This is a genomic window from Aeromonas sp. R2-3, assembly GCF_040908375.1.
Taxonomy (GTDB): domain Bacteria; phylum Pseudomonadota; class Gammaproteobacteria; order Enterobacterales; family Aeromonadaceae; genus Aeromonas; species Aeromonas veronii.
This window is the reverse complement of record NZ_JBFODP010000030.1, coordinates 169983-226760: the sequence shown is the minus strand read 5'-3', so window position 1 is coordinate 226760 and position 56778 is coordinate 169983. Positions and strand designations below refer to the sequence as shown.

The following is a 56778-nucleotide window of genomic DNA, read 5'->3' as shown; positions in this document are numbered from 1 at the left end:
GGCCCCTGATTGCGGATCGCCAGCGAGTAGGGAATGCGCATGGTCGCCAGCACCAGACCATTGAGGGTTCCGAGGCAGGAGATAATCACAAACACGGTCAAAATGGTCGAAGCAGTCCCACCAAACAGGCTGGTTGTCGCGAGATTTACCGCGTTATCCCCTTGCGCCACTATCTCGTCCGTCGGCAAGACGCTGGCGATCCCCAGAAAATAGGTGACATAGACCACAAAGACTATCAGGGTGCCAATCACCAGCGCTCTGGGCAGATTCTTCTTGGAATCGCGAATTTCGCTGTTGATGGTCACGGCGGCGATCCACCCCTCATAAGCGAAGGCGGTGGCAACCACGGCCGTGGCCAGAGTGCCTCCGGTGCTTCCTATCCCATCCATTGCCTGCACAAAGTTGGTCACGGTGACACCATTGAGCAAGCCTGAAATGGTGCCAACAATGGCAACCAGGATCAGCGGGATCAACTTGATCAGGGTAGAGCCCACTTGCAGCTTGCCCGCCAGGACCGGGGTATAAAAGTTGATCAGATAGGTGACCGTCATATAGACAGCCGCCAGTATCCAGGTCGCACCAGAGTTGGTCGGATTATCACTACCGAGCAAGATCATGGTGTACAGAGCGGCGACCCAGGCAAGGATGGCGGAAAGAGGGGCGTAATAGAGTACGCCTTTAAACCACCCCACCAGATAACCAAACATTTTGCCGTATGCCGCTTCAGCATAATCGACGATACCGTTGGACTTTTCGATCCGCTGGGCAAACTCGGCAAACACCAGCGCGCCGAAGATCATCGAAAATGCCCCCAGCGCCCATGCCAGCAGCGCAATGGCCAGATTACCGCCAGTCAGACGCAGTACATCATCGGCCTTGAAGAAGACACCGGAGCCGATCACCACGCCGACCACCATCGCAATGGCAGTCATCAGGCCATAGCGTTTATCCAACTCATTACTGCTCATACCCATACTCCATACGATTGCTCATATCATCCTGAATGTAATAGTGTTCGGGTGGCCAGATACCACCAGGGGCCCACTTTTCGGGGCCGCTTATTCTCGTTGGCCTGCATGGATAATTCAAAGCGTGTTAGATCAAAATATCGATCGGCAACCCAAAAAAAATACCGCCCGAAGGCGGCATTTCTATTCACATCGATGATCACGCCTTGGCGAGGTCATCCGGGCCAATCTGGCCGATTTCGGCGACTTTCTTGTCTGCCAGCAGCCAGAGGGTGAACTTGTGCAGATCCGGGTGGTGCGCCAGGGCAACCAGGAAGGCGCCCCCAACTTCACGGTAACCCAGCTCGTAGTTTTTCAGCGTGGTGGGAGGAACACCCAGCAAATCTGCAAACTTCGGACGGCTCAAACCGACCGCTTCACGGATCTGACGGATCTTCTTGCCAACAGTGACGATATTTGAATTCATAATGTTCCATACTCCGTTTGGCGGATTTACTCCGCCTTTTATTTTTCGCGACGACTCGTAGTCAAGTGTATCAGTTTTGTTCGGACTCGTTATGGTCGAGCCTCTATCTTATGAGCGCCTTTCGGCGACAACCCTTGCCTTCAAGGGGGGATGGTAATCGCTCAGCCGCCTCAGGTAAACAGTCTCGAAAAGAAACCTTTATTGTGGCCCCCCCAATAACTCGTATAATCCGCCGGATACCCATTAAGAGGAATAAGTATGGCGTTTCCCGGCATTATCTCTCGCCTGCACCCCGTATCCAGCACAGAAGAACTGGCACAACAGCGCCTGCAAGGTGAACAATATCGTGCCGAAGCATTCTGGCTTCCGGCCTTGATGTCCAGCCACGCCAGCGAGCTGCTGGCCGCCCTGCCGGAGAGCTGCAGCCTGTTTCTTGAACAGGCATGCCCGGACCTGGCCTTGCGCAGCCACGACGGCACCTTGCATAACAATGAGCAGCTCATCACGGTAAACGGTCAGGCAATTGCTCTGGCAACCACTCAAGGTGATGGTGGTCTGGTGCCCGAATCGGGCATGTGCGAGATGGCCGACTGGCTGGAGGCGGGACACCGTCATTTCATCTGTTCAGCTGCGGTTCAGCCTGTGGCTCGCGCCATCCTCAACATCTGGCCCCTTGACCCCTATCTGGCCCGACATTTCTTGATGACATTTACCCCCCTGCTACAGAGCGCAACCCAGGCTGATTACCTCTCGGTCTTTGCCGCCAGAGCGAATCCTGCCAGCCCGCATAGCGACTGGGTTCAGGCTTATATGAAGCTGGAGAAGAAACTGCACAGGGCCTATCTGGATCACTAATTAATCAAAATAAACAGCCAGTTAAGAGCACGACACAATTTGCCACAAGGCTCATTTGTGAGCTTGATCATGTTTTAAAATCGGCATAGAGTGCGCCTCGTCATCGGAATGACATCAGTTGCCTGGCAGTGGTTTCTCACGCATTGCGTGCCATGCCAGCGCACTCGACACACCAGGAGAGTGTGCAACCCGGTTATACCGGGTCATCTGCCAGACTCGACGCCAGCCGTACGGCGGAGCCTGCAGCTTACATAAATTACAAAGTGTGAAGCACGTGAATAACGTGCGATCTCAACGAGGATTTTTTTATGATGAAAATGGCTCCTTCCATGATCGCCATCGCCATGGCTGCTCTGGGTGCTACCGCTGCTCACGCCGCTGACGACATCTACTTCGGTGCCGGTGTCGGTGCTACTCACTTCAACGGCCTGAACAAGCTGGAAAGCACCAATGTAGGCCAGGAAGACGCGGCTGCTGCCAACGCCTTCATGGGTTACAACTTCACCGAGAACTTCGGTACCGAACTGGGCTACCAGTACACCGGTCGTGGCAACACCGACGGCAACCGTTACGAGAGCCAGGGTGCCACCCTGTCCGGTATCGCCCGTATGCCGGTTGGCAACGACTTCTCCCTGTTCGCTGAAGGCGGCGCCTACTGGGGTCACACCGATGGTCTGGGTACCAGCGACACTAAAGTTTCCCCGCTGGCCGGTGCTGGTGTGACTTACAAGGTAAATGACGCGCTGGATCTGCAAGCTCGCTACCGCTACATGTGGGACGTGGCTGACCTGCACGCCAACGGTGAGCGTTACAAAGCCAACCAGAGCATCGCTACTCTGGAAGCGGTATACCACCCGTTCCGTACTTCCTACGTAGCTCCGGTAGCTGCTCCGGTAGTTGAAGAAGCGCCGGCTCCTGCTCCGCAAGTTGTAGAGAAGAACTTCGCCCTGAACTCAGACGTGCTGTTTGCCTTCGGCAAAGACACCCTGAAGCCGGAAGGCGTTGCAGCCCTGAACGGTCTGTATCAGCAAATCGTTGAGTTCCAGCCGAAAGATGGCAACGCTGTTGTTGTTGGTTACACCGACCGTATCGGTTCCGACGCTTACAACCAGAAGCTGTCTGAAGCCCGTGCCCGTACCGTTGCCAACTTCCTGGTGAGCAAAGGTATGGCTGCCAGCAAAGTTGCCATCGAAGGTCGTGGCGAAGCTAACCCGGTTACCGGCACCAAGTGCAACGGCGTAACTGCTAAAGCTCAACTGATCTCCTGCCTGGCTCCGGATCGTCGCGTAGAAGTTCGCGTATCTGGCGTACAAGAAGTTCAGCAATAATCTGACCTCGTTCAGATAGTGCGAAAAAAAGGGATGCTGCGGCATCCCTTTCTGTTTGTCTCGTTCTCGCTTGCATCCCTCACTCCCGCCTCCCTGCCCTTGCCTGCCCCGTCTCGAAAGCATAAAGTAGTTGCGCCTGTAAGGTATTGGATAAGCACTAAAAAGCGCTTCTTGTCCGGTCTGTTGTCCATGACGCCAATGCATCATGAGAGTCCAAAGCCTTCGCTATCCACTTTGCTGGCGATTTTTCGCAGCAATAAAAACAAGTGCATTGCCCGACATGGGCTAACACAACGAGGATAAACCGATGAAACTCAAAATGGCTCCTACCCTGATTGCACTGGCGCTCGCCGCCGCAGGCACCACAGCTCAGGCTGCCGATGACTGGTACACCGGTGTTGGTGCAGGTTGGGCTTATGCCCACGGTCTGGATGATTTTGGCAAAGACACTGACAAAGATGCCACTGCGCTGAGCCTGTTCGGCGGTTACAACTTCAACGACTACTACGCAGCTGAACTGGGCTACCTCTACGCCGGTAAAGCGGGCGTGGACGGTGCCGATTTCAAAACCCAGGGTGCCACCCTCTCCGGTATCGCCCGCCTGCCGCTGGGCGACATCTTCTCGGTGTTTGCTGAAGGTGGTGCCTACTTCAACCACGTCAACGGCAATGGCAACAGCGACAACGGCACTGCGCCGCTGGCGGGTCTGGGTCTGACAGCCAAGCTCTCCGACCTTATCGATGTGCAGGCACGCTACCGCTATCTGTGGAATCTGGGTGACGAGCAGAAAACCTGGGAGAGCGACATGAGCGTCGCGACCCTGGAGCTGGTGATGCACCCGAATCGCACCTCTTATGTTGCCCCGGTTGCCACCCCTGCGCCTGAGCCGGTTCCCGAGCCGGTACTGGTCGACAAGAACTTTGCCCTGAGCTCTGACGTGCTGTTTGCCTTTGGCAAATCCACCCTCAAGCCAGAAGGTGTCGCAGCGCTGAACACCCTGTATCAGCAGATCGTTGATGTTCAGCCGAAAGATGGCAGCGCCGTGGTCGTCGGTTACACCGACCGTATCGGTTCTGATGCCTACAACCTGAAACTATCCGAAGCGCGTGCCCGTACCGTAGCCGACTTCCTGGTTGGCAAAGGTCTGCCGGCTGGCAAAGTTGCCATCGAAGGTCGCGGTGAAGCCAATCCGGTCACCGGTACCCAGTGCAACAGCGTCAAGGGCAAGGTTCAGCTGATCTCCTGCCTGGCACCGGATCGCCGTGTAGAAGTACGCGTCACCGGCGTGCAGCAAGTACAACAGTAATCCTGCAGTCCGACATAACAAGGAGGCCACCTGGCCTCCTTTTTCTTGCCGCTTATTCGCCCACCTTGTAACCCTCTTTTGCTCTTCCTCTTCCCGTCTCGCGCCATGGTTCACGGCGTGTCGTCCCCCATACCTCTTTGGTGGTTAAAAACAGCCCGTCACCTATACATAAGTGTGGGGTTTGACCAGCAGGCAACCCCACAACACCAAACATCGACGAGGATACGCGATGAACATAAGAGTAAAACCTGTGTGGATTGCATTGGCATTGGCGAGCACAGGCGCACAAGCGGAACCGGTTCACGACTGGTATGCCGGGGTTGGCGGTGGCTGGGCCATTGCCCACAATCTGAATGATTTCAGTCAGGATGTCGGCAAGGATGCGACTGCGCTCTCCCTGTTTGGCGGCTACAACTTCACGGAAAACCTGGGGGCCGAGATTGGCTATCTCTCCACCGGTGACTGGGATATCAGCGGCCATGACTTCAACAGCAAGGGAGCCACGCTGTCAGTCATTGGCCGCCTGCCGCTCAGCGAGATGTTCTCGGTGTTTGCCGAGGGCGGTGGCTATATCTATCACGTCGAGTCAGTCAATGGCGGGGACGACAACCTGGCGCCGCTGGCGGGTCTGGGAGTGACAGCCCGGCTCCATGACTGGGTCGATCTGCAGGCACGCTACCGCTACATAGTGCGCGTTGGCGATGATCCGGATAACGGCAAAGCCAACAGCGGTACCCAGCGCTGGGTCAGCGACATCAGCACCGCCACGCTGGAGCTGGTGATCCACCCGAACCGCAGCCAACCCAAAGAAGCAGCCCCCACGCCCGCCCCGGTCGTGGTTCCCCCGCCACCGGCCGAACCGGAGGTGGTGGATCAGACCTTTAACCTCAGTTCAGATGTGCTGTTCGCCTTTGGCAAAGCGGACCTCAAACAGGAGGGGATGAGTGCGCTGGACGATCTCTACCAGCAGATCGTCGACGTGCAGCCCAAGGATGGCAGTGCGGTGGTGATGGGGTATACCGACCGCATCGGCTCGGATGCCAACAATCAGAGGTTGTCAGAAGCTCGGGCCCAAACCGTTGCCGACTTTCTGATCAGCAAGGGATTGCCTGCCGACAAGGTGAGCATCCAGGGCAATGGCGCGAGTAATCCGGTCACCGGCAACCAGTGTGATGCCATCAAGGCGAAGGCGGCGCTCATCGACTGCCTTGGGCCGGATCGCCGGGTAGAGGTGCGCGTCACCGGCGTACAGGGCGGCAGCGAGTAGTTGATCTTGAGGCAATAACCATGTCAGACGTGCAGTAAAAAGGGATGCCGAGGCATCCCTTTTGCTTTGCCACTTCCCGCAGAAATCAGAACGAGGTGCGGCGGTAGCGGCGATATTCCGGATGCCAGAAGTTGGCGTCGATGGCCTGATCGATCACCTCATCCGGGGTCTGTACCGCCTTGCCCTGCAGCATGGCGGTCTTGGCCACCATCTTGGCGATGTAGCGGGAGACCTGATGGATATCCGCCAGATCCGGCAGCAGGGAGCCCTCCTCCCCTTTCACCAGCGGCGAGCACTCCGCCAGCGCGCGACTGGCCGACATCAGCATGGCGTCAGTCACCCGGGTGGCGCCGGAGGCGATGACGCCAAGGCCGATCCCCGGGAAGATGAAGGAGTTGTTGCACTGGGCGATGACGTAGCGCTTGCTCTTGTACTCCACCGGTGCAAACGGACTGCCGGTGGCCACCAGCGCCTGACCGTCGGTCCAGCGGATAAGGTCTGCCGGCGTCGCCTCGACCCGGGAGGTAGGGTTGGAGAGCGGGAAGATGATGGGACGGGCACAGTGCTTGTGCATGGTCTTGACCACCTCTTCGGTAAACAGCCCCGGCTGACCGGATACCCCGATCAGGATGTCCGGGCGACCATGCTCCATCACCTCCAGCAGGGAGATGTTGTCACCCACCGGCCAGTCGGCGATGCGCTCCACCGGTTGGGAGAGACGGCGCTGGAAGTCGAGCTGGTTGGGGATCTTGTCGGTGATAAGACCGAAGCGGTCCACCATAAAGACCCGGCTGCGGGCCTGTGCATCGGTCAGCCCCTCGGCCTTCATCTGTGCCACGATCTGCTCGGCGATACCGCAACCGGCGCTGCCCGCACCGAGAAAGGCAACCCGCTTCTCGGAGAGCTTGGCACCGGAAGCCTTGCAGGCAGCGATGAGGCTGCCCAGCGTCACGGCAGCCGTACCCTGAATGTCGTCGTTGAAGCAGCAGAGCTCGTTCTTGTAGCGGTTGAGCAGTGGCATGGCGTTGTTCTGGGCGAAGTCCTCGAACTGCAGCAGGATATCGGGCCAGCGGCGTTTGACCGCCTGAATGAAGGCATCGACAAACTCGGCGTACTCATCCCCCGAGATACGCGGATTGCGCCACCCCATATAGAAGGGGTCATTCAGCAGTTGCTGGTTGTTGGTGCCCACATCCAGCACCACCGGCAGGCAGTAGGCGGGCGAAATGCCACCACAGGCGGTGTAGAGGGAAAGCTTGCCGATGGGAATGCCCATGCCGCCGATCCCCTGATCACCCAGACCCAGGATCCGCTCACCATCGGTCACCACGATCACCTTGACGTTCTGCTTGGTGGCGTTTTGCAGCATGTCATCGATCCTGTCCTTGTCCGGATAGGAGATAAACAGGCCACGGGCGCGGCGATAGATGTTGGAGAACTCCTCGCACGCCTTGCCCACCGTCGGGGTGTAGATGATGGGCAGCATCTCGGTCAGGTGGTTGTGCAGCAGACGGTAGAAGAGCGTCTCGTTGGTATCCTGGATGTTGCGCAGGTAGATGTGCTTGTCCATGTCGTTGCCAAACGCCATGAACTGGCGATAGGCGCGCTCGGCCTGCTCTTCGATGGTCTCGATATTCTGGGGCAACAGACCTTCGAGGTTGAAGTTGCTGCGCTCTTCGCTGGTGAAGGCGCTGCCCTTGTTGAGCAAAGGGGTCTCCAGCAGGGCGGGACCGGCGTAGGGAATGTAGAGAGGACGTTTCTGGTTATTATCTTCAAACATGGATCTTGGTACCTAAACGGTTAGCTAGACGCAGGGACCCGCCGATCCTAGGGGCTTGTCTCATTAATTTCAAAGAGTTTGCACATCCGTTGCAAAAGGTTTGCGACCCAGTCGACGAAAGGCGCCGGGGGTCTGACCAGTCAGACGACGAAAGCGGTTGGCAAAGTTGGCCCCATCGCTGTAACCGACCCGGGCCGCCAGCTCGCCAAGTGGCCAGTTGGTATAGAGCAGCAGCTGGCGCGCCTTGTTCATTCTGAGCTCGGTCACCCTCGCCATCGGCCCCATACCGAACGCTTGCTGACAGAGCCGGTGCAGATGGGGAACGGAGCAGGCCATCTGTCGGGCCAGCAGGGCGACACTCCAGGGTTCGTCCAGGCGCGCCTCCACCCGGCGAAACAGTGCCTGCAACCTGAGTTCAGGGGTACCGCGCACCTCCCCTTGCAGGGTGCGCTCCAGCAGCGCCAGCAACAGGCTGAGCAGTTGAGGTTGCAGCGAAGAGCGAACCCCCTCCCCCTGCATCAGGCTGAGCAGATGGTAGAGCTGATCGCCGCCATCCCCTTGCCAGATACGGTGACCAAGGCGGTGCAGATGCTGCCAGCGCGGCACGTCATCGAGCAAAATCCAGCTGATCTGCCAGCTTTCGCCAATCAGCTTGAGCCCACCGGGCACGGCGGCGGGCAGGAAAATCAGCGACCCGGCCGGAATGGCTTGCTCACCCTCATCGGTAAGCAGCGCGCCACCCTCATCGTGACTCACCATCAGGATGTGAAACTCGGGGCGATTGCGGCGGATGAGGTAGTGATCCCGCACCCGGGATAGGCCGGTCAGGAAGATCCCCGCCTCGCCGAGCAGGGGCAGCCCTTCACGTCCCAGCATCTGCTCTTCACAGGCTGGCGCTATCTCCAGACACTCGCTGGCAAATGGCATAACACCTCAACAGGATAGTTTTACACAAGAAAACCGATAGCTACTCACAGTGAGAAGAGCCTCGCCAGCCCCTATCATACCCCTGACAAACCTTGCTTTTCTCATACCCGGTTAACAACTATGAATTATTGGCAAGCGATTTTAAAACAAACCACCGATCGCGAGTTCATGACCCGATTGTGGCGGCTGGCCCTGCCTGTCTCGCTGCAATCCATGATGTTCTCCCTGCTCGGCCTCATCGATATCATGATGGTGAGCCAGCTTGGCACCACGGCTGTGGCGGCGGTCGGCTTGGGTAACCGGGTCTTCTTCTTCAATCTGCTGGTGATAGCGGGCCTCGCGGGCGGGGTCTCGGTATTGGCAGCACAATACTTCGGGCGCGGGGAGATGGCCGGGGTACGCCGCTCCCTGGCGCTGGCAATAGTGGGCGCCCTGCTGGTCACCCTGCCCTTTGCCTTCATCTATGTGTTATCACCGGGCAGCGTACTCGGCTTTGCCAGTCAGGATCCGGCGCTGCGAGCTCTGGCGGATCAATTCTTGATGATCACCGGCGCCACCATCCTCTGTACCGCCATCGTAGTGCCGCTGGAGTCAGCCCTGCGCTCGGTCGGCAATGCCGCCGCGCCAACCCGCATCGGCATTATCGCCATCATCGCCAACGTCATCCTCAACTACGCCCTCATCTTCGGTCACTTCGGCTTCGAGGCGATGGGGGTGGCCGGTTCGGCCTGGGGCACCACCATTTCACGGCTGCTGCAGACAGCCCTGCTGCTGCTCTACGTAAAGCGTTATGAAGCGCGCCTGATCCCGCGCGCACCAGACTGGCTGGCCGCCTTCAAGCGTAAGGAGGTGGTGCGCTTTACCCTGATCGCCCTGCCGCTGCTGTTCCATGACGGCCTCTGGGCCTTCGGCATGCTGATTTACGGCTTTCTCTATGCCCATCTTGGCACCGATTCGCTGGCCATCATGACCACACTCGGCACCTTGGAGAGCATCCTTATCTCCCTCTTCTTCGGACTGGCGGTGGCCTGCTCCACCCTGCTCGGCCACCGGCTCGGGGCCGAGGAGTACGAGATTGCCTGGCAGCACTCCCAGCTCTTCCTGCTGCTGGCACCGATTGGCGCGCTGCTGGTGGGGATCATCGTCTGGCTGCTGCAAGCCAACCTGCTGCAGTGGGTCGGCAACCTGCCCCCCGAGCTGATGACGGAGGCGGGACAGGTGCTCGGCATCATGTGCCTCGGGATGCTGCTCAAGGTGTTCAACATGGTGGGGATCATCGGGGTGCTGCGCTCTGGCGGTGATGTGAACTACAGCATCTTCATCGACATCGTCGGCATGTGGTGCATCGGCATCCCGCTCGCCTGGGTGGCGGTCACGCTGCTCGGCTGGCCCCTCTCCTGGGTGGTGGCGGTGGTGCTGCTGGAGGAGCTCAGCAAGGTGTTGCTGGTGCAGCGCCGTATTCGCCAACGCTGCTGGTTGAAGAATCTGGTGATCGGATAAACAACCACAAATCGGGGTCATATCAATGACAGAAAAACCCTGTTTGCAGTATGCTGGGCGCCTCTTCAATCAGAGGCAGGGATCCACGATTTCCCTGTCCAGTAGTCGTTTAAGGAGACGAGCATGCAACCACAGAAAGAGCTGATCACCGAGACGGCCCTGCTTGAGATGGCCAACAAGATCATCAAAGAGCATGAAGACTTCATCCACGGTATGCGCGCCGATGCGGTGGAGCAGAAGGGGGATATTCTGGTGTTCAAGGGGGAGTATTTCCTGGCCGAAGACGGCACCCCGACCGGCAAGACCATGGCAGTCTTCAACATGTTCAAGCTGCTGGCCCAGCAGCTCTCCGGCAAGTACAAGCTGGCCTGATCTCATCAGCACATTGCCAACAGGATGCCGCCCTCAGGCGGCATCTGTTTTTGCGCGGTTCTGCCCCTCGACCACCACGCAGTTGCGTCCCGCCATCTTGGCCTGATAGAGGCACTCGTCAGCACGGTTGATCAGAATGTCGATGGTGTCATCGGAACGAGCCATGGCAATCCCGATACTCACCGTCACCTCCAGCAATTCGTCCGAGGTGGGGCTCTTCACCAGCCGCGCCTCGACGGCAATGCGCAGCCGCTCGGCCATTTTGCTCGCCAGCGCCGGATCGGCGCAGTTGTGCATCAGGATGGCAAACTCTTCACCGCCATAACGCCCCAGCACCATGTCAGGCTCCAGCTGCTCCCCCAGGGTGGTAGCCACCTCCTTGAGCACCGCATCCCCCGCCAGATGGCCGTAGATATCGTTGATCCGCTTGAAGCGATCGAGATCCAGCAGCATCACCGCAAAGTGCTTCTTCTTGAGTTGCAGCCGGATTCTGGCCTGCTCCAGCTGCTTCATCAGCAAGCGGCGGTTCATCATGCCGGTCAGCTCATCGGTGGTCGATTCCCGATATAGCCGCAGCAGCATGTTGAGCTGGCCGCACTGCACCCAGCAACTGGCCATGGTAAACATGCCGAGCACCCACACCTGATTCAGGGTGGCCTGACTCCAGATGCTCTGGCCCACCAGCAGCCAATGGCCCAGCAGCATGGTCACCAGCACCACGCCTGCCAGTTGCAAGCCGAGGGAGAGGGGGATGGGGAAGATGGCAAACAGGGTGATCAGCAGATAGGGAAAGGCCGCATAGCCCGCCTGTAACTCCTGTCCCGCGCCAAAACTGTTCAGGCAGAAGAGGGAGAAGAGCATCATCACGGCCATCAGGTAGCCAAGGGCCAGCTTCATCCGCTCCCGCTTGAAGTGGATGAGGTACGAGAGCGGAATAAGTGGCGAGAGCGCCAGAGTGCAGAAGATCCTGGCCTGGAACAGCTGCTCGAAATGAACGGCGGGCAAGGTCAGCCAATCCACCACGGCCCAAGCGGGCAATCCGAGCATCAGCAAGCAGGTCAGCAGGCGCAAACGCACCGTCATAAAGCCCATGCGAGTACGAGTAAAGTCTTCGGAGTGAACCCTCGCACTCCAGAACTCTGACAACTTGAGCATCCAGAGTCTCCACGATGAATACTGAGGGCTCATTCTACACCTACAAAGTGGTAAAAATGTCATTAGCGGGGAGAATAAAAAGGAGAGGTCGGTCACACAAACCGACAGATGATAATAGCAGCGCGCAAACGTTTCAACCCATCAAAAAATAAACCTTTTTTTGCATAATTAGCGCTGGTCAGCCTCATTTCAATCACTACAATAGCGCCCAATTTTCTCCCCCTCCCCACACAATTCGAGGTACTTATGGAACAGGCTGCTGTCACACGCGCCAATCGAGAGGCACATCCACCCAGGCGAGCCCATAGCGAACTGGTCTATGGCATAGAGGATGTCCCGCCTCTGCCCCAGACGCTGTTCGCCGCCCTGCAGCATATGCTCGCCATGTTTGTCGCCATCATTACCCCGCCCCTGATTATCGCCAATGCCCTCGGCCTCCCTGCCGCCGACACCCGTTATATCGTCTCCATGTCGCTGGTCATGTCCGGCATCGCCTCCTTCATTCAAACCCGCCGCTTCGGCCCCATCGGTTCCGGCCTGCTCTCGGTACAGGGCACCAGCTTCAACTTCCTCGGCCCCATCATCGCCTCCGGCCTCGCCCTCAAGCAGGCCGCTATGCCCACCGAGGATCTGTTGGGCACATTGTTTGGCACTATGATGGTTGCCGCACTCACCATAGTGGTGATGAGCCGCTTCCTCCATCTGGTGAAACGGATCATCACCCCGCTGGTGACCGGCATAGTGGTGCTGCTGATCGGTCTGACCCTGATCAAAGTGGGCCTGATCAGCATGGGCGGCGGCTATGCAGCCCTCTCTGATGGCAGCTTCGCCAGTCACACCAACCTCTTCCTCTCCCTGCTGGTGCTCGGCCTTATCGTGTTGCTGCAACGCAGTCGCAACCCCTGGTTGCGCCTCTCCGCCATCATGATCGCCATGCTGGCGGGCTATGCCGTGGCCCTGCTGTTGGGCAAAGTGAGCGCCCCCACCTTCGACGGCCCCCTGGTGATGGTGCCCATTCCACTCCACTACGGTCTCGGCTTTGACTGGCAGCTGTTCGTACCGCTCGCCATCATCTTCGTGGTGACGGCGCTCGAAGCGATCGGCGACATGACCGCCACCTCGGATATCTCCGGCGAGCCACTGGAAGGGCCTGTCTATATGGAGCGGATCAAAGGCGGCGTGCTGGCCGATGGTGCCAACTCCATGCTGGCGGCGGTTTTCTCCACCTTCCCCATGTCCACCTTCGCCCAGAATAACGGCGTCATTCAGCTGACCGGCGTCGCCAGCCGTCACGTCGGTCTCTTTATCGCCGCCATGCTGGCCCTGCTTGGCCTATTCCCGGCGGTCGCCAGCCTGGTGCAGCAGATCCCCGAGCCCGTGCTGGGGGGCGCCACTATCGTGATGTTCGGCACCATCGCCGCCGCTGGCGTGCGCATCATTGCCCGCGAGGAGCTGGATCGCCGCGCCCTGATGATCCTGGCGGTGTCGCTGGCCATGGGGCTGGGAGTCGCGCAGGTGCCGGAAGTGCTGCAACACCTGCCGGAGCTGGCCAAGAGCGTGCTCTCCTACGGCGTCGCCACCGGTGGCATTACCGCCATCGTGCTCAACCTGCTGCTGCCCAAGCGCGAAGCGCGCCACTCCTAAGAGATCGCCTACCGATAGCAAACAGCCCCGCACTTGCGGGGCTTTACCTTGCCAGTCGCCACGGGTAGTGTGCTGGGCAGCCTTTTTTGAGGATGCCGCCATGCCCTATCGCCTGCTCTCCCCCCTTCCCGATACCGCTTCACCCGCACAGATACTGGCACAAGAGCAGCACTGGCTGCGCGACTGTGCCCATGACGGCCAGCCCCGCGCTCACCTCTGGCAGGCGCCCCAATGCCTGATTGTCACTCGCAAGGATACCCGCCTCCCCCGTTACGAAGCCGCCTGCCAGCAACTTGCAGCTGAAGGCTGGCCGGTACATGTGCGCGACAGTGGCGGTACCGCCGTGCCCCACGGTGCGGGGATCCTCAACCTATCCCTGCTGCTGCCCCGCACCACCACAGATCTCGCCCACTACTACCGGCTGCTGGGGGCGCCGCTGCTGACCCTGTTGGCGGAGTACGGCCTTGAGGGAAGCTATGACTTCGTGCCCGGATCCTTTTGCGATGGTCAGTACAATCTGGTGATCGGGGGACGCAAGATCACCGGTACCGCCCAGCGCTGGCTGGCGCCAGGGCAGGATCACCAGGGCGCCGTGCTGGCGCAAGCCATGCTGCTGGTGGCGGGTGATGTGGATGAGGGAACCAGGATGGCAAGCCGCTTCTACGAGCTGGCGGGCGGGGAACTGCGTTTTATGACGGGAACCTCCACCACGCTGGCAAGCTGCATCGATTGGCGCGGTAGCGATCAGGCACTGTTAGAGAAAGTGCGAGCACGTCTGGATAGCCTGCTGAGCGAGGGGCTATCCCCCTCATCCTGACCCTCTCCCGGAGGGAGAGGGAACACGTCCGTCCATGGAAGTCCATGGAAATAGTGCCGCGCACAAAAAAGCCACGACCGGAGTCGTGGCTTGTTCTTTTCAAGGGGAGCGTGAAACGGGTTGAGGCGTTCAGGCCGTCTGCGGCTCCGGTTCTGCTTCGCTATCCAGATCCCGGCTAAAGTAGGCGCGGGTCTCGGCGATCACCACATGGCGCAGGCCAATCAGGCCGATGAGGTTGGGCACCGCCATCAGGCCGTTAACGATATCGGCAAGCAGCCAAATCATGTCCAGATGGAGGAAAGCACCGCTCGCTACCAGCGCCAGATAGACCAGACGATAGGGCTTGATTGCCTTCACCCCGAACAGGTACTCGGTGCAGCGCTCGCCGTAGTAGTTCCAGCCAAGGATGGTGGTAAAGGCGAAGAACAGCAGGCCAATGCTCACCAGATACTGGCCAACATGGGCATCAAGCCCCTGGGCAAAGGCCAGACTGGTCATGGCCGCGCCGCTTGCATCGCCGCTCCACACGCCTGTGACCACCAGGGTCAGGCCGGTCATGGTGCAGATGATGATGGTGTCGATGAAGGTACCGGTCATGGAGACCAGCCCCTGCTCCACGCAGGAATCGGTCTTGGCCGCCGCCGCCGCGATGGGCGCAGAGCCCAGTCCCGATTCGTTGGAGAAAACCCCGCGCGCCACCCCGGACTGAATGGCCAGCATGATGCTGGCACCGACGAAGCCGCCGGTCGCAGCATGGCCGGTGAAGGCACTCTCGATAACCAGCATGACGGCATCGGGCAGGGCGCTGGCGTTGTTCACCAGCACGCCCAGACAGGCGACGATGTAGAAGATGGCCATGAAAGGCACCACCTTGCTCGACACGCTGGAGATGGACTTGATCCCCCCCAGGGTCACCAGCGCCACGATCAGGGTCAGCACCACGGCGGTCGCTTCACGGGGCACCGAGAAGGAGAGGCTCATGGCATCGGAGATGGCATTGACCTGCGGGAAGGTACCGATCCCGAAGAAGGCCACACCGATACCAAATAGGGCAAACAGCTTGGCGAGCGGCTTGGAGCCGAGCCCCTTCTCCAGATAGTACATGGGGCCACCCGCCATCTGGCCATTGGCATCCTGCTCGCGATATTTGACCGCCAGCAGACACTCGGCGTACTTGGTGGCCATGCCGAACAGCGCCGCCATCCACATCCAGAACAGGGCACCGGGGCCGCCGAGCTTGATGGCGGTAGCCACCCCGACGATGTTACCGGTGCCAATGGTGGCAGAGAGAGCGGTGCACAAGGCGCCGAAGCTGGAGACATCCCCCTGCTTGCCCTGACCCTGATCGCGGCCGAAGACCAGCCGCAGAGCGAGCGGCAAGCGCACCACCTGAAGCAGACCCAGACGAAGGGTGAGATAGATACCGGTCCCGACCAGCAGGATCAGCAGGGGCGGCCCCCAGATAAAGCTATCGATGGCGGTTAACGCCGATTGAATTGATGACATGCATCCTCCTTAAGAAACAGAAATTAAGGAGGAGAAGGATGATCTTCCCATAGGTGTCGCGATCGGCCAGAGGCGATCGGATGCGGGCCAAGCCCAGGTACAACCATCCCATCCCCTCTGTCCTTTTGCCTGAGAGTTTCCGGCGCCAGCCTGCCCTTGCGGGTAGTCATGGTGCCTTGCTCCTTCGGCGCCCGATTTAACGGGTCTCTCCAGAGTATCGTCCAGTAGCAGTCCACACCGGTTGCCCGGTACCTGAAAGATTCACTTCTTCGGTGGATGGTTGCCCATCGCTCTCCTGCTACCTTCATCCGAACTAGTTTGGATTAGGAAGTCGGCATGTTAATCCAAAAAATGTGAGCTGTCTCGCACTTGGCCGCCCCCATTTATATTTTTTTAGTGACCGCCAGAACCGCGGCAAGAATGTTAAATGTTAGTTAACTATCAACAAGTTAGGCTCTCACGGATCAAATGTGGCCCAAACGGGAAAAATGGCGGATAGAGAACAGTGATCCCTCTCGTTTCGCCAAGAAAATCTTGCCGACATATCCAATCAAAATGCTTGCACACAGAATCAATAAGCCGATAATCCGCTGCATAACCAAGCACTTTGCCATCAATTTATGCACTGTGTTCGGTTGGTCCCACCGGACCGCTCGCCTGACCCGGCCGTCGCCGGTTCAATCGCATATGGCTTGGGCATATCACGCCCCCTAAGGATGACCAAAAGAGAATGAACGAGACCCTGGTTGCAAAAGATGTGGTCGCACAAGATTACCGTCAGCTGGTTGAACAATTCGGCTCCCCCCTGCTGCTGCTCGACAAGGCAGCCGTCCGCAAACAGTATCGGGCCCTGGCCGCCGCCCTGCCCGATGTACGATTGCACTATGCACTCAAACCCCTGCCCCATGAGGCGGTGGTCTCTGTCTTGAAGGAAGAGGGGGCCTGTTTCGATCTGGCCACCAATGGCGAAGTGGATCTGGTGCGCAGTCAGGGGGTTCGCCCGGGACGTTGCATTCATACCCATCCCATCAAGCGCGACAGCGATATCCGTTATGCGCTGGAGTTCGGCTGCACCGTGTTTGTCTACGACAACCCGCTGGAGCTGGAAAAGTTCATTCCCTACAAGGACGAAGTGAAACTGCTGCTGCGGGTCAGCTTCCCCAACCCCGAGACCAAGGTCGATCTCTCCAAAAAGTTCGGCTGCACTCCGGAGCAGGCGCTGCCGCTGCTGCAACTGGCCCACGCCAAGGGGATCAAGGTGATGGGGCTGTCGTTCCACGTCGGCTCCCAGGTACCCCACGCCCGTCGCCATGTGCAGGCCATCGACGCCTGCCGCGAGATCATGGAGCAGGCCTGGGCGCTCGGGCTCAAGCCCTGGGTGCTGGACATCGGCGGCGGTTTCCCGGTGGATTATGAAGGGGGCGAGTTCGATATCGACGGCTTCTGCGCGCCGATCCGCGAAGCGCTGGCCAAGTTGCCCGCTACCGTGCAGAAGATTGCCGAACCGGGCCGCTTTATCAGCGCGCCGGCCATGACTTCGGTTTCAAGCGTGATGGGCAAGGCCCACCGCGGCGACAAGATCTGGTACTACCTGGATGACGGTCTCTACGGCAGCTACAACGGCCAGCTCTATGACCACGTCACCTATCCGGTGAGCACGCCTTATGCCAGTGGCGAGCAGCACAACTCGGTGCTCTCCGGCCCGACCTGCGACAGCGTGGATGTGATCCGCGATGGCATCATGCTGCCGGATCTGGCTATCGGCGAGTTGGTGGTTGGCAAGGTGATGGGCGCCTACACCTGGGCCTCCGCCTCCACCTTCAACTTCTTCCCCAAGGCCAGCATCCTCATTCTGGACAGCAGCCAGAAGGGGCAGAAGCTGGTGGCAGTAGCCTGAGCACACCGCTCGCCAACAGGTTCACTGGGTAAAAACAAGAGGGGGAAGCTTGCGCTTCCCCCTCTCTCATTTCACCAACCCCTATCAGATAAACTGACTGGTCAGCAGCCAGCCGGTGTAGGCGACGAAGCAGGTCAGCAGCACGCCCCCCTCCAACCGGTTGATACGGCCTTGTCCCTTGCGGCCCAGACACATCACCAGCAGCAGCAGGGTCAGCCCCATCATGATGCTCCAGTCACGGGTGAGCACCTCCGGCGCTACATCGAGCGGGTGGATGCCCGCCGCAATCCCCACCACCGCCAGGGTGTTGAACAGGTTGGAGCCGAGCACGTTGCCAAGGGCCAGATCATGCTCGTTCTTGCGAATGGCGATGAGGGACGAGGCCAGCTCCGGCAGGGAGGTTCCTACCGCGACTATGGTGAGACCAATCACCAGATCGCTGATACCAAGCGCCTGAGCGATGGTCACCGCCCCCCAGACCAGCAGACGGGAAGCGCCGATCAGCAGCACCAGCCCGACAACCAGCCAGAAGATGGCGCTCTTGAGGGACATCCCCTCGCTCTCGATATCCTCGGCGGTCTCGGTATCCAGCGCATCTCCCTTGCCATTCATGCCAGCCCAGATGGACCAGCCCATCAGGGCAACGAAGACGGCCCCCAGAATGACCGCATCCATCCGGCCCAGATGGCCATCCATCAGCAGGGCGCCGGAGAGCAGGGTAATACCGAGCAGGATCGGGATCTCCTTGCGCACAACCTGAGAAGCTACCGCGATAGGGCTGATCAGTGCCGTCAGACCCAGGATCAGCGCGATATTGGTGATGTTGGAGCCATAGGCATTACCGAGCGCCAACCCTGGATTGCCCTGGGACGCAGCCAGTGCCGAGACCACCATCTCCGGGGCCGAGGTACCAAAACCGATGATCACCATGCCGATCAGCAGCGGTGGCATCCCCGCATAACGGGCGGTGGCAGCAGCACCGTCGACAAACTTGTCTGCACTCCAGACCAGCAGCGCCAGTCCGGCAATCAGGGCAACAAAAGCCAGGGTCATAGGATCTTCATCTCTTGTTATCTGCAACGAAGCGCCAGCCCGAACGGGCAGGCACCATGGGAAAGTGGCGCCAGTGTAGCTGTGCCACCTCCCATTTCAAGGGGAAATCAAACCGTGATTAACATTTCACAGTGCAGCCAGCAGGCTCGCGGCATCGGAGACCTCGAACTTGCCCGGCGCCTCCAAAAACAGCTGCTCGACCACACCATCATTGGCGATCAACGCAAAGCGCTGGGCGCGGATGCCGCCAAAGGCGCCGGTATCCTTGGCCAGACCCAGCGCCCGAGTCCAGCTGCCATCGCCATCCGCCAGCATGGTGATCGCCTCGGCATTCTGGGCCGTCTGCCAGGCCCACATCACGAAAGCGTCGTTGACCGACAGACAACAGATGGCATCCACCCCTTTGGCCATAAACTGATCGGCCAGCACCACATAGCCGGGCAGATGGGCATTGGAGCAGGTAGGAGTAAAAGCACCGGGTACCGCAAACAGCACCACTTTTTTACCGGCGAACAGCGTCTTGCTATCCCGCAGCTGCTTGCCCTCGGCGGTGATAAAGGTAAATTCGCCCGCAGGCAGGGGTTGTCCTACAGCAATCATGATTTCTCGTCCTGAGTCGTGATGGGAAGTCGCCAGTTTATCCCAGAGTGACGATGCCGCCTAACAGCGGCTCTGAGCCTGACCCTGGATAGCGGCAGGCATTTTCCCCTTGGGCAGACTACTCTTGAGCTGGTTTCACGGCGCCAGGAGGCCCCATGCAACACTATTACGATGGTCTGGAAATTCGTCCCTCCGCCATGCGCGAACAGCAGCAACTGGACCAGCTCAATCATCAGCTTACCCATGTCAGTCAATATTGCGCCGGTTACTCCAGCGCCTATCGCCAGTGCCGCCTCGAGGACCTGGCAGAGCTGGCCACCCTGCCACTGCTCGACAGCAAAGAGCTCTTTGCCGCTCAGCAAGCTCATCCCCCCTTTGCCGGTCTCACCGGCCGCCCCGCCAGTCAGGCGCTGCGGGTCTTCTCCTGTCCGGGTCAGCTGGCCATCCCCGAATATGCCGGGGCAGACTGGTGGGGCGCCGCCCGGGCGCTGTTTGCCGCCGGCTTCAAGGCGGGGGAAGTAATGCTCAACGGCCACGACTATCATGCTGGTCCCACCGCCTTTATCTTCGATAACGGCGCCCGCCAGCTGGGGGCTCCAGTGGTACCCTGCGGCCCCCATGATACCCAGCGCCAGCTGGAGGCACTGCTGCGCTATCAACCCACCGGCTATGTCGGCCCGCTGGTGACCCTGCTCGACCTGCTGGAAGCGGCCGAAGCGGCGGAGATCCCGAGCGACTCGCTGCGCCGCGCCCTATTGTGCGAAGCCACCCATCCCGAAACCGCGCCGCTGCGCGCCATTCACGGCATTGCGGCCCTCAACTGTCTGGTATGGCAGGATGTGGGGGTGGTGGCCTACGAGAGTCAGCCAGGTCAGGGCTTTATCGTCAACGAGAGCTGCATCGTCGAAATCATCGATCCCGCCAGCGGCAATCCCGTGAGTGGCGACGAGACCGGCCAGCTGGTGGTGACCCGGCTCGATCTGGAGTATCCGCTGCTGCGTCTGGCCACCGACTGGCAAGGGCACTGGCTCGCAAAACCGAGCGCTTGCGGGCGCACCAACCGGCGCCTCAAGCTGGTGTAGCAGACCAAGTAAATGCACAAAGGCAGACGGGCAGCCATCAGGCTGCCCGTCTTGTCTCTGGAGAAGAGGATATATGAAATTGGTCAGCGCCTCGCCTGCCAGGTGGCGATGGCAAGCAGGGAGTCGGGGGTAAATTCGCTGGCGCGCTCGGCAATCTCGGCCAGGCTCATCCAGTGCACCGCGCTCACCTCTTCGGCCTGCAACTGCAGCGGCCCCTGATAACGGCAACTGAAGAGGCCACCCCAGACCCGATAGCCCTCCCCTTCCGCATAAAAGCTGCCAAAGCCCTGCAGTGGAACATCCATAATCCCCAGCTCTTCGGCCAGCTCGCGCCGGGCGGAGCGCTCCATCTCCTCACCGGTGGTGACCACGCCACCGGCGCAGGCATCCAGCATGCCGGGGCAGAAATCCTTGCTGAGGGTGCGTCGCTGCACCAGGATCCGACCCGCGTCGTCGAGCACCAGAATATAGCTGGCACGATGGCAGAGATTCTCTCGCCGCACCTTGGCTCGCTCGGCCACGCCAATCACCCGGTTATCCTCGTCCACCACATCAACCCATTCCACGCACAGGCCCTTTCGTTTGTTCCATTCAAGCCCGCAGTATATCGGTGCGGTGGTTTGCCATGGCACAACTTTTTCGATGATGCCGTCAATTTGCCGAGCTCACCGGCAAAATAAGGATTCATGCAAATCTTTATAAACCGTCATATCAGTGTCATCGACCAACACCATAGTGTGCCCTGTCCAGGCAATCAGGGAACCGTGTGATGAAGGTATTCAAGCAGTTATCCCCACGGCAGATCGCTCGCTACATCAAGAGCTTTCATCGAGGCTATTTTGCCATCGAGTCGCTGGGGACATTTGAATTCAACGCGGGCAGGATCAGCCTCCATGGCCTGACCTGCCACCAGCGGCTAAGATTGGCTCGCCAGATCAATCTGGCGGTCAGACAACTTGGTCACCGCGACCCCTTGCCGGACATGTGAGTCAAAGGGTCTTGCCCTACTGTCTGTTGTGCATCCATGCTTTGCCCGCCGGCTACTCGCCGCGCGGGCCGTTTTCGATATCGGTAATGATGCCGTTGCGCACCGTCACAAAGCGCATGAACTCGTTCTTGCCGAAGTTGTAGGTCCAGCGTTCACCATATTTGACCTGTACCATGTTGCCAAACTGGTTCTCCTCGTTGCGGTTGAGCTCTTCACGCAACATCGGCTCACCGCACTTGAGCAGCATCTCGGCGGTGGTGTCTCCCTCGGTTATCAGGGCGTTCTTGCAGCGCATGGCATCAGCACTGGCCGGAATGCTCATCAGCAACAGCGCAAGCCCCGCTACTTTCTTCATCTTCTTGCTCATCGGGTTCTCCTTATCCTCTCTAATGAGTCGCAGTATGCCTGTTCCCGTTTCTGAAAAAACCAGTAAAAAGCGCAAAAGTGCCGCCCTTTTCTGCTCTCCAGCCTGCTGGTCGCGACAAATGCTGTCTATCACATAGCCCAAAAACAAACGGCGACCCGAGGGTCGCCGTTTGCATCAAGCCAGCAGGATCACAGGATGTCCAGCAGCTCGACTTCAAATACCAGTGCAGAGTAAGGCGGGATGGAGCCCGCGCCACGGGCACCGTAGGCCAGATCGTGGGGGATGTAGAGCTTCCACTTGGAACCAACCGGCATCAGCTGCAGCGCTTCAACCCAGCCAGCAATCACGCCGGTCACCGGGAATTCAGCCGGCTGGCCGCGAGCGACGGAGCTGTCGAATACGCCACCGTGGGTGAAGGTACCGTGGTAGTGCACACGCACGGACTGACCGGCTACCGGAACGGCACCGTTGCCTTCTACCAGCACTTCGTACTGCAGACCGGAGTCGGTCACCTTCACTTCAGCGCGCTTGGCGTTATCAGCCAGGAAGGCTTCGCCGTCAGCAGCAGCGGCCTTTGCGGCGGCTTCCTGCTCTTCTTGCATACGCGCAGTGATCACCTGGAAGGCATCATTGATATCGTCACGGCTGACCGCGAACTCCAGACCATTCAGGGCATCTGCCAGACCTTGTTGCAGGGCCGGGATATCCAGACCGGCGAAGGCTTGCTGCGCCAGCTGATCACCCATGTTGCGCCCGATGCCATAGCTGGCCTTCTGTTCGATAGAGTCGTATTGGGACATTGAGATGTTGCTCCAGATCCATGTAGTAAAGAGGCGGGATAATATCAGACTTTTGGCCGGGGTGCTGCCGGGAGCCCCCCTGATTTCCCCGTCAGTGGGAGGAACTTCACACAAGATGCGGATGAACGCCGCCCAACGGCGGCGATCTGCTTAACCGCGATCCAGCAAGGCTCTGACCGCGGCCACCTTGGCGCCATCGGTGATATTGACCCGGCCATCATCCGAGGTGCCCATATTTACGCCATGGGGCACCATGCCGCCGCGCCAACCCATGCCGGACATATGCACTTCGCTCACCCCGGTGAACTCGATGATGGTACGCACATTGTCGGCATTGACCCCGGCCCCCGGCATCAGGCTGGCACGCCCCGCCAGCGCCTGTTGCATCTCCTGCAGGGTTTCCAGCCCAGCCAACGCGGTCGGCGCATGGCCCGAGCTCAGAATGCGCTCGCAACCGGCAGCAACTATGGTCTCCAGATCGAGGCGCCAGTCGGAGGAGAGGTCGATGGCGCGATGGAAGGTGACCCCCAACGATCCTGCTGCATCCACCAGCTGTTTGAGCTTGGCGGCAGGCACCCGCCCCTCCTCATCCAGCAAACCGACCACCACCCCTTGCAGCCCCGCAGCACGTGCGGCCGCGATATCTTGCAGCATCATCTCGAACTCGCCGTCATTGAAGCAAAAATCCCCGGCACGCGGGCGGATCATGGCATAAACCGGCACGCTGGCATGGCGGGCTGCCTGCTGCATAAAACCGTAGGAGGGGGTCAGGCCGCCCAGACCCAGCGCAGAGCAGAGCTCGATGCGATCCGCCCCGGATTGCTGGGCGGTGAACAGGGATTCCAGGTTGTCGATACAGATTTCAAGATGGGTCATGAGGACTCCTTTTTCGGGGAGATCAGACCCCACATCTGATCTCATAGATTGAGCAAGGCTGCGCCGCGCACACCACCGGCGCCGCCGAAGCGGGCCTGGCGGATCTCGGGCAGGGCGACCCCGGGCAGCAAGTGACCGGGCAGACGCAGCGGCAGCTGTTCATAGAGGGCGGGCAGGCCGCTCAGGCCGCCCCCCAACACCACCACTTCGGGATCAATCACCGAAATGGCGGTGGCAAGCCCGGCGGCCATGATCTCCAGCCAGCAGTCGACCGTCTCGACCGCATGGGGTTCATGGGCCTCGAAGCGTCCCACAATCTGGTGACCCGTGGCGCGCTGGCCATGGAAATGGTGATAGAGACGCTCCAGACCGGTGCCGGAGGCATAGGTTTCAAAACAGACCAGACGGCCGCAGCCGCAACGGGGACGGGGCAACTCGGGGTACTTCATCAGCATGGTCGCGGGCAAGGGGTAATGACCAATCTCGCCAGCCAGCCAGTTGCGCCCCTGAATAAGCTTGCCCGCCAGATAGACGGCGCCGCCGATGCCGGTGCCGATGGTGACGCCGAGCGCACTGCCTGCGCCGTCGGCGGCTCCCTGATGCACTTCGGACCAGAGGAAGCAGTTGGCATCGTTATCCACCTTGACCGGCCGCTCCAGCAGCTCGGCCAAATCGGCGCCCAGATGGCGACCATTGATGGAGGGCAGATTGGCCGCCACTATGCTGTGATCCTGGCTGTTGATGACTCCGGGAAAACCGATGCCGACCGAGCCCCGTGCGCCGAAGCGGGCATCCGCCTGCTCGACCCGGGAGCGGATCAGCTGCTGCAACCCCTCATAATCATTGCCCGGGGTGCTCATGCGCTCCTCGTGGCAGAGGTTCAATGCACCGTCATAGACCGCGAAGGCGATCTTGGTGCCACCGATATCAAAGCCGTAATACATGCCAGCACTCCCTTGTCAGCCCGTGTTTATCCAACTCTGTTTCAAGGGGGACATTGTATTAATTCGCAAAAAAAATAAAGTGACCGAAGGCGAAAAACAGGAGAGTGATCAGAGCAAACGGCTCATTTGTCGCTGCAGGCAGGGCTGCCCGAGGCTTATCAGGGTGCGCTCTTCGCCATCAAAGACAAAGCCGCGGCGCAGGTAGAACCCCTCGCCGATGTGGTTGCCATCGAGCAGCCACAATTTGACGCTATGGCAACCGGCGCGGCGCATCTGCATCGCCACCGCCTGCCACAGCCGTTTGCCATAGCCTTGTCGCCAGTGGTCGGGATGGAGGTAAAAAGCGCGGATCAGGGCATGGCTCTGCCCCGCTTCCTGCAGTGGTTGCCAGTAGAGCAGGCCTATCACCACCTCATCGAGACAAAGCAGCATGGGCCTTGGGCCCGGCTCGACCAGACGGCTCTGCCAGATCTGCAGATGAGCGGTGACATCGAGCTGTTCCAGCAGGTCGGCGCCGAGCACCTGGCCATAGGCAGCGAGCCAGCTGGCTCGCTGCATCACCGTCATGGCGGCGGCATCGTCGCTGCGCGCCATGCGCAGGCTTATGCCTTGCATTGGGGCACCAGACCGTTGGCGCGGGCCTGCTCATAGAGCGGCAGCACTTGCGCCTGTTGCGCCTGCAACTCGGCGATCCGGTTCTCGTTGCTCGGGTGGGTAGAGAGCAGTTGCGGCGGGGAGTTGCCACCGGCGGCGGCACTCATGTTTTGCCACAGGGGGATCGCCTCGGCCGGATTGAATCCGGCGCGCGCCATCAGCTCAAGTCCGAGCCGATCCGCTTCGCTCTCCTGAGTGCGGCCATAGGGCAACATCACCCCCACCTCGACCCCGAGGCCAAGGGCGGCCATGGTGGCGCCGCGATACTCGCTGGTGCCCATGGCAATGTCCGCAGCCGCCAGACCGATCCCCGCCAGCTGGCTGCGCGAGAGTCGTTCGTTGGAGTGTTGGGCCAGTACGTGAGTCAGCTCGTGACCGATGACTGTCGCCAACTGATCCTGATTCTTGGCCACCTTGAGCAGACCGCTGTAGACACCAATCTTGCCGCCGGGCAGGGCGAAGGCGTTGACCTGTTTGGAGTCAAACACCACCACTTCCCAGTTGGTGATGCCATAGCTGGCCGGCACCTGGGCGGTCACCGCCTTGGCAACACAGGAGACATAGGCGTTGAGTTTGGCATCCTTGCTCACCTTCTCCTGCTTTTTCATCTGCTCGAAGGAGTCGGCGCCCAGCTGGTTCATCTGCTGGGGAGAGTAGAGCAGCATCTGGCTGCGGCCGGTCGGCGACTGGGCGCAGGCGACCAGCAGGGAACTACAGAGGGCTACCATGCCAAACTTGGTGAGGGACGCAATCATGAAGGGATCCTTTGCCATAACGTTGCCCTATTCTCGGAAATGCCGCCCGGCTGCGCAAGGGAGCCAGCCCCCGGCTGGCGGAAAAATATCCATCCTGCGCTATTAACAAAACTGACAGCCGCCAAAAACAAAACGAGCCCGCTTGGGGCTCGTTTTATCAGGGCATGCTGACTGCGGGCAGTTACATGATACCCAGCTTTTTCAGGTCAGCCTGTACCACCTTGGCCGGCACCGGCACGTAGCCATCTTTGGCAACGATGTTCTGGCCTGCTTTGGAGAGCATCATCTTGACGAACTCTTGCTCCATCGGGGAGAGCGGCTTGTTCGGATGCTTGTTCACGTAAACGTACAGGAAGCGTGACAGCGGATACTTGCCGGTGATGGCGTTATCGGAGGTCGCTTCGATGAAGGTCTTGCCATCTTTGGAGAGCGGTACTGCACGCACGCCGGAGGTGACATAACCGATACCGGAGTAGCCGATGCCGTTCAGGGAGGCAGAGACAGACTGCACCACGGAGGCAGAACCCGGCTGCTCGTTCACGCCGCTCTTGAAGTCGCCGTTACACAGGGCGTGCTCCTTGAAGTAACCGTAGGTACCGGATACGGAGTTGCGACCGAACAGTTGCAGATCCTTAGAGGACCAGTTGCCGTCCAGACCCAGATCAGACCACTTGGTGGCAGCCTTGGCTTCGCCGCACTTGAGGGTGCTGGAGAAGATGGCGTCGATCTGCGGCATGGTCAGCCCCTTGATGGGGTTGTCCTTGTTGACGAACACCGCCAGGGCATCGACTGCAACGCGGATGGCAGTCGGCTTGTAGCCGTAACGCTTCTCGAATGCTTCCTCTTCACCGGCCTTCATGGCACGGCTCATCGGACCGAACTGGGCAACACCTTCGGTCAGGGCAGTCGGGGCGGTAGAAGAACCGGCGGCCTGGATCTGCACGTTGACGTTGGGGTACAAGCGCTTAAATTCTTCGGCCCACAGGGTCATCATGTTGGCCAGAGTGTCAGAGCCGACAGAGGACAGGTTGCCCGAAATGCCGCTGGTCGGTGTGTAATCCGGCAGGTCTTTATCCACACCGGCAGCCAGGGCGCTGACAGAAAACAGGGTTGCTGCGGTGAATCCGATTACACCAGCCAGTTTGTTGAGTTTCATCCAATCTCTCCAAAGTTACAGAAGGTCCGTTCTTAAGACGGCGCCAGTATCTGACCTGGCAGTGACAAATTTATGGATTTAATGTGACACTTTAATGACATGGCGACAGATTTGAACAAATGAAAAGAGGGCCCGTTCAAAGGCCCTCTTTTTGCAGCTAACTCATTGCCATAAAAGACTATTTAATCACCACCATACGGCTCGGGATGAGAAAGCTGAAGCGGCTGCCAAGGCCGACCCGGCTCTCGATATCGAGCTGGCAGTCGTGATGACTGAGGGCATGCTTGACGATGGCAAGGCCGAGGCCTGAGCCGCCGGTATGGCGCGAGCGTGCCTTGTCGACCCGATAGAACCGCTCGGTCAGCCGCGCCAGATGCTCGGGAGCAATCCCCTCCCCTTCATCGCTCACGGCAAACAGCGCCATCGCCCCCTGCTTGCGCCACTCCACAGTAATTTTTCGCCCCGCCGGGGTGTAGTGGATGGCGTTGTAGACCAGGTTGGAGACAGCACTGCGCAGCTGCTCCTGATCCCCGCGCACCAGCAGATTGGGCTGCACCACAAATTCAATCTGGTGAGCCCGTTCGCCCGAGAGCGCCCGCGCCTCCTGCTCCAGCAGCCCCAGCATGGCAGGCATGTCCACCAGATGGGAGAGATCCACGGTCGGGGCCGCCTCGATACGGGAGAGGGTGAGCAGCTGATTAACCAGATTATCCATGCGGATAGTCTGCTCCATCATCACCCGATGCGCCTTGGCCCACATGGCGGGCGGGGGCGGCTCCTCGGTCATCTCCAGATAGCCCTTGAGCACGGTCAGCGGGGTGCGCAGCTCGTGAGAGACGTTGGAAACGAAGTGCTTGCGGGTCTTCTCGAGACTGCGCAAGCGGGTGACATCCCGCACCACCAGCATCGCCTGATCCGAGGCGTAGGGCATGATGCGAAACTCGAGAAACTTCTCCTCGTTGACCGGGGAGTGCATCTCGAGGGGCTCGTCATACGCTCCCTTGCCCAGATAGGCGTTAAAGGCCGGATTGCGAATGAGGTTGCCGATATGCTGGCCGGCATCCTCCGGCCAGCGAAAACCGAGCAGTTGCTCCGCCAGCCGGTTACACCAGAGGATGCTGCCATCGGTGCGAAACACTACGGCGGCATCGGGCAGCGCCTCGGCACCCTCCCGGAAGCGGCGGATCAGCCCCGCCAGCTCGCGGCGCCGGGCTCGGTGACGCTGCTGCAGCTTGTAGATACCGTTGAAGATGTACTCCCAGCTGCCACTGCCGCTGGGGGGCACCAGGCTGCGGTCGTGCCACAGCCAGTCAGAGAGCCGCTTCTGGAAGCGATAGTGCCAGCCCAGATGCAACACCGCCGCCACCAGCAGGCAGAGAGCAAGGTGATCAACCAACCAGCCAACCAATGCGAAGGGGGCGTAAAAAAACGCCATTCGCCACAACTGTCGCCGCCAGGCGTAAGGTTGCAACATAACTGCCTCTAGAGACGGGTTGAGAAGCGGTATCCGGCTCCACGCACCGTCTGGATCAATCTGTCGTGCCCTGTCTCTTCAATCGCCTTGCGCAGGCGACGAATATGCACATCCACGGTTCTGTCCTCGACGTACACATTGGTACCCCAGACATTATTGAGCAGCTGTTCACGGCTGTAGACCCGCTCGGGGTGAGTCATGAAGAAGTGAAGCAGCTTGAATTCGGTCGGCCCCATGTCGAGCGCCTTCTCTTCGGCGCTGACCCGGTGGGAGACAGGATCGAGTTTCAGCCCCTGCACCTCGATCACCTCATCCACCGAGGTGGGCGACACGCGGCGCATCACCGCATGGAGGCGAGCGGTCAGCTCCTTGGGCGAGAATGGCTTGGTGATGTAGTCGTCGGCTCCGGCCTCCAGACCACGCACCTTGTCCTCCTCTTCACCGCGGGCGGTGAGCATCACCACCGGGATCTGGCGCGTCACCTCATCCTGCTTGAGCTGCTTGATAAACTGGATGCCACTGCCGCCCGGCATCATCCAGTCGAGCACGATGAGTTCGGGGTAGGGTTCGCGCACCTTCGCCAGTCCATCGGCGTAATCTTCCGCTTCAATCGTCTCATATCCCTTCTGCTCCAACACGAAGCAGAGCATTTCGCGGATCGGTGCTTCGTCCTCGACCACCAGAATTCGCTTAGCCATTCCCTTCTCTCTCCTCTGTGAAGATGGGTGCGCCAATTATTAGAATTTTCTGTGACACTTTTATGACTTTATGACAGGCGGGATGATAAACGTTTTCAGATTCAGTTGGCAGCAGTACGTTGCAACAAGTCCCACCGGTTGCCGCTGATATCCTCAAATACCACCACGGTGCCATATGGTTCATCGCGGGGCTGTTCACAAAAATGAACACCGTACGCCTGCATGCGCTGGTAATCCCCCCAGAAATCAGTGGTCTCGAGGAACAGAAATACCCGGCCACCACCCTGCTGGCCGATGGCGGCCTGCTGCTGCGCATTGGCCGCTTGTGCCAGCAGCAGTGCAGAACCGGAGGCGCCTTTGGGGGCAACCCGCACCCAGCGCTTGCCCGGTTTGCCCGGTTCATCGAGCCGGGTATCTTCCAGGAGCGCAAAGCCAAGTCCCTCGGTAAAAAAGCGAATGGCCTGATCGTAATCAGCCACCAGCAGGGTCAGCGCCCCTATGTGTTGTGACATGGCAGAAAATCCTCAACGGATGAGTCAACGGGCGCAATGCCCCGGCCAGGGCGCATCATAGCGGCTGGATGGGCAGTGCTCCAGCCGTCATGTGCGTCTTGAAACGACCGGTGAGGGGGAGTGAGCACTCAAGGGGCTTCGCGCAGCGTCCGGTAGAGGGTGGTTCGGCTGATCCCCAGCTGGCGCGCGGCCTCGCTGACGTTGCCGCCGCATGCCGCCAGCGTTTGCTGCACCTGCCGCCGGGTTTGTTCACGCAAGCTGGTCGCCTCCCCCATCGGCAAGACGCCGGGCTCTGTGGCCACACTGGGCAGATGCAGGTGGGCGGGTTCTATCCAACCCAACCCCTCTGCCAGCACACAGGCCACTTCCAGTGCCTGCTTGAGCTGGCGCACGTTGCCGGGCAGCGGATGGGCCAGCAGCTGTTGCTCCGCATCGCGGGTCAGACGCAGGGTCCGGTCCATCTCCGCCAACAGTCGCTGGATCAGCCCCAGACGCTCAGCGGCAGGCCAACGGCGCAGCGGCATCAGCTGCTGGCGCCAGCCGCAGATCCGGTAATAGAGGTCTTCGCGAAATGCGCCACTCTGCACCATGGCCGCCAGATCCCGGTGGCTGGCACTGACCAGCCAGAAATCCACCGCCTCCGGCTTGTGACTGCCAACCGGCGTCACGCTGCGCTCCTGCAATACCCGCAGCAGTCGGGTTTGAGCCTGCAGCGGCAGTTCGCCAATTTCATCGAGCATCAGCATGCCGCCGTGGGCTGCACGCAGATAACCCTGACTGCCCTGACTGCGGGCACCGCTGAAAGCCCCGCCCACATAGCCAAACAGCTCGGCTTCCACCAGATCTGCTGGCAACGCGCCACAGTTGACACACACCAGTGGCTGCTCCCGCCGACTCGATGCTCGGTGCAGGGCCCGCACCAGATGCTCCTTGCCGCTGCCGGTCTCCCCCTCGATAAGCAGCGAAATGCCGCGCTCCAGCATCTTGAGCGGCACCTGCTGCGGATGTGGCACCGGGCTTGAGTGACCAGGCAGCACGGCGCGGGAAGAGGTCGTGTCCGCTTCTGGCACCAGTCGCAAGCCACGCCCCTCGCGCAGCAGTTGCTTGCCATCGAAAGGGTGCTGGCCGAGCCAGAGTCGGCCTGCCCGGTTGGCACCGAGCAGTTCCCCCTCCTCTCCCAGCAACAGGCGAGCGGACCAGAGGCTCTGGGGATCGAGATCCACCAGCCAGCCCGGCTGACGCGCCAGCAGTGCGTTTTCGAGGGTCATGGCCAGCAGCCGCACCGTGCCCAGCATATCGCCATCGTGATGGGCAGCATCGGTGGAGATATCGAGCACCCCGAGCAATTGCCCATTCGGCCCGAGCAACGGGCAAGCACTGCAACTGAGGAAGCTGTGCTGGGCGAAGAAGTGCTGATTGCCGAGCACCTGCACTTCGCTCTGCTCGGCCAGCGCAGTACCGATGGCATTGGTGCCCTTGCTCGCCTCACCCCAGCGGGCGCCACTGCGCAAAAAGATACGCTCGGCATGGCGGGCGAACCCCTCATCACCGCTGGCGGCCAGAATGGCCCCCTCACCGTCACACAACAACAGGTGACAGGGGCGCCCCGCCAGCAACTGGGCAAACAGCGGCAGCACAAAGCGCTGGAAGCAGGCGATCAGCGCCCTGTGCTGCTCCTGACGGGCCGACAGCTCCCCCTGGGGCAGCAAGTCCAGATCAGCGCTCTGCTGGCGGCTCAGCCCCTGATGCAGGCAACGCTGCCAGGAACGCTGGATCGGACCGGGACCGGGTTGAAGTGACTCACTCATCACGCCTCCTGTTCACAAACAGCACGACTGTCTCGGCCACTGTCCAGAAACGGTACAGTTTTATCGCAATAGCCGTGGACATTGGTTAACCAAGATACGCTGCCACACCCCATTTGATAACGTTTTTGTAACCTTTTGTCTGCTGGTCAGACCCTTTGGCACGCCCCTTGCGATATCAGCTGGCAACCGGTCTGTCAGCCAGTCCGGTCAGGATCACACACATAAAGGATGATGACATGATTTATACCGCTCCCGGTCAGGCAGGTGCCCTGGTCAGCTTCAAGTCCCGTTACGACAACTTCATCGGTGGTGAGTGGGTGGCTCCTCGCGCCGGCCGCTACTTTGAAAACATCTCGCCGGTGGATGGCAAAGTATTCTGCGAGGTCGCCCGCTCCGACGCCGCCGATATCGAACTGGCGCTGGATGCCGCTCACAAGGCGTTCACCAGCTGGAGCAAAACCAGCGTCACCGAGCGCAGCAACCTGCTGCTGCGCATCGCCGATCGCATCGAGCAGAACATCGAACGGCTCGCCATCGCCGAAACCTGGGAGAACGGCAAGGCGGTGCGTGAAACCCTGGCGGCAGACCTGCCGCTGGTGGTGGATCACTTCCGCTACTTCGCTGGCTGCATTCGCGCTCAGGAGGGCTCGGCCGCCGAGCTGGATCAGAACACCGTCAGCTACCACTTCAAGGAGCCCATCGGCGTGGTCGGCCAGATCATCCCGTGGAACTTCCCGCTGCTGATGGCTGCCTGGAAGCTGGCCCCTGTGCTCGCGGCGGGTTGCTGCAGCGTGCTCAAGCCCGCCGAGCAGACCCCGGTCACCATCATGCTGATGATGGATCTCATCAAGGACATCCTGCCCCCCGGCGTGGTCAACGTGGTCAACGGCTTCGGCGCCGAGGCAGGTCAGGCTCTGGCCACCAGCAACCGGATCCAGAAACTGGCCTTCACCGGGTCGACCGAAGTGGGCGCCCATATCCTGCGCTGCGCAGCCGACAAGCTGATCCCCTCCACCGTGGAGCTGGGGGGAAAGTCCCCCAATATCTACTTCGCCGACGTGATGCAGCACGAGAGCAGCTACATCGACAAGGCGGTAGAAGGGATGCTGATGACCTTCTTCAATCAGGGGGAAGTGTGTACCTGCCCCTCCCGCGCGCTGGTGCAGGCCAGCATCTATGACGACTTCATGGACCGGGTGCTGGCCCGCGCTCGCACCATAGTGCAGGGCAACCCCCTCGATACCGCCACTCAGGTGGGGGCGCAGGCGTCCCGCGAGCAGTTCGACAAGATCCTGGGCTACATGGAGATCGGCCGCGGCGAAGGGGCCAAGATGCTGATCGGCGGCGGCCCGGCCAAGGTGAGCGGACTGGAGGGGGGATTCTACATCCAGCCCACCATCTTCTCCGGTCAAAACAAGATGCGGGTGTTCCAGGAGGAGATCTTCGGGCCGGCACTCGGGGTCACCACCTTCAAGGACGAGGCCGATGCTCTGGCCATTGCTAACGACACCCAGTACGGGTTGGGAGCAGGCCTGTGGACCCGCGACAGCAATCTGGCCTGGCGCATGGGGCGTGGCATTCAGGCTGGCCGTGTCTGGGTCAACTGCTACCACGCCTACCCGGCACACGCCGCCTTTGGCGGTTACAAAAAGTCGGGGATCGGCCGCGAGACCCACAAGATGATGCTGGACCACTACCAGAACACCAAAAACCTGCTGGTGAGCCACGACATCAACCCGCTCGGCTTCTTCTAGCGCAAGCGAATGTCATCAGAAAGGGCGCCTGTGGGCGCCCTTCTTGTTTTGCTTCACCAGATGACATGTCCGGCGATTTGTTATCGGGCAGACTGTAGGCGATAGCGCTGGGGGGAGCAGCCCAGCTCCCGGTTGAACATGGCGATAAAGGCCGAGGTGGAGCCGTAACCGAGCCGCCAGCTAATCTCCTGAATGGGCATGTCCCCCTTGAGCCAGGCCAAAGCTTTGAGCAACCGCAGCCGCGCCCGCCACTGACCGAAACTCATCCCCAGCTCCCGCAGGCAGCGCCGCGCCAGGGTGCGCTCTGTGGTGTGCAGTTGTCCTGCCCACTGGGCCAGAGTACGGGGATCGGCAGGATCGCTGTGCAACGCCGCCAGCATGGGAGCCAGCAGCTTGTCCTGACTCATCGGCAGGTAGCTCTCCTGACAACGGGTGCGCGCCAGCCGCTCCACCAGCAACTCGGCCTGACGCTGATCCCACTCATCCGCCATATGGCTCACCCGCCGTTCGCAAAAGTCGCTCAGCAGGGCGCGAATAAGTGGGGTTAGCAGCAGCAATCTGGGCTCTGGCGGCAGCTTGGCCGCCAGCTCGTGGCTGACGTAGATGGAGGTGTAGTCGAGGGTCTGCTCGTTGTAGGAGGTGTGGTCGAGATCCGCCGGTACCCAGATCAGGTAGTCGGCAGGGGCCACCAGTCGCTGATCCCCCAGCTCTATCTCCATGATCCCCAGGCTGATCATGTTGAGCTGGCCCCAGGGGTGGGAGTGCAGCACGGTCGCGCTGTCGGCCAGCATCTGCTGGTAACTGAAAAAGAGCGGATTGGGAGCGGGCAGAACGACATCTACCGGCTGAAAGTGGTGAGTGGCCATCAGCGCCCCTTGTCAGCGAGAGAGAGGAGCAGGCGTGATGCAACGCCCTGTTGGCTCGGTCTCCGGCACAGGCCAAAAGCAGCCATCAGTTGCGGGCAAACGCAGTCCGTGTGGGCCGGAATAAGGTGCATCAGAAAGAGTTGTCTTTTCTGCTGGGTCATCTGTCTGTTTTACGCTACTTGATAATATAAAGACAAGGGTAGACTTGGCCCCCTGTTAATAAGGAGCCTCTGATGCGAATCTTTTCCCCTCTTCTCTTTCCGCTGATGGCTGTGCTGATCTGGGCTACCAATACCGTGGTGTCCAAGGCGGCCGCCAGCGTGCTCGACCCCGCGGCTATCTCCTTCTATCGCTGGGTGATCGCCGCCTTGGCGCTGACCCCCTTCTGTCTGCCCACCCTCTGGCGGCGACGCAGTGAGGTTCGCCCCTGGCTCGGCAAGCTGCTGGTGCTGGCGGCGCTCGGTATGGTGCTCTACCAGTGTCTGGCCTACTACGCCGCCCACAGCACCTCGGCCACCAATATGGGGGTGATCGGCTCCCTGATTCCGCTGCTTACTCTGCTGCAAGGGGCGCTCTTCTTCGGCCAGCGTCCCGGCAAACAGGCACTGCTCGGCATGAGTCTCTCCCTGTTCGGGGTGCTCTGGCTGCTTGGCAAGGGCGAACCGCTCGCCCTGCTCCATAACGGCATCAACCCGGGGGATGGCATGATGCTGCTGGGCTCCGCCAGCTACGCCCTTTACGGCCTCTTGATCCGCCGCTGGCACCTGCCGTTTGGCCCCTGGCTCAACCTCTACATGCAGATCCTGCTGGCGGTGCTACTGCTGGTGCCACTCGCTCTCAGCGCCGACTCGATGGCGGTGCCGGCCGAAGGGTGGGGACTGGTGCTCTTCGCCGGGCTCGCCTCCTCCCTGCTGGCGGCTTACTGCTGGATGCGCGGCCTCGCCTGCATGGGCGCCGAGCGCACCTCGGTCTTTATGAACCTGATGCCGCTCTGTACGGCGCTGATCGCCGTCGTCGGCCTGGGCGAGCCAATCCACGGCTATCACCTGCTGGGTGGCGGGCTGATCCTGGGCGGGGTGATGGCCTCCCAGCTGAAGGGGCGTACGCCGGTAGCCGAACGGGAAGCCGCCTGAGAACCAACATCGTCCGGAAACAACAAGGGAGCCCATGGCTCCCTTGTTGTTTCTGCAATGCACACCAGTGCGCATCTCAACCGGCCCGGCGCCAGCGGTAGCGCCGCTCCGGTCGCCCCCGCTGACCATAGTTGAGATCCACATCCACCCGGTCTTCCGACTCCAGATATTCCAGATAGCGGCGCGCCGTGGTGCGGCTGAGGGAGAGTCGCAGCGCCACCGTGTCGGTGGAGAAGACGCTCTCCGGCTCACCCGCCAGCAGATCCAGTACCTGACGCAGGGTGATGCTGTCGATCCCCTTGGGGGTGACGCGCATCTCCTTGATCTGGGAGCGCCCCCCCTTGCCCAGCAGCTTGTCGAGATCTTCCTGCTCAAGCCGACCCCGCTCGCACAGACGGCTATGCAGTTGCAGGATCTCGTCCAGACTCTGCTGAATGCGAAACAGCCGCAATGGTTTGATGACGTAGTCATGAACCCCCAGATTGAGGGCCTGCTGGATGGTCTCCACATCCCGCGAGGCAGTCACCATGATGACGTAGGCTTCGCGGTTGTGGCTGCGCAGGCGGCTCACCCACTCAAGGCCGGAGCCATCGGGTAGGGATACATCCACCAGCAGCAGTTGGGGCACCACACCGGCCATCATGGCATCGGCCTGGGCCAGGGTGCCGGCCCGCCCCAGCAGGGAGAAACCGGATGTCGCCGCCACCAGTTCTGACAAGATGGCACCGATCCGATCGTCATCTTCAATAACAAGCGTGATTATTGGGTCCATGGCTCACATTAATTGGTTTTTATTCAAGTAGATACCAAACAGGGTGGTCTGCTCGGCGGTTCGCCGCCATTCTATCACACCCTCGTGCCGACCCACGGTCTCCTTGACCAGGAACAGACCCACCCCGTGATCGCCGCTCTGGCGACTCACCCCGTAATCGAACAGATGATCGGCCAGCTCCTCGTCGACCCCCTCGCCGCTATCCTCCACCTCGATCACCAGTCGCCGCCCCACATCGCACAGAGAGAGCAGCACCCGCGGTGGCCGCTGCTGGCGGTTGCGCCAGGCCGCCTGCAGGCCGTTGTCCAGCAGGTTGCCAATGAGGGTGATGAGATCGGCCGAGACCGAGGCCGGATACTCCGCCAGCGCCGAATCGGGATCTAGCTCCAGAGTTACCCCGAGCTCGCGGGCCCGGCTGAACTTGCCGAGAATAAGCCCCGCCACCGGCTTGTTGTCGATCAGCCGCAGCAGCTCCTGCAGCATGGTCTGGCACGCTTCGTTCTCCTGCTGGATCAGCTCCACCGCCTGATCCACATGGCCCAGCTGCAACAGGCCGGAGAGGCTGCTCAGCTTGTTGGCGAACTCGTGGCTCTGCATCCGCAGCATCTCGGCATACTGGCGCAGGTGGGTCACCTGCACCCCCAGACTGGCGGCCACCTCCGGACGGCTGAAGATCAGCAGCCGCCCCGGCGCCTTGCCCTGCACCGCCTGCCAGCGACCGACAAATGACTCCCCCTGAATGGTGAAGCTCACCTCGCCCCCCTCCTGCTCCAGACAGGGGGCAAGGGGCGGCACCAGCTCCGCCAGCGACTGCCCCTGCAGGGCGTGGCGCCCGGTAACCGGCAGCCGCAGCTGATAGCTGGCGGTGCTGTTGATCATGTTGATGTTGCCGCGGCCATCGAGGGCGATGACCCCTTCGGTGATGTGCTCCAGCACCAGATCCTGCAGGGTGAAGCGGCGCACGATCGCCTCCGGCTCCAGATCGAGCAGGGTCTTGCGCAGCAGATATTGCACCCAGAGTGCCAGCAGCAGACCACACCCCAGCACTGCAACGATGGCGCTGATGAGCAGGGCTACCCGTTCCATATAGATGCCCTCCACCTGCTGCATCAGGTAGCCCACCACCACGGCCCCCATGACGCGCCCATCCCCGCCAACCACAGGAGAGAAGCAGCGGATCGCCGGCCCCATGGTGCCCCGATCCTTGGAGCAGTAGCTGCGCCGCTCCTGCAGCGCGGGCCAGATATCCTCGCCGCGGAACTTCTGCCCCACCAGCTCGGGGTTGGGGTGGCTGAGGCGGCGACCATGCTCGTCGGTCACCACCATATAGGTGGCGTCGGTGCGGTTGCGGACCGCCTCCACGTAGTCGCGCAGGGTAGGATCACTGCCCTGACGCAGGGCCTCGACCACCCGGGTGTCCGCCGCCATCACCCGTGCCAGATCGCTCCCTTTATCCTGCAGATTGCTCTCCAGCAGATGACGGATAAAGAGGGCCAGCAGGCTGCCCAGAATGAGGATCAGCAGCAGGGAGAGCCCAAGAGAGAGGGTGACCAACTGGTGGCGAAGTTTCATGCACATACCTTAAAACGTCAGGACGCTGCCCAATAGTGCGGATGCCACCAGGTCTGGTCAATCAAAGGTGCCGGATCGCCGACAAAATCGGCCAACCCCTCCTCGCGGGCACAGAGTGCCACCGCTCTGGCGACGGCGCGGGCCACCTCTCCCACCTGCTCGATGGGGGGCAACAGCCGACCTGCCACCAGTGGATAGGCGCCAACTGCCCGCACCGCGGCCAGCAACATGCCATCGCTGATGCGGCGCGCCTTGACGGCGCAGGCCCCGAGACCAATCCCCGGGAAGACATAGACGTTGTTGCACTGGGAGACTACCCGCCGCTCCCCCGCCACCGTCACCGGCGCAAAGGGGCTGCCGGTGGCCAGCAGGGCGCGGCCATCTGTGGCAGCCCACACCTGCTCGGGGGTGGCCTCGGCGCTGCGGGTCGGGTTGGAGAGTGGCAGGATCACCGGCTGATCGCACACCTCCCCCATCGCCTGCAGCACCTCGCCAGTAAAGAGGCCGCCCTGACCGCTCACGCCAATCAAGACCGTCGGGCGCACCTGACGGATGGTCTCCAGCAGCGAACTGCGCCCCTCCTCCACGGCACGGGCAAATGGCTGTTGGGCGTGGGTCAAATTGGGACGATCGCTGCAGACCACTCCGTCCTGATCAAACAGCCAGACGCCGTCGTGACTCCCCGCAAGCTGGGCCAGCATGGCGGCGATGCCGCAACCGGCAGAACCCGCGCCGACGATCAGTACCGGCGCATCGCACAGGGCGGTACCCGCCTGCTGCAACCCAGCCAGCACGCAGGCAGAAGCCACTGCCGCCGTGCCCTGAATATCGTCGTTGAACATGCAGAGCTCATCGCGATAACGGGTCAGCAAGTTGGCGGCATGCTTGCCGGCAAAGTCTTCAAACTGCAGCACCACCTGCGGCCAGCGCTTGCGAATGGCGGCCACCACCTTGTCCATGAAGTGGTAATAGCTCTCGCCGTCGATGCGCGGGGATTGCCAGCCGAGGTAGGAGTCATCCTCCAGCAGCTCGGGGTTGTTGGTGCCCACATCGACGCAGAGCGGCAGGGTACGCGCCGGATTGATGCCACCCGCGGCGGAGTAGAGCGCCAGCTTGCCGATACAGATCCCCATGCCGCCGATACCGAGATCGCCAAGCCCCAGCACCCGCTCACCATCGGAGATAACGATCACATCCACCTCCTGCTCTACCGACTCGAGGATGTCGTCGAGATCGTCCCTGTCATGCCAGGAGAGATAGAGACCGTGACTGCGCAGATAGAGATCGCTGTGGCGCTGACACGCCTCTCCCACCACCGGGGTGTAGATGATCGGCAGCAACTCAGGCAGGTGGTGGCGCACCAGATCGTAGAACAGCACCGGGTTGTCCTCCTGCAGCTGGCGCAGCAGCAGATGCTGGTCAAACGGACTCTGCATGGCGCTGACCAATCGGTAGATCCGGCGCCGCTGCTGGGAGAGGGACTCCTCCTTGTGGGGCATACGCCCGCGCACGCCCTGACGCTTGCGCTCGGCATAGGGCAGGCTGGTGCCCATCATGATGTCGTTCATTTTGTTTGTTCCTCAATCCGGTATCAGGCGAGCAGGGAGATAAGCGCGGTAGCCAAAATAAGCATCACGGCGCCGCCAAGACGGGAGGAGATCTGGGCAAAGGGCATCAGCTTCATCCGCTGGGCCGCCGAGAGCACGGCTACGTCGCCGGTGCCGCCCATGTTGGCCATACAGAGCCCGCCGGTGATGGCCGCCTCGATGGGGTAGAAGCCGATCATCCGACCCACCAGCGCCGCGCCGAGGGCGCCACCGATTACGGTGACCATGACCAGCACGAAGTAGCTGACGGAGAAGGCGCTGATGAGCTCCGGAATACTGGTATAGGCGACGCCGATCCCCACTAGCAGGGAGGGAGTGAGGTTGCTCACCACAAACTGATACCAGTCGGCTGCCGCCTGCTCATAACGGCGCGGCAGCAGGCCGCTCACCTTGATAAAGGCGACGGACAAAATCATCAGGGCGAAGGGGTGCATGGGGATAAAGTTGCCAAGCAGGGAGCCCAGCACAAACATGCTGGAGCTGATGAAAAGGCCCATGCCGAGACTCTGCAGGGTCGGCGCTTCGGCCTGCTCATCGGCAATGCTCTGGCTACTTTCCTTGACCATCAGCTTGCCGTTGCCGGTCAGGGAGGGGTAACGGCGACCAAGGCGCGCCAGCAGGGAGCCCACCAGAATGGCAAGGGTATTGGCGATCACGACCGCCGGTACCATGCGCGACAAGAGATCCGCACTGGACATCTGCATCGGGCCGGAGAGGATCTCCACCAGAGGCACCGCGCCAGCCCCCATGCCGCCGCCCATGATGGGCAGGCCGATCAGCAGCACTGCATTCTTGAAGCCATACCCCATCAGGGAGCCGACCAACCCCACGCTCAGCAGTGCCAGCGCGACACCGCCAAGAATGACCGGCAGATAGCGCATGGCGGCATTTTTCAGCAGCGCACCGCTCATGCCGAACACGGACCCTGTCACCAGACTGGCGATAAAGAAGTTGAGAAAGCCCCCCTCCTTCATGAAGTTGGTGATGACCTGCCCCGCCTGCACCGGCAGCAGCTGATATTCGAACAGGGCGGCGCCGCCGAAGATGGCGAGGATGGTGCCGCCCCCCAGATATTCACGGATCGGCATGATCCGCTCACCCAGCTCGGTCAGCAGGGTGCCCAGCACAAACATCAGCGCCAGCGCACCGACCATGCCCAGCGGCAACGAGCCGTTCCAGCCGGAAAAGAGAACGCAGGTCGCCAACCCCAGAAATATAAAGAGCGGCATACCGGCAATTTGTTGGCCGCCCATAAAGGCGGCCTTTTCTTGTGTGGTTTGTAGGGGTGAGAGGTTTTTCATTGTTATGTACTCTGCGTGTGATTGTGGCCGCTACTTTATTGATCCCCCTCGCCCCTGTCGGTTAGCCAGACTGCAAAGCCATATAAAAACATTAAAAACTTAAACATCATGGTGCCGCCAACGTGCGCTGCACAATAGAACACCAGACATACGATACCCGACCAAGTCAGGAAATAGGGCGATAAAACGAGCGAGCCCAATGATGGATATTTGGGTGATCAGCAGTAATAACGATGCGATGATCTTCCCCCTTCTGGGAAATAACAGAGCCAGATGACAAGCTCTGCGACCATTTATCGCCACAGCTCCTGTGAGTGATAATCAGCGGGCAATGTCATCGCCACGACGCGAGTGCCACGGCATGCCACATCAGGGTTTAAGTCAGCGTGCAGGAAGCACGCACGATGAAAAATGGTGAGGAGAAAGATGCAAAAAGAGGAGATTGAAATAGTGATGAGTCAAGCCAGCGAATACCAGAGCACTGGCTTGAACTCACAAGGATCACACACGGTCAGGTCTATTCTGCCAACAGCAATGGAATATTGGCGGGGTCAAAATCATGACTGATATCGGTACTTCTGATAGCGCCTTCCCGATTCACGCCATGGTGTGACTCTGCACCATATTCCCCATCACTCAACAGCGCTTCAATTGCCAGATACACACATCCACTGTCATATCCATCCACAACCCATTTCCCCCTTGTTTTATAACCCCATCAATATTAGCGGATAAAAAAAGAGCTGCTCGCTGAAGCTGAAAATTTCATGAAAATAACCACCGGATATCCTCCATTCACGGCGCAATATCCGAATCGGCAAGAGAGCCTCGAGTGGATCAGCCCCGAAAATAATATCAGGGGCTCGAATGCTGCCAACTCGCACCAGCGAAAGCTCCGACCAGAAACGTGATCTGCATCACACTATTTACTTAGCCTGCTAAACAAGTATGATAGTTAGCAGGCTAAGTAGATTGAGGATGAGAAGATGACGGATCTGGAAAGGTTGCGCGAGCTGTCGCTCGCCGAGCAGATAGCGCGGATGCACCGGCTATGGCGTACTGCCGCCGACCTGGAGCTGGCTCCCCTTGGCCTCACCCATCCCCGCTGGACCGCGCTGTGGAAACTCTCCCGCATGGGGAGCCATGTCAGCCAGAAGACCCTGGCCGAAGCCCTCGAGATAGAGCTCCCCTCCCTGATGCGCACCCTGGGCCAGCTGGAAGAGCAGGGTCTGATTGAGCGCCACTGCTGCAGTCAGGACAAGCGGGCCCGCATCGTCTGCGTGACCCCGGCTGGCCAGACCCTGCTCGATCAGATCGCCGACCGCATCATGAATATCCGCCGGGAGCTGCTGGGGGGCATCGACGAGCAGACCCTGCAACTGTTTGAAGCCACGGTGCAGCGGATCTCGGCCAACGCCCTCAGCAAAATTGAACAACACCACGACCGACAAGCCGGAGGCGATACAAGCCCTCCCGAGACCGACACAGAGAGAGAATAAGATGACCCCGGATCAACAATTTACCCGCTGGATCAAATGGTCCATGGCTGGCTTTGCCACCCTGTTTGCCTATTTTCTGATAGCCGACCTGCTGATGCCCCTCACCCCTCAGGCAATGGCGACCCGGGTGGTCACCAAGCTGGCACCTCAGGTGAGCGGCAAGGTGATCGAGGTTGCCGTTCATAACAACCAGCAGGTCAAGAAGGGGGATCTGCTGTTCAGGCTGGATCCGGCCCCTTTTGAACTGGCAGTGGAGCAGGCCCGCCTTGCGCTGGCGCAGGCAGAACAGCAGAACAGTGAACTGGATGCCGCTCTGACCGCCGCCGTTGCCGAGATCAACGCCAAGGAGACCCTGGCCAGCCAGAAGTGGCGCGAGGCTGAGCGGATCGATGCGCTCTACCAACGTCACATGGTTTCGCTGCAACAAAAAGATGAGGCTGACAGCGCCCTGCGCAGCGCCCAGGCCAACCTGCGCGCCAGTCAGGCCAAACTGGCCCAGATCAAGGCCAGTCGTGGCGTGACCGGTGAGGACAATCTGTTGCTGCGCCAGGCCCGCAACAAGCTGGCGCAAGCGCAGCTGGCCCTCTCTTACAGCCGGGTCCACGCGGATCAGGATGGCACCATCACCAACCTGCAGCTCAAGCCGGGCAGTATCGCCAGCGCGGGCAGCCCGCTGCTGGCGCTGGTGTCGGAACAGGTCGATGTCATAGCCGATTTTCGGGAGAAGAGCCTGCGCCATGTTGGCGAGCAAACCCGCGCACTGGTGGCCTTCGATGGCGAGCCGGGTCAGCTCTATCCTGCCCGGGTAAGCAGTCTGGATGCCGGGGTGAGTGCCGGTCAGTTTGATGCCAATGGTCGACTGGCCGCACCGGTGGAGTCGGATCGCTGGGTACGGGATGCCCAGCGGATGCGGCTACACCTCGAGCTGGAGCAGCTCCCCGACCATCTGCCAGCCGGGGCGCGGGCCACGGTACAACTGCTGCCGGACAATGCCCTGACCGCCATGCTGGCACGGGGCCAGATCCACCTGCTCAGCCTGCTCCATTATGTCTACTAACCACGCAACTCACCCGTCGGCCAATACCGCCCCAGCACACCCCGCCGGTGGTGCTGCCGCTCACCTCTGGTATCGGCCCCTCACCGGCAACGAGCTGCGCCAGTGCCTGCGCATCGCATTTGGCTGCACCACGGGCTTTTTGCTCTGCAAGCTGTTTGGCTGGAATTACGGGGTCTTCTATACGGTCACACCAGTGCTGCTGCTGGGGATGGTGCCGGTGATGAATGGCCATGCCGCACGCCAGCTGATCGCGGCTGCGGTGGTCTGTGGGGTGGAGGTCGGGCTGCTGGGGGGACTGTTTGGCAGCCATCCGGCGCTGATGACCCCTATCGCCTTTCTGCTGTTTCTCTACCGTTTCGCCGCCATGTCGCGGGGCAGCCTGTTTCTGTTCGGGGCCAACGGGGTGCTGAGCCTCAGCATCATGCTGCACTTTGCCAGCTATCCGCAGACCGACCTCAACGACCTGATCCTCAACAATATCTGGGCGAGCATGCTGTCGGTGCTGATCGCTTACCTGATGACCATGCTGATCCCGGATGTGGATGCAAGACCCAAGCCCGCCTCGGCCCCCAAGGCGCCGCACCGAATGCGCCATGAAGCCCTGCTGGGGGCCACAGTGGCCACCCTGTCATTTCTGGTCTTTCAGGTGTTTGACCTGCGCGACTCCATGTCTGCCCAGGCCACAACCTTGCTGGTGCTGTTCCCCATGCATTGGAACGGTGCGCTGAGTTATGCCCGCAAACGGGCGATGGGCACCTTGCTGGGGGTCACCTTCGGCTTGCTCGGCCAGCTGCTGCTCTATGACTGGTCAGGACAACTGCTGCTTGTCGCCCCGCTGCTGTGGCTCGGCGCCATGCTGTTCAGCCATGCTCACGTCAAGGAGGCAGGCGGCTCCGGGGTCGGCTTTGGCGCCCTCACTACCCTCGGCATCCTGTTTGGCCAGTACCTCACTCCGGGCAACGATCTGGTGTTCAGCGCCCTCTACAGGGTGAGCAGCATACTGTTTGCCATCGTGGTCACACTGCTGGCCTGCTACCTCGTCCACCGGTTGCTCAACCGCTTCGAGGCGACCCGCTTCGGTTATTGATTTCCTGTTGTAAGCACTGTTGTCAGCCCATGGATGAGCTCTCTTTCGCCCCGTCGCCTGCCGGGGCTTTTTTTCTCGCCCTCGTTTACCTCCCTCACCAATACTCCTGCCACTACAAGTCAGCGCAGAAGTGTGGCTATGCTTGTAAGGCTGCTGTCGATGAGGTGCACCTATGGTCGCGTTGTTAAAAAAATGGCTGGTTTGTCTGATGCTGTTGGCTACCAGCCCGCTCGGGGCCACCCCGCTTGTCATTGGTGCCGAAGATGACTGGGCCCCCTACTGCGAGCGCGACAAGGACAATGAGGATGACCAGCCCCACGGACTGGCGCCTGAGCTGGTCAAGGCGGTGTTCGCCGCCGAAGGGATCGAGATTGTCTTTCGCACCCTTCCCTTCGCCCGCTGCATGCACGATGCGAAAAGCGGCAAACTTGCGGGGTGCTTCAACGCCACCATCACCGAAGAGAACCGCTACCAGTACCATTGGCACGATACCCCCATGTTCGAGGAGGATCTTGCCATCTTCGCCCTTGCCAGCGACCCGCAACGGGATCTCAAGCTCACCTCGCTGGAAGGCAAGCGGGTGGGCATCACCCTCGGCTACACCTACCCCACCGATTTTATGGAGAACCCCAGGATCACCCGCTTTCAGGCCAAATCCGATGCCCAGATCCTCGAGATGCTGGTACGTGGCCGGGTCGACTACATCCTGATGAACGGCATGCCGGGCTACCTCAAGATCCAGCAAAAACAGCTGACAGGCAAGGTGGTCAAGGTTGGCAAGCTCTCCACCGATGGCTTCTGGCTCGCCTTCTCCCGCCACCACCCGCAAGGGGAAGCGCTGGCCAAACAGTTCGAGCAGGGGCTGCAGAAGATCAAAAACAACGGCATCTATGAGACGCTGATCCGCCAGTTTGAAACCAGACTTGGCCTCTACTGATGGCGATGCCTTCCTGATTGCACCCTCTCATACTCGCGCGGTATGCCGGACAGCCAGCGACGCACCGAATGGCCGTGCGGATTGCACAATAACGGCAACCTGTTAGGCTCACGCCCGTATGACACCAATGGAGCTGTAATCATGAATAAGGTACATATGATGGCCGCTGGTGCGCTGGCCCTCGGCCTGCTCGCTGGCTGCAATCAGGGCAATACCCTCTCAGTCACTGGTGGCGAACCGGTCAGTTACCAGTGCGAGCAGGGCAAGAAGGTGCAGGTGCGCTACTTCTCCCTCTCCGACGAAAGCCTCAACTTTATCAAGCTGTCACTGCCGGACGGCAAGGATTACACCCTGCCCCAGGCCATTTCGGCCTCCGGTGCCCGCTACACGGACGAACATGAGGCCGTCTGGTGGAACAAGGGGGATGAGGGCTTTGTCGAGCTACGGGATCAGGATGGCGAGTGGCAGACCGCCTACAACGACTGCAAACAGCAATAAACGTGACCCCGGCCTGGCCGGGGTCTCTCTTTCTCTGCCATCAGAGTGGTGGGGGATCAGTTGATCTCGATCTCGAAGCGGTTGGTTACCTCGACCGGAATGGCATCCGGGTTGCCCTCTGCCGGGCTGTAGCGGATCCGCGAGAGGGTCGCCAGCGCGCTCTGCTCCAGCTCGCCGGGGGGCTCGGCCGCCACCACTTCCGGCTTGACCGGCGTGCCGCTGGCGTCGATTTGATAGCGAACTTCCACATACCCCTTGACCGGTTTGGCCGGCAGGGCCGGCTCGTCATTGCCAAGCCATGACCACGGCTTCTCCTGAACCCAGTAGCTGGACAACTGCTCGAGAGGGATAGCGATCGGAGCGCGCTCGTGCGCTACCTCCTGACGGGATGAGCACCCCAGCAACAGTGTCACTGCCAGACCTGACCATACTGCGACTTTCCACTTCATGTAACGCTCCTTGTTCTCTGCCGGTACTTGTTGCCGGACTGCGGGCCGCTCAACGCGCGCCCTTTTGGTCAGTCACCCATCCTAACGAAAAAGTATTCGTATGAACATGAACAAAAGGGCCATCCCCGAGAGGTTGGCCCTTTTATCGTCAATGAGCTCACTAACCAGCCGAAGGTATCAGCCGCGCTTGTCGCTCACCACCAGCCAGAGCGCATGCACCATGCCCGGCAGACCGCCCATCAGGGTCAGCACTATGTTGATTAAAAAGTGCAGGCTAAAGCCCACCTGGATAAACGCGCAAACCGGGGGCAGGAAAATGGCCAGCAGGATCTTGAGCAGATTGTTCATCTCGGCTCTCCTTTTCAAAAATGTCGTCAGGATTGGAATGGGCTAACCATAAACATCCCGGGCTTCAACTGCAAACCAGACAGGGAATTCGCTCACCCGCATCACGCCAGGCGTTAAGGTCGTGGATCTGCTGATTGCTGCTGCCACGCCAGAGCAGGCCGGGGTCTGCCAACGCCTTTTCAAACTTGCCATCCACCAGCACATCCAGCAAGGCCACCAGCTCGCGCTGGGCCTCTGACAGCTCGCCGAGCCGGTAGCCGGTCCAGCACCAGATATCCTTGCCCGGACACTCGGCGCGTACCCGTTTCACCAGCGCCAGCACGTGGGGCACGTTGGCCGGGTGGAGTGGATCGCCGCCGGAGAGCGACAGACCTCGCCGTTTGATGCGGCTGTCGTTGAGATCCGCAATGACGCGATCGCTCATCGCCTGATCGAACGGCTTGCCGCCATCCAGCCGCCAGGTGCTCTGGTTGTAGCAACCCGGGCACTGATGCTCACAACCGGAGACAAACAGGGTGGCACGGGTGCCGGGGCCGTTAATCACATCGACCGGGTAGTATTGGTGGTAGTGCATCGCTTGTTTCCTGCCTCGTTCACGGGAAGGCGGCATGGTTGCCGCCCTCCAATGAAAATGGCCCCTTGAGTCAGGGGCCAGCTCTTCATCGCCTGTGCGCTTACATATGTTTGACGCGGCGCTTCACCTCTTCCTGCTTGCCCGCATTGAAGGGGCGCGCATCGGGGCTACCGAGGTAGCCGCAGACACGGCGGGTCACCGACACCTTGGCCGGGTCATGGTTACCGCAGCGCGGGCAGGTGAAGCCCTTGGAGGTGCATTCGAACTCGCCGGTGAAGCCGCAGTCGTAGCACTCGTCGATGGGGGTGTTGGTACCGTAATAGGGCACCTTGTCGTAGCTGTAATCCCAGACGTTTTCGAGTGCTTCCAGATTGTGCTGGATATTGGGGTACTCGCCGTAGCAGATGAAGCCACCGCTGGCGATGGGCGGATAGGGCGCCTCGAAGTCCAGCTTGTCGTACGGGTTGACCTGCTTCTCCACATCGAGGTGGAAGCTGTTGGTGTAGTAACCCTTGTCCGTCACACCGGATACCACGCCAAACTCTTTGGCATCGATGCGGCAGAAGCGGGTGCAGAGGTTCTCGCTCGGGGTGGAGTAGAGGCTGAAACCGTAGCCAGCCTCCTCTTTCCACTCATCGATGGCCGCCCTGAGACGGGCGATGATAGCGATGGCTTTCTGTTGCAGCTCGGCGCTGTCAAACAGGTGCACCTTGTCACCAAACAGGGCGTTGATGGTCTCGTGAACCCCGATATAACCGAGGGAAATGGAGGCACGACCGTTCTTGAAGATCTCGCTGACGTTGTCGTCCGCCTTGAGGCGCACGCCGCAAGCCCCTTCCATATAGAGGATCGGTGCAACCCGTGCTTTCACCCCGTCCAGACGGGTGATGCGGTACATCAGCGCCTTCTTGGCGACCCGCAGGGAGGCATCGAGACGATCCCAGAAGTCCGCTTCGTCACGGGATTTCAGCGCAATGCGCGGCAAGTTGAGGCTCACCACACCCAGGTTGTTGCGACCTTCGTGGATCAGCTCGCCATTCTCCTCGTAGGCACCGAGGAAGGAGCGGCAACCCATGGGAGTCTTGAAGGAGCCGGTCACCTTGACCACCTGGTCGTAGTTAAGGATGTCCGGATACATCCGCTTGGAGGCACACTCCAGCGCCAGCTGCTTGATGTCGTAGTTGGGATCGCCCTGCTTGTGGTTGAGGCCATCCTTGATGGCAAACACCAGTTTCGGGAACACGGCGGTCTTCTTGTTCTTGCCAAGACCAGCGATACGGTTGCTGAGGATGGCACGCTGGATCATCCGCGACTCCCAGCTGTCCCCCAAGCCAAAGCCGAAGGTGACGAACGGCGTCTGACCGTTGGCGGTGTGCAGGGTGTTGACCTCGTACTCCAGTGACTGGAAGGCGTCGTAACACTCTTTCTCGGTGCGAGCCATGGCGTAGGCTTCCACATCGGCAATGCCCCACTCTTCGGCCACTTCACGGTGTTTCTGCCAGCTGATGGTCACATAGGGGGCCAGCACTTCGTCGATGCGGTTGATGGTGGTGCCGCCATAGATATGGCTCGCCACCTGGGCGATGATCTGGGCGGTCACGGCCGTGGCGGTGCTGATGGATTTCGGGGTATCGATCTCCGCATTGCCCATCTTGAAGCCGTGGGTCAGCATCCCTTTCAGATCGATCAACATGCAGTTGAACATCGGGAAGAAAGGTGAGTAATCGAGATCGTGGAAGTGCAGATCACCGCTCTCATGAGCCTGAACCACATCACGGGGCAGCATGTGGCTGGTGGCATAGTGCTTGGCGACGATACCGGCCAGCAAGTCGCGCTGGGTCGGGATCACCTTGGAGTCTTTGTTGGCATTCTCGTTGAGCAGGGCGGCGTTGGTCTGCTCGACCAGACCGCGGATCTCCTGCGCCAGACGGCCGCGCGCCTCGCGAGCCTGATCCCTGTCGTGGCGATATTCGATATAGGCACGGGCGATGGCCTTGTCGTCGGAAGCCATCAGGTGGTTTTCGACCCGGTTCTGGATCTCGTGGATATCAACTTCACCACGCCCTTCCAGCTCCTGACTCACGGCATTGGCAATGCGGGAGGCGAGTGCCGGATTGGCCTGATTGACCGCTTCCGCCGCTCGGCTGACTGCCTCTGCAATCAGCTGAGCATTGAATGGTGCGCGACATCCGTCACGTTTGATCACAACCGGTTTCATGAATTTTCCCCGTTAAAAGGCCAGGCATTTGCCTCTGGCTCACCCTTGTTGGGCCCCCCTCCCGGCATCTCGTCCTGGACGCAAATAAATTCAGCCGAGGCTTGACAAGCCTGGGCTGAAGATAGGAGGGGAACAGCTTATACACAGCTTAATAACACAACATATAGGGATTAAAAACGAATGCGTCCCTATATGTGGTGTCTATTAGGCACCAAAGCGAAGCCTCATTTCTTGATCCAGAACAGGTTTTTCAGCGAGCGGGACAGTTCACGACCAACCTAAAAGAGCCCCGTTCAAATCCAACCTCAAGCAGGGTGCGGGCTGGCGTCCGATCCGCCCACCCGAAAAAAAATCGCCCCCCGCCGCACCGGTTTCGAGATGACAGCGCCAACCAAAACCGCCCATACTGAACAAGAACTCTCTCCCCTCGACAAGGGACAACCCATGCGCACCTCCCTGCTATTGCTACTGCTATCCACCCTCTCTCTGCCGCTCTGGGCCGCAAACATTCTGGTGATCAGCAGCTACCATCCCGAATACCTGTGGGACCAAAGCTACAACAAAGGGCTGCTCGTTGGCTTGCAGGGGGAGCACAAGATCACCCACTTCTATATGGACACCAAACGCCATCCACGGGAGAAGTTCGACGAGATCGCCCAGCAAGCCATCGCCTTTTATCTCAAGAGCAAACCGGATCTGGTAGTACTGGGGGATGATAACGCCATCAACTATCTGGCCAACGAGATCGCCTCGCTGGGCACCCCGGTGGTCTTTCTCGGCATGAACGAGAATCCGCGTCTCAAGGGCTTTGTCGGCCACCCCAAGATCACCGGCGTGCTGGAGCGTCCCCTGCTCAAGCGTAACATCAGCGAAATAAGCCAGATGATGGGGGGGCTCGACAAGGCACTGGTTCTGTTTGATTCCAGTAATGTGGCCCTCACCGCCATCGAGGATGAATTCAAGACCCAGACCGAGCTGCGAGTCGGCCAGACCCGGATCAACAGCCAGCTGATGGGGGATTACAGCCTATGGCAGGAGGCAGTGCTCAACGCCAAGAAGAACGGCTATCAGGCGATCTTCCTCGGCCTCTACCACACGCTGGTCGATGACAATGGCAAGCATGTGAGCGAAAAGACGGTGCTGGAGTGGACCAGCGCCAACACGCCGGTGCCGCTCTTCTGTTTCTGGGAATTTACCGTCGGCAAGGGGATGGCCATCGGCGGGCTGGTGCTGGACGGCCACGATCAGGGGATACAGGCAGCCAGCCTCATCAACACCATTCTGGCGGGCACCCTGCCCCGTACTATCTCCCCGCGCGCGGCCCTGCGCGGCGAATATGTCTTCAGCAAGAGAGAACTGGCCCGCTGGCAGCTCACCGTGCCCGACAAATGGCGCCACAAGATCCTCTGGCGTGAGTGACCGCCGAAACAAAAAAGAGAACCCGGCCATGCCGGGTTCTCTTTTATCGGGTGCTGCGGTTAGGATTGGTGAGGGCTATGAGCCCTGCAACGCCTGTTGCAGCTCCTCTTCAGTCCAGATGGTGATGCCAAGCTCTTGTGCTTTGGTCAGCTTGGAACCGGCCGCTTCCCCCGCCACCAGCACATCGGTCTTGGCAGATACCGAACCCGCCACCTTGGCTCCCAGGGCCTGCAGCGCCGCCTTGGCGTCGTTGCGCGACAAGGTGGTCAGCGTACCGGTCAGCACGAAGGTCTTGCCGGCAAAGGGTTGCTCCGCGGCCTCTTTCTTCTCGATGGCCGGCCAGTGGATGCCGGCAGCCAGCAAGGCTTCCAACACCTCCACGTTGTGGGGCTGACGCAGGAAGTAGTAGACATGCTTGGCCACCACATCGCCCACATCGGCCACTTCGAGCAGTTGCTCCACCGAGGCTGCGCGCAGTGCATCCAGGGTGAGGAAGTGGTTGGCAAGGTTGAGCGCAGTCGCCTCCCCCACTTCGCGGATCCCCAGGGCAAACAGGAAACGCGGCAGGGTGGTGCTGCGCGCTGCATCGATGGCGGCTACCAGATTGAGGGCCGATTTTTGCCCCATCCGCTCAAGACCGGCCAGCTGGATAGCATTGAGGCTGAAGAGATCGGCGGGGGTCTTCACAAGTCCCTTGTCCACCAACTGCTCGACTATCTTGTCGCCAAGGCCGTCCACATCCATGGCGCGACGGGCGGCGAAGTGCTTGATCGCCTCCTTGCGCTGCGCCTCGCAGAACAGGCCGCCGGAGCAGCGGGCAACCGCTTCCCCTTCCAGCCGCTCCACCGCAGAACCACACACCGGACACTCGGTCGGGAAGAGAATTTCACGCGCATCAACAGGGCGCTGTGCCTCTACCACGGCCACGATCTGCGGGATCACGTCCCCTGCCCGGCGCACGATCACGGTATCGCCGACCATGACGCCAAGGCGTTCAATCTCGTCGGCGTTGTGCAAGGTGGCGTTGGAGACAGTGACGCCGCCGACAAACACCGGTTTTAGCTTGGCCACCGGGGTCACGGCGCCGGTGCGGCCGACCTGAAACTCGACGTTCTCAAGCAGAGTCATCTCCTCCTGCGCTGGAAACTTGTGGGCGGTCGCCCAGCGCGGGGCGCGGGCCACAAAGCCCAACTCCTCTTGCAGGGGGATGGCATCCACCTTGTAGACCACGCCATCGATCTCGTAAGGCAGCTCGCCACGACGGGCCAGAATGTCGTCGTGGAACGCCTGACAACCGGCAGCCCCCTCTTTGAGTTTCACCTCGGGACTAAGCGGCAAGCCCCACTCCTTGAGCTGATTGAGGCGACCGAAGTGAGAGCCACCGAGCTGCTCGCCGCCGACACCGACGCCGTAGGCGTAAAAGCTCAGGGGACGGCTGGCAGTGATACGTGAATCGAGCTGACGCAGGCTGCCGGCGGCGGCGTTACGCGGGTTGACGAACACCTTCTCGCCTGCGGCCAGTGCCTTGGCATTCATCGCCTCGAAACCAGCCTTGGGCATAAAGACTTCGCCACGCACCTCAAGCCGCTCGGGCCAACCAGAGCCCCGCAATGCGAGCGGAATGGCCTTGATGGTACGCACGTTCTCGGTGATCTCCTCACCGGTTGCGCCATCGCCCCGGGTAGCGGCCTGCACCAGCTGACCATTCACATAGAGCAGGCTCACCGCCAGGCCATCAAGCTTGGGCTCGCAGCAGAACTCGAAACGCACTTCACGCTTGAGGCGATCGCTCATGCGCTGTTCAAAGGCCAGCAGCTCTTCGCTGCTAAAGACGTTATCCAGACTCAGCATGGGGATCTCGTGACGCACCTGCCTGAAGGCAGTCAGCGGCTGGCCACCGACCCGCACGCTCGGGGAAGCCGGGGTTTTCAGCTCGGGGTGGTCAGCCTCCAGTGCGATCAATTCGCGCATCAGACGGTCGTATTCGGCATCCGGCACTGTGGGGTTATCCAACACATAGTACTGGTGACCATATTCGGTAAGCAGTTCACACAATTGACGGTGGCGGGAGAGAGTGTCGCTCATGAAAAAGTCTCGAAGTGTGATTGAACATACGGCCGGGGTAGAAACAAAAATGCGGTACCTGGGTACCGCACTTTTTCTTCACTCGACCCGCATGGCGTATTAGTCGCGACTGGCCTCGTAGGCAGCCAGCTCGTGACGGTAACGGGCAATGGTCTCGTCGCTCAGCGGGCTGCGATCCATATCTGTCAGCATGGCATCGAGATCGCTGGCCAGCTGATCGGCAGCCTGCAGCATGTCCTCGAAGGCAAACGCGGCATTGCTGCGCAGCGGCAGTTGCATGAACAGGGAGACACCCGGCGTGGTGAACTGTTCCATCCGGTACGGATTGAAGGTGCCTGGCTTGACCATGTTGATCATGGAGAAGAGCACTTCACCCTTGCCGTTGGGATCTTCGTGACGGTGGAAAATATCCATCTCGCCAAACTTGAAGCCCAGCGCCATCAGGGACGAGAGCAGGGTCGCACCTTGCAAGTCGTGACCCGGACGGCCCATCAGGTTGATGACATAGACATCCTGCCAAATCTTCTCGACCGGCTGGGGCGCCATGCGCGGCTCTTCAACCACAGGTGCAGGTGCCACGTAGGCCGGCTCTTCATACACAGGCTCGGGAGCCACATGACGGGGCTGCGGCTGATATTCCGGCTCGGGAGCACGCACCGGTTCGGCACGAACGGTGTCAGCGGTACGGACTGTCTCTGCACGGGCACCAAAAGTCGGGGCGGTCGCGTAAGCGGGCTCGACCAGCGGCTCGTCATCCAGCGACTGCATCATGGGCTCGCGCTGGGGACGGGAACGGTAGACCGGGGTACGACGATTGACCTGAGCAGGTTTGCGCACCGGCGCGGCGGGCGCCTCGTCAATCTCCTCGGGCAGCGGTTCGTCGAATGTTTCCTCTTCATAGATAGGAGGCGGCGGAACCGGGCGGGCAGCAGGCTTGCGCACTACGGGCGGCGGCAGATCGTCCTCGTCATCTTCATCATCAAAGGCGGGGACGGCAGGGCGACGACCGAGTTCCGGCTGGCGGCTCTCTTCACTGCGCAGCTTGGGCTCGGCACGACGGCCACCACTGACCACGCGTACCTGGCCGATGCCATCGCTGTCGAAGGCGTCGTTATCACGATCCCGCGACTTGGAGTCCATCCGTCCAATCGGTTTCTCTTTGATCGGTGCCTGACGATTCTTTTTGTTGCTCCACAACCCGTGAATGAGCAATGCCGCAATAGCAATACCGCCCAGGGCAACCAAGATGTAACGCAATTCCTGCATTAGCTGCTTCTCTTTCTAGTTTTGCTCAGCCAAAGCGACGGCTTCACCGATATCGACCGACACAATGCGAGAAACCCCGGGCTCTTGCATCGTGACGCCAACCAGCTGCTCAGCCATCTCCATGGAGACCTTATTATGACTGATGTAAACGAACTGTACTGTGCTCGACATCTCTTTGACAAGAGAACAGAAGCGACCGACGTTCACTTCATCGAGCGGTGCATCCACCTCATCCAGCAGACAAAAAGGTGCTGGGTTGAGTCTGAAGATGGCAAAAACCAGCGCAAGCGCGGTTAACGCCTTCTCCCCCCCGGAAAGCAGGGCAATGGTAGCATTCTTCTTACCCGGAGGTCTCGCCATGATGCTCACTCCGGCCTCCAAAAGATCATCGGAGGTGAGCTCAAGCCAGGCACTGCCCCCACCGAACACTTTTGGAAACAGGGATTTTAAATCTTCGTTGACCTTATCGAAAGTGTCCCGGAACCGTATTTGTGTCTCTTTATCAATTCTTTTAATGGCTTGGCTCAAGGTTTCCAGCGCTTGCTCGAGATCCTGGCACTGATTTTCAAGATAGGTTGCCCGGGTTTTCGCCTCTTCGTACTCCTCCAGCGCCGCCAGGTTGATGGCGCCGAGCGCCTCCACTTGCCCCTCCAGGGTCTGGATCTCCTGCCGCAACTTGCTGCGATCAGCGGCGATCAGCACCGCCTGATCGAGATCTACCAGTCGAACCCCCAACTCTTCGAACTGCTCGTGCAGCCCTTGACGACGGGTGAGGTTGCGTTCGCGCTCAAGGCGCAGGGTTGCCAGCTTCTCTTGCAGAGTCACCAGCTGCTTGTGATCGGCACTTCTGGCCTGCTCCAGCTCACCGAGCTGGCGCTCCAGCTCCGCAAGCCGTTGATGGCAGGCGAGCTGCTGCGCCTCCAGATTGCGCTGCTCGGCCAGCAGGGGCGCCAGATCCGGCACTGCCTCGCTATCCGGCCCTTTCAGCCCGGCCAGCTCCAGTCCGAGCCTCGCCAGCTCCTCTTCACCCAGGGTAATGAGTTGGCGCAGATTGCCCAGCTCCAGTTGCAAACGCTGGCAGGCCGCTTGCTGCTGCTCGCGGCGCACACGGGCCTCGTCAACCGCCCGCTCGCAGCGGGTCAGCTGATCCTGAGCGACCTGCAGCGCTTGTGTCAGCGGCTCCCCCAGCTCCTGCAACTCGGCAAGGCGCGCCTCATCGAGTTCCAGTTGTTCACGGGCGCTAGCCAGTCGCTCTGCCTCTTCGGCCTGCTCCTGATCAAGTCGGATCAGCTCTTCGCCAAGCTGACCGAGCCGCTGCAACCGCTCCTGCCGCTGACCCTGTTGCAGGCTCCAGGCTTCGCGCAGTTGTTGCCATTTCTGCTCTTGCTCGCGCAAGGTTCGCTGCGACAACTCCTGCGCACTGGCAAGCTGGGCGCGCCGGGTATCGGCAGCAACAAGTTGCTCGCTCAGCTGTGCCAGCCCAGCGGCAACCTTATCCTGCTCGGTATGCAACCGCTCACGCTCACCCAGCAGCGCCATGGTGCCAAGCGCCGCGCCCTGCCCCAGATCTGCCCAGTTTGGCCCCAGCCAGTCGCCAGCAGGAGTCAGTACCGACTCACCGGCCGCAAGGCTTGGCTGGCGGGCCAATGCGGCCTCTCGGCTCTCCACCAGCCAGATGGCATTGAGGAAGGCAGGAATGTGCTCGCCGCCCAGTTGCGCCGCCAGGGTACCGGCAACCGCCGGTTGCGCCGGGCCAATCCAGAGCCCCTCTTGCATCAGATCGCACTCGTCCGCTGGCGTTGCGGTGAGCCAGCGACCCAGCACCTTGTCGAGTGCCTGTGCCCACTCGGGGGCAACCTGCAGTCGATCCGCCAGGGTCGCCCCCTCCATCTGCTCGCCGAGGATCTGTTCCAGAGTCGCCAGCCGCGCTTCCAGCTCCCGCTGCAGGCTCAACTGCTGGCCATGCTGCTGCTTGAGTAGTTCATGGGCGTCGACCGCCTGCGCCAGCTGCTCGGTCAGCTCGCTATTGGCCGCCCGCGTCAGCTCCAGCTCACCACTCAGGGCATCGAGGGCCGGTTGCAGGTCATCGGCCTCAGCGCCGAGGGGGCCTGCGCGTTCATCTTCCAGTTTGAGGCGTGCCAGCCGGGTCTTGGCTTGCAGCTCCTGCAAACCACCCAACCGGGTACGGGTCTGATTGAGCTGCCCCTGCACCCCGGCCAACTGTTGCTGCCACTGCTGCTGGCGCAAGCGGGCTTGTTCCAGTTGCTCGCTGGCGTGCTGGCGAGCCTCCTGCTGCTCGGTAAGCAACTGCTCACACTGCTCCAGCCGAGCGCTCTCCTGCTCAGCGCGCAATACCCCTTCGGTCAGTTGATCCTGCTGGCTGGCAAGCTGCGCCTTGCGGGTGGCAATCCGCTCGCCCAGCGCCTCTGCACGGGCCTGCCAGTCGCGCCCCAGTTCACTCTGGTGCAGTTGCTGCTGTTCGATACGGGCGATGGCCTGCCCGCCGAGAAAAATCTGTTGCTGACGGCTCGCCTGCTCGGCTTGCGCCTCTTGTCTGGCGACCGACAGGGTGACGTGGCGCCCCTCATCTGCGGTGCGCTTGGCATCGAGCGCCGCCAGCGCCTGCTCGGCCTGTGCCAGCTCTGTTTTAGCCTCGCCAAGACGCGTCTCCAGCGCCCACAACTCGGAGCCAATCAGCTCGGCGCGAGCGGCGCGCGAACGACTCTTGAGCTGTTTGTAGCGCTCGGCCGTTTCGGCCTGGGCTTTGAGGTGGTCAAGGCG

The 56778-nt window shown here is 60.4% G+C and carries 51 protein-coding genes and 1 riboswitch (2 of these 52 running past the window's edge); of the genes, 19 read left to right on the top strand and 32 right to left on the bottom strand.

Going from position 1 to position 56778, the window contains the following annotated elements; genetic code table 11:
• Positions 1 to 968: the 5' portion of an APC family permease gene (locus AB5Z02_RS16200; RefSeq protein WP_005338365.1), read on the bottom strand. Its footprint begins 373 nt before the window's first position; the window shows 968 of its 1341 coding nt (coding positions 1-968); it begins with the start codon at positions 966 to 968; the stop codon falls past the left edge of the window.
• A 199-nt stretch (positions 969 to 1167) separates the two neighbouring features.
• Complete coding sequence (locus tag AB5Z02_RS16195) at positions 1168 to 1434, bottom strand: DNA-binding transcriptional regulator (RefSeq protein WP_005338367.1); 267 nt, start codon at positions 1432 to 1434, stop codon at positions 1168 to 1170.
• Positions 1435 to 1692: 258 nt separating this feature from the next.
• On the opposite strand from AB5Z02_RS16195, the gene AB5Z02_RS16190 reads away from it, so the two are divergent.
• The 4 genes from AB5Z02_RS16190 to AB5Z02_RS16175 all read left to right on the top strand — a co-directional run bounded on the left by AB5Z02_RS16190 (position 1693) and on the right by AB5Z02_RS16175 (position 6190).
• Positions 1693 to 2289: a hypothetical protein gene (locus AB5Z02_RS16190; RefSeq protein WP_368216468.1), complete on the top strand. Its 597-nt coding sequence runs from the start codon at positions 1693 to 1695 to the stop codon at positions 2287 to 2289.
• A gap of 308 nt (positions 2290 to 2597) precedes the next feature.
• Entirely contained in the window at positions 2598 to 3617 is a 1020-nt protein-coding gene (gene ompA / locus AB5Z02_RS16185; protein WP_013723997.1) for a porin OmpA, read from the top strand.
• Positions 3618 to 3924: 307 nt separating this feature from the next.
• Positions 3925 to 4923: a porin OmpA gene (gene ompA, locus AB5Z02_RS16180; RefSeq protein WP_368216467.1), complete on the top strand. Its 999-nt coding sequence runs from the start codon at positions 3925 to 3927 to the stop codon at positions 4921 to 4923.
• A 229-nt stretch (positions 4924 to 5152) separates the two neighbouring features.
• Entirely contained in the window at positions 5153 to 6190 is a 1038-nt protein-coding gene (locus AB5Z02_RS16175) for an OmpA family protein (protein ID WP_368216466.1), read from the top strand.
• 85 nt (positions 6191 to 6275) lie between these two features.
• Here AB5Z02_RS16175 and AB5Z02_RS16170 read toward each other — a convergent pair whose 3' ends face one another.
• Both AB5Z02_RS16170 and AB5Z02_RS16165 read right to left on the bottom strand, forming a co-directional pair.
• On the bottom strand, positions 6276 to 7970 hold the full coding sequence (locus tag AB5Z02_RS16170) for an NAD-dependent malic enzyme (protein ID WP_368216465.1): 1695 nt from the start codon (positions 7968 to 7970) through the stop codon (positions 6276 to 6278).
• Between the two features lie 69 nt (positions 7971 to 8039).
• Positions 8040 to 8897: an AraC family transcriptional regulator gene (locus AB5Z02_RS16165; RefSeq protein WP_005338380.1), complete on the bottom strand. Its 858-nt coding sequence runs from the start codon at positions 8895 to 8897 to the stop codon at positions 8040 to 8042.
• A 120-nt stretch (positions 8898 to 9017) separates the two neighbouring features.
• On the opposite strand from AB5Z02_RS16165, the gene AB5Z02_RS16160 reads away from it, so the two are divergent.
• Together AB5Z02_RS16160 and AB5Z02_RS16155 are read left to right on the top strand one after the other, a co-directional pair.
• Positions 9018 to 10397, top strand: a complete 1380-nt coding sequence (locus tag AB5Z02_RS16160; protein WP_047435970.1) for an MATE family efflux transporter — start codon at positions 9018 to 9020, stop codon at positions 10395 to 10397.
• A 123-nt stretch (positions 10398 to 10520) separates the two neighbouring features.
• Entirely contained in the window at positions 10521 to 10769 is a 249-nt protein-coding gene (locus AB5Z02_RS16155; RefSeq protein ID WP_368216464.1) for a YciN family protein, read from the top strand.
• A gap of 33 nt (positions 10770 to 10802) precedes the next feature.
• Here AB5Z02_RS16155 and AB5Z02_RS16150 read toward each other — a convergent pair whose 3' ends face one another.
• Positions 10803 to 11924 (bottom strand): GGDEF domain-containing protein, encoded by a 1122-nt coding sequence (locus AB5Z02_RS16150; protein ID WP_064337021.1) that lies wholly within the window; start codon positions 11922 to 11924, stop codon positions 10803 to 10805.
• 246 nt (positions 11925 to 12170) lie between these two features.
• Here AB5Z02_RS16150 and AB5Z02_RS16145 point away from each other — a divergent pair, with 246 nt between their 5' ends.
• Entirely contained in the window at positions 12171 to 13568 is a 1398-nt protein-coding gene (locus AB5Z02_RS16145) for a nucleobase:cation symporter-2 family protein (protein ID WP_040066712.1), read from the top strand.
• A 100-nt stretch (positions 13569 to 13668) separates the two neighbouring features.
• The gene (locus AB5Z02_RS16140; RefSeq protein WP_323916699.1) at positions 13669 to 14385 is read left to right on the top strand and encodes a protein ligase; all 717 of its coding nucleotides are present in this window, start codon (positions 13669 to 13671) and stop codon (positions 14383 to 14385) included.
• 129 nt (positions 14386 to 14514) lie between these two features.
• On the opposite strand, the gene AB5Z02_RS16135 is transcribed toward AB5Z02_RS16140, so the two are convergent.
• Positions 14515 to 15891 carry a sodium:alanine symporter family protein gene (locus AB5Z02_RS16135; protein ID WP_005338391.1) on the bottom strand — a complete coding sequence of 459 codons (1377 nt, stop codon included), beginning with the start codon at positions 15889 to 15891 and terminating at the stop codon, positions 14515 to 14517.
• A gap of 107 nt (positions 15892 to 15998) precedes the next feature.
• Positions 15999 to 16114, bottom strand: a riboswitch (glycine riboswitch).
• A gap of 507 nt (positions 16115 to 16621) precedes the next feature.
• Here AB5Z02_RS16135 and AB5Z02_RS16130 point away from each other — a divergent pair.
• The gene (locus AB5Z02_RS16130; protein WP_043818871.1) at positions 16622 to 17788 is read left to right on the top strand and encodes a type III PLP-dependent enzyme; all 1167 of its coding nucleotides are present in this window, start codon (positions 16622 to 16624) and stop codon (positions 17786 to 17788) included.
• An 84-nt stretch (positions 17789 to 17872) separates the two neighbouring features.
• On the opposite strand, the gene AB5Z02_RS16125 is transcribed toward AB5Z02_RS16130, so the two are convergent.
• Positions 17873 to 18841, bottom strand: a complete 969-nt coding sequence (locus tag AB5Z02_RS16125; protein ID WP_043818872.1) for a calcium/sodium antiporter — start codon at positions 18839 to 18841, stop codon at positions 17873 to 17875.
• Positions 18842 to 18967: 126 nt separating this feature from the next.
• On the bottom strand, positions 18968 to 19441 hold the full coding sequence (locus AB5Z02_RS16120; protein WP_368216463.1) for a peroxiredoxin: 474 nt from the start codon (positions 19439 to 19441) through the stop codon (positions 18968 to 18970).
• 155 nt (positions 19442 to 19596) lie between these two features.
• On the opposite strand from AB5Z02_RS16120, the gene AB5Z02_RS16115 reads away from it, so the two are divergent.
• Positions 19597 to 20523: a phenylacetate--CoA ligase family protein gene (locus tag AB5Z02_RS16115; protein ID WP_201986916.1), complete on the top strand. Its 927-nt coding sequence runs from the start codon at positions 19597 to 19599 to the stop codon at positions 20521 to 20523.
• Between the two features lie 83 nt (positions 20524 to 20606).
• On the opposite strand, the gene yfcD is transcribed toward AB5Z02_RS16115, so the two are convergent.
• Positions 20607 to 21089, bottom strand: a complete 483-nt coding sequence (gene yfcD, locus AB5Z02_RS16110) for an NUDIX hydrolase YfcD (protein WP_368216461.1) — start codon at positions 21087 to 21089, stop codon at positions 20607 to 20609.
• Between the two features lie 203 nt (positions 21090 to 21292).
• Here yfcD and AB5Z02_RS16105 point away from each other — a divergent pair, with 203 nt between their 5' ends.
• The gene (locus tag AB5Z02_RS16105; protein ID WP_005358887.1) at positions 21293 to 21511 is read left to right on the top strand and encodes a DUF1107 family protein; all 219 of its coding nucleotides are present in this window, start codon (positions 21293 to 21295) and stop codon (positions 21509 to 21511) included.
• 52 nt (positions 21512 to 21563) lie between these two features.
• Here AB5Z02_RS16105 and AB5Z02_RS16100 read toward each other — a convergent pair whose 3' ends face one another.
• The 11 genes from AB5Z02_RS16100 to AB5Z02_RS16050 form a co-directional block, all read right to left on the bottom strand.
• The gene (locus AB5Z02_RS16100) at positions 21564 to 21878 is read right to left on the bottom strand and encodes a DUF2845 domain-containing protein (protein ID WP_213386777.1); all 315 of its coding nucleotides are present in this window, start codon (positions 21876 to 21878) and stop codon (positions 21564 to 21566) included.
• Positions 21879 to 22066: 188 nt separating this feature from the next.
• The gene (locus AB5Z02_RS16095) at positions 22067 to 22678 is read right to left on the bottom strand and encodes an FKBP-type peptidyl-prolyl cis-trans isomerase (RefSeq protein WP_005338405.1); all 612 of its coding nucleotides are present in this window, start codon (positions 22676 to 22678) and stop codon (positions 22067 to 22069) included.
• Positions 22679 to 22828: 150 nt separating this feature from the next.
• Complete coding sequence (locus tag AB5Z02_RS16090) at positions 22829 to 23554, bottom strand: copper homeostasis protein CutC (protein WP_368216459.1); 726 nt, start codon at positions 23552 to 23554, stop codon at positions 22829 to 22831.
• A 41-nt stretch (positions 23555 to 23595) separates the two neighbouring features.
• Positions 23596 to 24498, bottom strand: a complete 903-nt coding sequence (locus AB5Z02_RS16085) for an ROK family protein (RefSeq protein ID WP_005343908.1) — start codon at positions 24496 to 24498, stop codon at positions 23596 to 23598.
• A gap of 108 nt (positions 24499 to 24606) precedes the next feature.
• Complete coding sequence (locus tag AB5Z02_RS16080; protein ID WP_368216458.1) at positions 24607 to 25113, bottom strand: N-acetyltransferase family protein; 507 nt, start codon at positions 25111 to 25113, stop codon at positions 24607 to 24609.
• Positions 25101 to 25907 carry a M48 family metallopeptidase gene (locus AB5Z02_RS16075; protein ID WP_100654279.1) on the bottom strand — a complete coding sequence of 269 codons (807 nt, stop codon included), beginning with the start codon at positions 25905 to 25907 and terminating at the stop codon, positions 25101 to 25103. The genes AB5Z02_RS16080 and AB5Z02_RS16075 overlap by 13 nt, the downstream gene beginning before the upstream one ends.
• A 181-nt stretch (positions 25908 to 26088) precedes the next feature.
• Complete coding sequence (locus AB5Z02_RS16070; RefSeq protein WP_005338411.1) at positions 26089 to 27063, bottom strand: PstS family phosphate ABC transporter substrate-binding protein; 975 nt, start codon at positions 27061 to 27063, stop codon at positions 26089 to 26091.
• Between the two features lie 178 nt (positions 27064 to 27241).
• The gene (gene phoR / locus AB5Z02_RS16065; protein ID WP_335830545.1) at positions 27242 to 28537 is read right to left on the bottom strand and encodes a phosphate regulon sensor histidine kinase PhoR; all 1296 of its coding nucleotides are present in this window, start codon (positions 28535 to 28537) and stop codon (positions 27242 to 27244) included.
• An 8-nt stretch (positions 28538 to 28545) separates the two neighbouring features.
• Positions 28546 to 29235: a phosphate regulon transcriptional regulator PhoB gene (phoB, locus tag AB5Z02_RS16060; protein WP_005338414.1), complete on the bottom strand. Its 690-nt coding sequence runs from the start codon at positions 29233 to 29235 to the stop codon at positions 28546 to 28548.
• A 101-nt stretch (positions 29236 to 29336) separates the two neighbouring features.
• Positions 29337 to 29747 carry a VOC family protein gene (locus AB5Z02_RS16055; protein WP_021229136.1) on the bottom strand — a complete coding sequence of 137 codons (411 nt, stop codon included), beginning with the start codon at positions 29745 to 29747 and terminating at the stop codon, positions 29337 to 29339.
• Positions 29748 to 29875: 128 nt separating this feature from the next.
• Positions 29876 to 31555 (bottom strand): sigma-54-dependent Fis family transcriptional regulator, encoded by a 1680-nt coding sequence (locus AB5Z02_RS16050; RefSeq protein ID WP_368216456.1) that lies wholly within the window; start codon positions 31553 to 31555, stop codon positions 29876 to 29878.
• 236 nt (positions 31556 to 31791) lie between these two features.
• Between AB5Z02_RS16050 and AB5Z02_RS16045 the strand changes: the two genes are divergently transcribed.
• Entirely contained in the window at positions 31792 to 33309 is a 1518-nt protein-coding gene (locus AB5Z02_RS16045; RefSeq protein ID WP_042079825.1) for an aldehyde dehydrogenase family protein, read from the top strand.
• Positions 33310 to 33389: 80 nt separating this feature from the next.
• On the opposite strand, the gene AB5Z02_RS16040 is transcribed toward AB5Z02_RS16045, so the two are convergent.
• Complete coding sequence (locus AB5Z02_RS16040) at positions 33390 to 34175, bottom strand: helix-turn-helix domain-containing protein (RefSeq protein WP_139493602.1); 786 nt, start codon at positions 34173 to 34175, stop codon at positions 33390 to 33392.
• A gap of 233 nt (positions 34176 to 34408) precedes the next feature.
• Here AB5Z02_RS16040 and AB5Z02_RS16035 point away from each other — a divergent pair, with 233 nt between their 5' ends.
• A complete protein-coding gene (locus AB5Z02_RS16035; protein WP_368216454.1) occupies positions 34409 to 35308 on the top strand; it encodes a DMT family transporter in 900 nt (299 codons plus the stop codon).
• 76 nt (positions 35309 to 35384) lie between these two features.
• On the opposite strand, the gene AB5Z02_RS16030 is transcribed toward AB5Z02_RS16035, so the two are convergent.
• From AB5Z02_RS16030 to AB5Z02_RS16015, 4 genes are read right to left on the bottom strand one after another with little or no spacing between them, the layout of a single operon-like run.
• Complete coding sequence (locus AB5Z02_RS16030; protein ID WP_139735660.1) at positions 35385 to 36080, bottom strand: response regulator; 696 nt, start codon at positions 36078 to 36080, stop codon at positions 35385 to 35387.
• A gap of 3 nt (positions 36081 to 36083) precedes the next feature.
• Positions 36084 to 37652 (bottom strand): ATP-binding protein, encoded by a 1569-nt coding sequence (locus AB5Z02_RS16025; RefSeq protein ID WP_368216453.1) that lies wholly within the window; start codon positions 37650 to 37652, stop codon positions 36084 to 36086.
• Between the two features lie 17 nt (positions 37653 to 37669).
• Entirely contained in the window at positions 37670 to 39220 is a 1551-nt protein-coding gene (locus AB5Z02_RS16020; RefSeq protein ID WP_368216451.1) for an NAD-dependent malic enzyme, read from the bottom strand.
• A gap of 23 nt (positions 39221 to 39243) precedes the next feature.
• The gene (locus AB5Z02_RS16015; protein WP_368216449.1) at positions 39244 to 40560 is read right to left on the bottom strand and encodes a 2-hydroxycarboxylate transporter family protein; all 1317 of its coding nucleotides are present in this window, start codon (positions 40558 to 40560) and stop codon (positions 39244 to 39246) included.
• Positions 40561 to 41546: 986 nt separating this feature from the next.
• Here AB5Z02_RS16015 and AB5Z02_RS16010 point away from each other — a divergent pair.
• From AB5Z02_RS16010 to AB5Z02_RS15990, 5 genes are all read left to right on the top strand, one after another.
• On the top strand, positions 41547 to 42059 hold the full coding sequence (locus AB5Z02_RS16010; RefSeq protein ID WP_064337040.1) for a MarR family transcriptional regulator: 513 nt from the start codon (positions 41547 to 41549) through the stop codon (positions 42057 to 42059).
• Position 42060: 1 nt separating this feature from the next.
• Positions 42061 to 43116: an HlyD family secretion protein gene (locus AB5Z02_RS16005; RefSeq protein WP_043818894.1), complete on the top strand. Its 1056-nt coding sequence runs from the start codon at positions 42061 to 42063 to the stop codon at positions 43114 to 43116.
• Positions 43106 to 44203 carry a DUF2955 domain-containing protein gene (locus AB5Z02_RS16000; protein WP_231720742.1) on the top strand — a complete coding sequence of 366 codons (1098 nt, stop codon included), beginning with the start codon at positions 43106 to 43108 and terminating at the stop codon, positions 44201 to 44203. Before AB5Z02_RS16005 ends, AB5Z02_RS16000 begins: the two co-directional genes overlap by 11 nt.
• 208 nt (positions 44204 to 44411) lie before the next feature.
• Positions 44412 to 45140 (top strand): ABC transporter substrate-binding protein, encoded by a 729-nt coding sequence (locus AB5Z02_RS15995; protein WP_223849344.1) that lies wholly within the window; start codon positions 44412 to 44414, stop codon positions 45138 to 45140.
• A 141-nt stretch (positions 45141 to 45281) separates the two neighbouring features.
• On the top strand, positions 45282 to 45638 hold the full coding sequence (locus tag AB5Z02_RS15990; RefSeq protein ID WP_005338437.1) for an MliC family protein: 357 nt from the start codon (positions 45282 to 45284) through the stop codon (positions 45636 to 45638).
• 56 nt (positions 45639 to 45694) lie between these two features.
• Here AB5Z02_RS15990 and AB5Z02_RS15985 read toward each other — a convergent pair whose 3' ends face one another.
• From AB5Z02_RS15985 to nrdD, 4 genes are all read right to left on the bottom strand, one after another.
• A complete protein-coding gene (locus tag AB5Z02_RS15985; RefSeq protein ID WP_231720741.1) occupies positions 45695 to 46087 on the bottom strand; it encodes a TonB family protein in 393 nt (130 codons plus the stop codon).
• Between the two features lie 177 nt (positions 46088 to 46264).
• A complete protein-coding gene (locus tag AB5Z02_RS15980) occupies positions 46265 to 46435 on the bottom strand; it encodes a YqaE/Pmp3 family membrane protein (protein ID WP_005338440.1) in 171 nt (56 codons plus the stop codon).
• A 64-nt stretch (positions 46436 to 46499) separates the two neighbouring features.
• Positions 46500 to 47009 carry an anaerobic ribonucleoside-triphosphate reductase-activating protein gene (gene nrdG / locus AB5Z02_RS15975; RefSeq protein WP_368216447.1) on the bottom strand — a complete coding sequence of 170 codons (510 nt, stop codon included), beginning with the start codon at positions 47007 to 47009 and terminating at the stop codon, positions 46500 to 46502.
• A gap of 100 nt (positions 47010 to 47109) precedes the next feature.
• On the bottom strand, positions 47110 to 49227 hold the full coding sequence (gene nrdD / locus AB5Z02_RS15970) for an anaerobic ribonucleoside-triphosphate reductase (RefSeq protein ID WP_368216446.1): 2118 nt from the start codon (positions 49225 to 49227) through the stop codon (positions 47110 to 47112).
• A gap of 444 nt (positions 49228 to 49671) precedes the next feature.
• Here nrdD and AB5Z02_RS15965 point away from each other — a divergent pair, with 444 nt between their 5' ends.
• Entirely contained in the window at positions 49672 to 50646 is a 975-nt protein-coding gene (locus tag AB5Z02_RS15965; RefSeq protein WP_368216479.1) for an ABC transporter substrate-binding protein, read from the top strand.
• Between the two features lie 75 nt (positions 50647 to 50721).
• On the opposite strand, the gene ligA is transcribed toward AB5Z02_RS15965, so the two are convergent.
• The 3 genes from ligA to AB5Z02_RS15950 all read right to left on the bottom strand — a co-directional run.
• A complete protein-coding gene (gene ligA, locus AB5Z02_RS15960) occupies positions 50722 to 52731 on the bottom strand; it encodes an NAD-dependent DNA ligase LigA (RefSeq protein ID WP_368216444.1) in 2010 nt (669 codons plus the stop codon).
• A gap of 99 nt (positions 52732 to 52830) precedes the next feature.
• Positions 52831 to 53997: a cell division protein ZipA gene (gene zipA / locus AB5Z02_RS15955; protein WP_368216442.1), complete on the bottom strand. Its 1167-nt coding sequence runs from the start codon at positions 53995 to 53997 to the stop codon at positions 52831 to 52833.
• Positions 53998 to 54012: 15 nt separating this feature from the next.
• Positions 54013 to 56778, bottom strand: partial view of an AAA family ATPase gene (locus tag AB5Z02_RS15950; RefSeq protein WP_368216440.1) — the 3' portion only. 609 nt of this gene lie beyond the right edge of the window; the window shows 2766 of its 3375 coding nt (coding positions 610-3375); its start codon lies beyond the right edge, outside the window; the stop codon is at positions 54013 to 54015.

Excerpts from the sequence above, each read along its gene's own strand:
- AB5Z02_RS16195 (WP_005338367.1), bottom strand. The coding sequence starts at position 1,434 with ATGAATTCAAATATCGTCACTGTTGGCAAGAAGATCCGTCAGATCCGT.
- AB5Z02_RS16190 (WP_368216468.1), top strand. The coding sequence starts at position 1,693 with ATGGCGTTTCCCGGCATTATCTCTCGCCTGCACCCCGTATCCAGCACA.
- ompA (WP_013723997.1), top strand. The coding sequence starts at position 2,598 with ATGATGAAAATGGCTCCTTCCATGATCGCCATCGCCATGGCTGCTCTG.
- ompA (WP_368216467.1), top strand. The coding sequence starts at position 3,925 with ATGAAACTCAAAATGGCTCCTACCCTGATTGCACTGGCGCTCGCCGCC.
- AB5Z02_RS16175 (WP_368216466.1), top strand. The coding sequence starts at position 5,153 with ATGAACATAAGAGTAAAACCTGTGTGGATTGCATTGGCATTGGCGAGC.
- AB5Z02_RS16170 (WP_368216465.1), bottom strand. The coding sequence starts at position 7,970 with ATGTTTGAAGATAATAACCAGAAACGTCCTCTCTACATTCCCTACGCC.
- AB5Z02_RS16165 (WP_005338380.1), bottom strand. The coding sequence starts at position 8,897 with ATGCCATTTGCCAGCGAGTGTCTGGAGATAGCGCCAGCCTGTGAAGAG.
- AB5Z02_RS16160 (WP_047435970.1), top strand. The coding sequence starts at position 9,018 with ATGAATTATTGGCAAGCGATTTTAAAACAAACCACCGATCGCGAGTTC.
- AB5Z02_RS16155 (WP_368216464.1), top strand. The coding sequence starts at position 10,521 with ATGCAACCACAGAAAGAGCTGATCACCGAGACGGCCCTGCTTGAGATG.
- AB5Z02_RS16150 (WP_064337021.1), bottom strand. The coding sequence starts at position 11,924 with ATGCTCAAGTTGTCAGAGTTCTGGAGTGCGAGGGTTCACTCCGAAGAC.
- AB5Z02_RS16145 (WP_040066712.1), top strand. The coding sequence starts at position 12,171 with ATGGAACAGGCTGCTGTCACACGCGCCAATCGAGAGGCACATCCACCC.
- AB5Z02_RS16140 (WP_323916699.1), top strand. The coding sequence starts at position 13,669 with ATGCCCTATCGCCTGCTCTCCCCCCTTCCCGATACCGCTTCACCCGCA.
- AB5Z02_RS16135 (WP_005338391.1), bottom strand. The coding sequence starts at position 15,891 with ATGTCATCAATTCAATCGGCGTTAACCGCCATCGATAGCTTTATCTGG.
- AB5Z02_RS16130 (WP_043818871.1), top strand. The coding sequence starts at position 16,622 with ATGAACGAGACCCTGGTTGCAAAAGATGTGGTCGCACAAGATTACCGT.
- AB5Z02_RS16125 (WP_043818872.1), bottom strand. The coding sequence starts at position 18,841 with ATGACCCTGGCTTTTGTTGCCCTGATTGCCGGACTGGCGCTGCTGGTC.
- AB5Z02_RS16120 (WP_368216463.1), bottom strand. The coding sequence starts at position 19,441 with ATGATTGCTGTAGGACAACCCCTGCCTGCGGGCGAATTTACCTTTATC.
- AB5Z02_RS16115 (WP_201986916.1), top strand. The coding sequence starts at position 19,597 with ATGCAACACTATTACGATGGTCTGGAAATTCGTCCCTCCGCCATGCGC.
- AB5Z02_RS16105 (WP_005358887.1), top strand. The coding sequence starts at position 21,293 with ATGAAGGTATTCAAGCAGTTATCCCCACGGCAGATCGCTCGCTACATC.
- AB5Z02_RS16100 (WP_213386777.1), bottom strand. The coding sequence starts at position 21,878 with ATGAGCAAGAAGATGAAGAAAGTAGCGGGGCTTGCGCTGTTGCTGATG.
- AB5Z02_RS16095 (WP_005338405.1), bottom strand. The coding sequence starts at position 22,678 with ATGTCCCAATACGACTCTATCGAACAGAAGGCCAGCTATGGCATCGGG.
- AB5Z02_RS16090 (WP_368216459.1), bottom strand. The coding sequence starts at position 23,554 with ATGACCCATCTTGAAATCTGTATCGACAACCTGGAATCCCTGTTCACC.
- AB5Z02_RS16085 (WP_005343908.1), bottom strand. The coding sequence starts at position 24,498 with ATGTATTACGGCTTTGATATCGGTGGCACCAAGATCGCCTTCGCGGTC.
- AB5Z02_RS16080 (WP_368216458.1), bottom strand. The coding sequence starts at position 25,113 with ATGCAAGGCATAAGCCTGCGCATGGCGCGCAGCGACGATGCCGCCGCC.
- AB5Z02_RS16075 (WP_100654279.1), bottom strand. The coding sequence starts at position 25,907 with ATGATTGCGTCCCTCACCAAGTTTGGCATGGTAGCCCTCTGTAGTTCC.
- AB5Z02_RS16070 (WP_005338411.1), bottom strand. The coding sequence starts at position 27,063 with ATGAAACTCAACAAACTGGCTGGTGTAATCGGATTCACCGCAGCAACC.
- phoR (WP_335830545.1), bottom strand. The coding sequence starts at position 28,537 with ATGTTGCAACCTTACGCCTGGCGGCGACAGTTGTGGCGAATGGCGTTT.
- phoB (WP_005338414.1), bottom strand. The coding sequence starts at position 29,235 with ATGGCTAAGCGAATTCTGGTGGTCGAGGACGAAGCACCGATCCGCGAA.
- AB5Z02_RS16055 (WP_021229136.1), bottom strand. The coding sequence starts at position 29,747 with ATGTCACAACACATAGGGGCGCTGACCCTGCTGGTGGCTGATTACGAT.
- AB5Z02_RS16050 (WP_368216456.1), bottom strand. The coding sequence starts at position 31,555 with ATGAGTGAGTCACTTCAACCCGGTCCCGGTCCGATCCAGCGTTCCTGG.
- AB5Z02_RS16045 (WP_042079825.1), top strand. The coding sequence starts at position 31,792 with ATGATTTATACCGCTCCCGGTCAGGCAGGTGCCCTGGTCAGCTTCAAG.
- AB5Z02_RS16040 (WP_139493602.1), bottom strand. The coding sequence starts at position 34,175 with ATGGCCACTCACCACTTTCAGCCGGTAGATGTCGTTCTGCCCGCTCCC.
- AB5Z02_RS16035 (WP_368216454.1), top strand. The coding sequence starts at position 34,409 with ATGCGAATCTTTTCCCCTCTTCTCTTTCCGCTGATGGCTGTGCTGATC.
- AB5Z02_RS16030 (WP_139735660.1), bottom strand. The coding sequence starts at position 36,080 with ATGGACCCAATAATCACGCTTGTTATTGAAGATGACGATCGGATCGGT.
- AB5Z02_RS16025 (WP_368216453.1), bottom strand. The coding sequence starts at position 37,652 with ATGAAACTTCGCCACCAGTTGGTCACCCTCTCTCTTGGGCTCTCCCTG.
- AB5Z02_RS16020 (WP_368216451.1), bottom strand. The coding sequence starts at position 39,220 with ATGAACGACATCATGATGGGCACCAGCCTGCCCTATGCCGAGCGCAAG.
- AB5Z02_RS16015 (WP_368216449.1), bottom strand. The coding sequence starts at position 40,560 with ATGAAAAACCTCTCACCCCTACAAACCACACAAGAAAAGGCCGCCTTT.
- AB5Z02_RS16010 (WP_064337040.1), top strand. The coding sequence starts at position 41,547 with ATGACGGATCTGGAAAGGTTGCGCGAGCTGTCGCTCGCCGAGCAGATA.
- AB5Z02_RS16005 (WP_043818894.1), top strand. The coding sequence starts at position 42,061 with ATGACCCCGGATCAACAATTTACCCGCTGGATCAAATGGTCCATGGCT.
- AB5Z02_RS16000 (WP_231720742.1), top strand. The coding sequence starts at position 43,106 with ATGTCTACTAACCACGCAACTCACCCGTCGGCCAATACCGCCCCAGCA.
- AB5Z02_RS15995 (WP_223849344.1), top strand. The coding sequence starts at position 44,412 with ATGCTGTTGGCTACCAGCCCGCTCGGGGCCACCCCGCTTGTCATTGGT.
- AB5Z02_RS15990 (WP_005338437.1), top strand. The coding sequence starts at position 45,282 with ATGAATAAGGTACATATGATGGCCGCTGGTGCGCTGGCCCTCGGCCTG.
- AB5Z02_RS15985 (WP_231720741.1), bottom strand. The coding sequence starts at position 46,087 with ATGAAGTGGAAAGTCGCAGTATGGTCAGGTCTGGCAGTGACACTGTTG.
- AB5Z02_RS15980 (WP_005338440.1), bottom strand. The coding sequence starts at position 46,435 with ATGAACAATCTGCTCAAGATCCTGCTGGCCATTTTCCTGCCCCCGGTT.
- nrdG (WP_368216447.1), bottom strand. The coding sequence starts at position 47,009 with ATGCACTACCACCAATACTACCCGGTCGATGTGATTAACGGCCCCGGC.
- nrdD (WP_368216446.1), bottom strand. The coding sequence starts at position 49,227 with ATGAAACCGGTTGTGATCAAACGTGACGGATGTCGCGCACCATTCAAT.
- AB5Z02_RS15965 (WP_368216479.1), top strand. The coding sequence starts at position 49,672 with ATGCGCACCTCCCTGCTATTGCTACTGCTATCCACCCTCTCTCTGCCG.
- ligA (WP_368216444.1), bottom strand. The coding sequence starts at position 52,731 with ATGAGCGACACTCTCTCCCGCCACCGTCAATTGTGTGAACTGCTTACC.
- zipA (WP_368216442.1), bottom strand. The coding sequence starts at position 53,997 with ATGCAGGAATTGCGTTACATCTTGGTTGCCCTGGGCGGTATTGCTATT.